Annotated in this window: 40 protein-coding genes and 3 pseudogenes (2 of these 43 cut by a window edge); 25 read left to right on the forward strand and 18 right to left on the reverse strand. The window is 44.9% G+C overall.

Annotation, left to right across the window (positions count from 1 at the left end; all coding sequences use genetic code 11):
- Positions 1 to 116, reverse strand: partial view of a mechanosensitive ion channel domain-containing protein gene (locus QUB25_RS13030; RefSeq protein ID WP_333183652.1) — the 5' end (the start) only. Its footprint begins 412 nt before the window's first position; the window shows 116 of its 528 coding nt (coding positions 1–116); it begins with the start codon at positions 114 to 116; its stop codon lies off the left edge, out of view.
- 273 nt (positions 117 to 389) lie between these two features.
- Between QUB25_RS13030 and ahcY the strand changes: the two genes are divergently transcribed.
- From ahcY to QUB25_RS13050, 4 genes are all read left to right on the forward strand, one after another.
- Complete coding sequence (ahcY, locus tag QUB25_RS13035; protein WP_190734016.1) at positions 390 to 1,667, forward strand: adenosylhomocysteinase; 1,278 nt, start codon at positions 390 to 392, stop codon at positions 1,665 to 1,667.
- 192 nt (positions 1,668 to 1,859) lie between these two features.
- On the forward strand, positions 1,860 to 2,477 hold the full coding sequence (locus tag QUB25_RS13040; RefSeq protein ID WP_333183653.1) for a DedA family protein: 618 nt from the start codon (positions 1,860 to 1,862) through the stop codon (positions 2,475 to 2,477).
- 444 nt (positions 2,478 to 2,921) lie between these two features.
- Positions 2,922 to 4,346, forward strand: a complete 1,425-nt coding sequence (locus QUB25_RS13045; RefSeq protein ID WP_333035013.1) for an NADP-dependent isocitrate dehydrogenase — start codon at positions 2,922 to 2,924, stop codon at positions 4,344 to 4,346.
- 247 nt (positions 4,347 to 4,593) lie between these two features.
- Positions 4,594 to 5,931 carry a glycosyltransferase family 4 protein gene (locus QUB25_RS13050; protein ID WP_333063606.1) on the forward strand — a complete coding sequence of 446 codons (1,338 nt, stop codon included), beginning with the start codon at positions 4,594 to 4,596 and terminating at the stop codon, positions 5,929 to 5,931.
- Between the two features lie 20 nt (positions 5,932 to 5,951).
- Here the strand turns inward: QUB25_RS13050 and QUB25_RS13055 are convergent, their stop codons facing one another.
- A complete protein-coding gene (locus tag QUB25_RS13055; RefSeq protein WP_333035015.1) occupies positions 5,952 to 6,566 on the reverse strand; it encodes a glutathione S-transferase N-terminal domain-containing protein in 615 nt (204 codons plus the stop codon).
- A gap of 136 nt (positions 6,567 to 6,702) precedes the next feature.
- Between QUB25_RS13055 and QUB25_RS13060 the strand changes: the two genes are divergently transcribed.
- On the forward strand, positions 6,703 to 7,095 hold the full coding sequence (locus QUB25_RS13060; RefSeq protein WP_333183654.1) for a DUF2358 domain-containing protein: 393 nt from the start codon (positions 6,703 to 6,705) through the stop codon (positions 7,093 to 7,095).
- 300 nt (positions 7,096 to 7,395) lie between these two features.
- A complete protein-coding gene (locus tag QUB25_RS13065; protein ID WP_172188640.1) occupies positions 7,396 to 8,568 on the forward strand; it encodes a TRC40/GET3/ArsA family transport-energizing ATPase in 1,173 nt (390 codons plus the stop codon).
- 672 nt (positions 8,569 to 9,240) lie between these two features.
- Here QUB25_RS13065 and QUB25_RS13070 read toward each other — a convergent pair.
- From QUB25_RS13070 to hetZ, 3 genes are all read right to left on the reverse strand, one after another.
- Complete coding sequence (locus QUB25_RS13070) at positions 9,241 to 11,604, reverse strand: transglutaminaseTgpA domain-containing protein (RefSeq protein WP_333183655.1); 2,364 nt, start codon at positions 11,602 to 11,604, stop codon at positions 9,241 to 9,243.
- A 203-nt stretch (positions 11,605 to 11,807) separates the two neighbouring features.
- Positions 11,808 to 12,878, reverse strand: coding sequence for a hypothetical protein (locus tag QUB25_RS13075; protein ID WP_333183656.1), 1,071 nt, complete (start codon positions 12,876 to 12,878; stop codon positions 11,808 to 11,810).
- Positions 12,871 to 14,052, reverse strand: coding sequence for a heterocyst differentiation protein HetZ (hetZ, locus tag QUB25_RS13080; RefSeq protein WP_333035024.1), 1,182 nt, complete (start codon positions 14,050 to 14,052; stop codon positions 12,871 to 12,873). The genes QUB25_RS13075 and hetZ overlap by 8 nt, the downstream gene beginning before the upstream one ends.
- Positions 14,053 to 15,013: 961 nt before the next feature.
- Between hetZ and QUB25_RS13085 the strand changes: the two genes are divergently transcribed.
- A complete protein-coding gene (locus tag QUB25_RS13085; RefSeq protein ID WP_333035026.1) occupies positions 15,014 to 15,553 on the forward strand; it encodes a Dps family protein in 540 nt (179 codons plus the stop codon).
- A gap of 173 nt (positions 15,554 to 15,726) precedes the next feature.
- On the opposite strand, the pseudogene QUB25_RS13090 reads toward QUB25_RS13085, so the two are convergent.
- Positions 15,727 to 16,713: pseudogene (locus tag QUB25_RS13090) on the reverse strand (glycosyltransferase family 2 protein); the annotation flags it as partial.
- 723 nt (positions 16,714 to 17,436) lie between these two features.
- Between QUB25_RS13090 and QUB25_RS13095 the strand changes: the two are divergent.
- From QUB25_RS13095 to QUB25_RS13110, 4 genes are all read left to right on the forward strand, one after another.
- Positions 17,437 to 18,468, forward strand: coding sequence for a glycosyltransferase family 2 protein (locus tag QUB25_RS13095; RefSeq protein ID WP_333183657.1), 1,032 nt, complete (start codon positions 17,437 to 17,439; stop codon positions 18,466 to 18,468).
- A gap of 128 nt (positions 18,469 to 18,596) precedes the next feature.
- Positions 18,597 to 20,048, forward strand: coding sequence for an NAD(P)/FAD-dependent oxidoreductase (locus tag QUB25_RS13100; protein WP_333064085.1), 1,452 nt, complete (start codon positions 18,597 to 18,599; stop codon positions 20,046 to 20,048).
- Positions 20,049 to 20,320: 272 nt separating this feature from the next.
- Positions 20,321 to 21,715, forward strand: coding sequence for a branched-chain amino acid ABC transporter substrate-binding protein (locus QUB25_RS13105; protein WP_333183658.1), 1,395 nt, complete (start codon positions 20,321 to 20,323; stop codon positions 21,713 to 21,715).
- A 161-nt stretch (positions 21,716 to 21,876) separates the two neighbouring features.
- Positions 21,877 to 22,953, forward strand: coding sequence for a branched-chain amino acid ABC transporter permease (locus tag QUB25_RS13110; protein WP_333183659.1), 1,077 nt, complete (start codon positions 21,877 to 21,879; stop codon positions 22,951 to 22,953).
- 126 nt (positions 22,954 to 23,079) lie between these two features.
- On the opposite strand, the gene QUB25_RS13115 is transcribed toward QUB25_RS13110, so the two are convergent.
- Positions 23,080 to 23,652 carry a Uma2 family endonuclease gene (locus tag QUB25_RS13115; protein WP_333183660.1) on the reverse strand — a complete coding sequence of 191 codons (573 nt, stop codon included), beginning with the start codon at positions 23,650 to 23,652 and terminating at the stop codon, positions 23,080 to 23,082.
- 266 nt (positions 23,653 to 23,918) lie between these two features.
- On the opposite strand from QUB25_RS13115, the gene QUB25_RS13120 reads away from it, so the two are divergent.
- From QUB25_RS13120 to QUB25_RS13130, 3 genes are all read left to right on the forward strand, one after another.
- Positions 23,919 to 25,484: an ABC transporter permease subunit gene (locus tag QUB25_RS13120; protein WP_333183661.1), complete on the forward strand. Its 1,566-nt coding sequence runs from the start codon at positions 23,919 to 23,921 to the stop codon at positions 25,482 to 25,484.
- Positions 25,485 to 25,628: 144 nt separating this feature from the next.
- A complete protein-coding gene (locus QUB25_RS13125; protein ID WP_333183662.1) occupies positions 25,629 to 26,444 on the forward strand; it encodes an SAM-dependent methyltransferase in 816 nt (271 codons plus the stop codon).
- Between the two features lie 58 nt (positions 26,445 to 26,502).
- Entirely contained in the window at positions 26,503 to 27,282 is a 780-nt protein-coding gene (locus QUB25_RS13130; protein ID WP_333183663.1) for an ABC transporter ATP-binding protein, read from the forward strand.
- Between the two features lie 82 nt (positions 27,283 to 27,364).
- Here the strand turns inward: QUB25_RS13130 and QUB25_RS13135 are convergent, their stop codons facing one another.
- Positions 27,365 to 28,213, reverse strand: coding sequence for a PEP-CTERM sorting domain-containing protein (locus QUB25_RS13135; RefSeq protein ID WP_333183664.1), 849 nt, complete (start codon positions 28,211 to 28,213; stop codon positions 27,365 to 27,367).
- A gap of 317 nt (positions 28,214 to 28,530) precedes the next feature.
- Between QUB25_RS13135 and QUB25_RS13140 the strand changes: the two genes are divergently transcribed.
- Positions 28,531 to 29,238, forward strand: coding sequence for an ABC transporter ATP-binding protein (locus QUB25_RS13140; protein ID WP_006631855.1), 708 nt, complete (start codon positions 28,531 to 28,533; stop codon positions 29,236 to 29,238).
- 180 nt (positions 29,239 to 29,418) lie between these two features.
- Here QUB25_RS13140 and QUB25_RS13145 read toward each other — a convergent pair whose 3' ends face one another.
- From QUB25_RS13145 to QUB25_RS13155, 3 genes and pseudogenes are all read right to left on the reverse strand, one after another.
- On the reverse strand, positions 29,419 to 34,908 hold the full coding sequence (locus tag QUB25_RS13145; RefSeq protein WP_333183665.1) for a response regulator: 5,490 nt from the start codon (positions 34,906 to 34,908) through the stop codon (positions 29,419 to 29,421).
- Between the two features lie 840 nt (positions 34,909 to 35,748).
- On the reverse strand, positions 35,749 to 36,222 hold the full coding sequence (locus QUB25_RS13150; protein WP_333183666.1) for a hypothetical protein: 474 nt from the start codon (positions 36,220 to 36,222) through the stop codon (positions 35,749 to 35,751).
- A 479-nt stretch (positions 36,223 to 36,701) separates the two neighbouring features.
- Positions 36,702 to 37,156 (reverse strand): annotated as a pseudogene (locus tag QUB25_RS13155) (transposase); the annotation flags it as partial.
- Positions 37,157 to 37,317: 161 nt separating this feature from the next.
- Between QUB25_RS13155 and QUB25_RS13160 the strand changes: the two are divergent.
- The 3 genes from QUB25_RS13160 to QUB25_RS13170 all read left to right on the forward strand — a co-directional run bounded on the left by QUB25_RS13160 (position 37,318) and on the right by QUB25_RS13170 (position 38,529).
- Positions 37,318 to 37,557 carry a hypothetical protein gene (locus QUB25_RS13160; RefSeq protein ID WP_333183667.1) on the forward strand — a complete coding sequence of 80 codons (240 nt, stop codon included), beginning with the start codon at positions 37,318 to 37,320 and terminating at the stop codon, positions 37,555 to 37,557.
- 46 nt (positions 37,558 to 37,603) lie between these two features.
- Positions 37,604 to 37,822: an ISAzo13-like element transposase-related protein gene (locus QUB25_RS13165; RefSeq protein ID WP_333183668.1), complete on the forward strand. Its 219-nt coding sequence runs from the start codon at positions 37,604 to 37,606 to the stop codon at positions 37,820 to 37,822.
- Between the two features lie 101 nt (positions 37,823 to 37,923).
- Positions 37,924 to 38,529 carry an ISAzo13 family transposase gene (locus tag QUB25_RS13170; protein WP_333183679.1) on the forward strand — a complete coding sequence of 202 codons (606 nt, stop codon included), beginning with the start codon at positions 37,924 to 37,926 and terminating at the stop codon, positions 38,527 to 38,529.
- A gap of 398 nt (positions 38,530 to 38,927) precedes the next feature.
- On the opposite strand, the gene QUB25_RS13175 is transcribed toward QUB25_RS13170, so the two are convergent.
- Complete coding sequence (locus QUB25_RS13175; protein WP_333035052.1) at positions 38,928 to 39,941, reverse strand: glycosyltransferase; 1,014 nt, start codon at positions 39,939 to 39,941, stop codon at positions 38,928 to 38,930.
- A 793-nt stretch (positions 39,942 to 40,734) separates the two neighbouring features.
- Between QUB25_RS13175 and QUB25_RS13180 the strand changes: the two are divergent.
- Positions 40,735 to 40,981, forward strand: a pseudogene (locus QUB25_RS13180) (IS1 family transposase); the annotation flags it as partial.
- 184 nt (positions 40,982 to 41,165) lie between these two features.
- Here QUB25_RS13180 and QUB25_RS13185 read toward each other — a convergent pair.
- The gene (locus tag QUB25_RS13185; RefSeq protein ID WP_333035054.1) at positions 41,166 to 41,681 is read right to left on the reverse strand and encodes a serine acetyltransferase; all 516 of its coding nucleotides are present in this window, start codon (positions 41,679 to 41,681) and stop codon (positions 41,166 to 41,168) included.
- Between the two features lie 168 nt (positions 41,682 to 41,849).
- Positions 41,850 to 42,233, reverse strand: coding sequence for a DapH/DapD/GlmU-related protein (locus QUB25_RS13190; protein ID WP_333060893.1), 384 nt, complete (start codon positions 42,231 to 42,233; stop codon positions 41,850 to 41,852).
- A 42-nt stretch (positions 42,234 to 42,275) separates the two neighbouring features.
- Here QUB25_RS13190 and QUB25_RS13195 point away from each other — a divergent pair, with 42 nt between their 5' ends.
- On the forward strand, positions 42,276 to 42,416 hold the full coding sequence (locus tag QUB25_RS13195; RefSeq protein WP_333060892.1) for a hypothetical protein: 141 nt from the start codon (positions 42,276 to 42,278) through the stop codon (positions 42,414 to 42,416).
- Positions 42,417 to 42,486: 70 nt separating this feature from the next.
- On the opposite strand, the gene QUB25_RS13200 is transcribed toward QUB25_RS13195, so the two are convergent.
- From QUB25_RS13200 to QUB25_RS13210, 3 genes are all read right to left on the reverse strand, one after another.
- Complete coding sequence (locus tag QUB25_RS13200; RefSeq protein WP_333035058.1) at positions 42,487 to 43,068, reverse strand: serine acetyltransferase; 582 nt, start codon at positions 43,066 to 43,068, stop codon at positions 42,487 to 42,489.
- Positions 43,069 to 43,263: 195 nt separating this feature from the next.
- On the reverse strand, positions 43,264 to 44,274 hold the full coding sequence (locus tag QUB25_RS13205) for a glycosyltransferase family 2 protein (protein ID WP_333035060.1): 1,011 nt from the start codon (positions 44,272 to 44,274) through the stop codon (positions 43,264 to 43,266).
- Positions 44,275 to 44,416: 142 nt separating this feature from the next.
- Positions 44,417 to 45,334, reverse strand: coding sequence for a histone deacetylase (locus tag QUB25_RS13210; RefSeq protein WP_333060890.1), 918 nt, complete (start codon positions 45,332 to 45,334; stop codon positions 44,417 to 44,419).
- A gap of 77 nt (positions 45,335 to 45,411) precedes the next feature.
- Here QUB25_RS13210 and QUB25_RS13215 point away from each other — a divergent pair, with 77 nt between their 5' ends.
- The 4 genes from QUB25_RS13215 to QUB25_RS13230 all read left to right on the forward strand — a co-directional run bounded on the left by QUB25_RS13215 (position 45,412) and on the right by QUB25_RS13230 (position 54,361).
- The gene (locus QUB25_RS13215; protein ID WP_333035064.1) at positions 45,412 to 45,921 is read left to right on the forward strand and encodes a hypothetical protein; all 510 of its coding nucleotides are present in this window, start codon (positions 45,412 to 45,414) and stop codon (positions 45,919 to 45,921) included.
- A 654-nt stretch (positions 45,922 to 46,575) separates the two neighbouring features.
- Positions 46,576 to 51,291: a response regulator gene (locus tag QUB25_RS13220; RefSeq protein ID WP_333183669.1), complete on the forward strand. Its 4,716-nt coding sequence runs from the start codon at positions 46,576 to 46,578 to the stop codon at positions 51,289 to 51,291.
- Positions 51,257 to 53,284, forward strand: coding sequence for an adenylate/guanylate cyclase domain-containing protein (locus QUB25_RS13225; protein WP_333183670.1), 2,028 nt, complete (start codon positions 51,257 to 51,259; stop codon positions 53,282 to 53,284). The genes QUB25_RS13220 and QUB25_RS13225 overlap by 35 nt, the downstream gene beginning before the upstream one ends.
- Before the next feature lie 186 nt (positions 53,285 to 53,470).
- Positions 53,471 to 54,361: an alpha/beta fold hydrolase gene (locus QUB25_RS13230; protein ID WP_333183671.1), complete on the forward strand. Its 891-nt coding sequence runs from the start codon at positions 53,471 to 53,473 to the stop codon at positions 54,359 to 54,361.
- 558 nt (positions 54,362 to 54,919) lie between these two features.
- On the opposite strand, the gene QUB25_RS13235 is transcribed toward QUB25_RS13230, so the two are convergent.
- A complete protein-coding gene (locus QUB25_RS13235) occupies positions 54,920 to 55,801 on the reverse strand; it encodes a Cof-type HAD-IIB family hydrolase (RefSeq protein ID WP_333060882.1) in 882 nt (293 codons plus the stop codon).
- A 357-nt stretch (positions 55,802 to 56,158) separates the two neighbouring features.
- Between QUB25_RS13235 and QUB25_RS13240 the strand changes: the two genes are divergently transcribed.
- Positions 56,159 to 57,671, forward strand: the 5' portion of a protein-coding gene (locus QUB25_RS13240; RefSeq protein ID WP_333183672.1) for an ATP-binding sensor histidine kinase. It continues 4,019 nt past the right edge of the window; only the first 1,513 of its 5,532 coding nucleotides appear in the window; it begins with the start codon at positions 56,159 to 56,161; the stop codon falls past the right edge of the window.

Here is a 57,671-nt window from a genome sequence, read left to right on the forward strand (position 1 = left end):
AATATTTCCGCTAAAAAGTATTTGAAGATGTCTTGGAATAGGAAACTAATCCCTACTGAACCAAGTCCTAACCAACTGATGATATCTGCAGGTCGCCAAGCTGGGAACGCAATCACGCAGGCGATCAAACTGCCAGCAGCCCAAGTGAGAGTGTCAAATAATTAAAGAATGCCACGCTGACACAAAAGATTGAGATCCATCGCCGGACAGGAATATTGGACTCTCACTGTGCGGGTGACTCCATCGACTCCTTCGCTAATCATTAAAACACAATCAAAATTTAAGATTAGCAGCGCCGACCCCGATCGAGTAAAATCACAGCACTTGCCCGCCGATGACTTAATCTGCTAAAACTAACAAAGTTTGATGATTTCTGAGAAATAACATACATGGTTGCTACATCCGTCAAGATTAAACACGAAGTCAAAGACTTGTCCCTCGCCCCCTTGGGAAAGCAACGCATCGAGTGGGCCGGCCGGGAAATGCCCGTTTTGCGGCAAATTCAAGAACGCTTCGCTAAAGAAAAGCCTTTCGCTGGCATTCGCTTGGCTGCTTGCTGCCACGTAACCACAGAAACCGCTCATTTGGCGATCGCCATCAAACTCGGCGGTGGCGACGCCGTACTGATCGCCAGCAACCCCTTGAGCACTCAAGATGACGTAGCGGCTTGCTTAGTTGAAGACTACGGCATTTCCGTATTCGCCCTCAAAGGAGAAGACGCGGCTACCTACGAACGTCACGTCTACACAGCCCTAGACCACCGCCCCAATATTATCATCGACGACGGCAGCGACGTGGTAGCCGCACTGATCCAGCACCGCCCGGACCAAATTTCCGACTTAATTGGAACTACCGAAGAAACTACCACAGGCATCGTGCGCCTGCGGGCCATGTTGAAAGACGGCGTGCTGACTTTCCCGGCAATGAACGTCAACGACGCCGACACCAAGCACTTCTTTGACAACCGCTACGGCACCGGTCAATCTACCCTAGACGGCATTATCCGCGCTACGAATATTTTGTTAGCAGGTAAAAATATTGTGGTTGCAGGTTACGGTTGGTGCGGCAAAGGCACGGCACTGCGCGCCCGCGGTATGGGTGCTAACGTAATTGTCACCGAAATCGATCCGATTCGGGCGATCGAAGCAGTGATGGACGGTTTCCGCGTCATGCCGATGGACGAAGCAGCAACAGTCGGAGATATATTCATTACCGTTACCGGCAACAAACACGTCATTCGTGCCGAACATTTCGAGACAATGAAAGACGGCGCAATTGTTTGCAATTCCGGTCACTTCGACATTGAAATTGACCTCAAATCCCTCGGCGCAAAAAGCACCGACGTGAAAACAGTCCGGTCTTTCACTCAAGAATATCACCTCAATAATGGCAAATCGATTATTGTGTTGGGCGAAGGTCGTTTGATCAACTTGGCAGCCGCCGAAGGACACCCCAGCGCCGTGATGGATATGAGCTTTGCTAACCAAGCTTTAGCCTGCGAATATCTAGTTACGAACAAAGGCAAACTAGAGCCTGGTATTCACTCAATTCCCGTGGAAGTTGACAAAGAAATTGCCCGTCTCAAATTGGAAGCAATGGGTATTCACATTGATACCTTGACTGCCGAACAAATTGAGTACACAAACTCTTGGACTTCGGGGACTTAATCATCGTTTATCGTTCCCAGGCTCTTCCTGGGAATGAATGCAGCAAGGCTCTGCCTCCCGTATTCGGAGTCGAGGCAGAGCCTCGCTTATATGCGTTAATAGGCTCTGCCTTTAATGAGCAAAAACGAGCAAAAATACAAGCAACAAAAGCAACAAGAAGATTACAAACTACATATTACCTAGTGAATCAAAATGGTTGAATGGATAACTAACACAATGCAGTCGATGGGCTATCTGGGAATAGGGCTGTTGATGTTTTTAGAAAATCTTTTTCCGCCCATACCCTCAGAATTGATTATGCCGCTGGCAGGATTCACGGCATCAAAGGGTGATGATATGCAGTTAGCACCGGCGATCGCAGCAGGAGTAATTGGTACAATTCTGGGCGCGCTTCCCTGGTACTATGCGGGTAAACTATTGAGCGAAGAACGCTTGAGGAATTTAGCCGACAAATACGGCAAGTGGATCACAGTATCGGGCGCCGATATTGACAAAGCAAATAGATGGTTTAACAGACACGGCAACAAAGCCGTGTTTTTGTGTCGCCTCGTACCGGGAGTTCGCACCCTGATTTCCCTGCCCGCTGGCATCAATAATATGCCTTTAATTCCTTTTTTACTCTACTCAACAGGTGGCACTCTTTTGTGGGTAAGTTTCCTGACTTTTGCAGGATATAAACTAGGGGAAAATTATACACTTGTAGATGATTATCTGGGCCCTGTTTCCAAAATAGTTGTGGTGATTATTGTCATTTGGTTTATATTGTGGGTTGTCAAAAAGAATATGCAGAAGGAAAAATCTCGCAAATAAATGCAAAATTTGTGAAAATAATCTGCGTTTATTTGCGTTCATCAGCGGCTACAATCACCATTTTGACCCGCCCAAAAACCCATACAACTTTCTGACAGGAGTCGTGATCCGCCCAAAATTTTAGAATAAGGTTCAACCTCCCAGATTCATCGGGGGAGTAAATCTAAAAATCTCAAATCTCAAATCTCAAATCCACTGACCTGTTTCCAGCATCTTCCCAACCGTAGCGCTGAAAGATAGAGAGGGAGATTTGATAGAAACTTCTGCTATCTTTGCTACTTTTTTAAATTAGCTTTTAAACGGGTAATCGCCCAAAAGTCACAGTGACGGGCTGCCGAGCGCCCAAAAATCCCACTTAAATTTATACAAATATTTAGGATTGGTTGAGGTTTAGGCAGACAATCGTGGCAAAATAGGGAACATTCCTATCCGCGCTGTTAAGATATGTACGAAAAGATTGTAGCCCCAACAACAGGTTCTAAAATTACTTTCAAAGACGGTTCGCCGATCGTCCCCAATGACCCGATTATTCCCTTCATTCGCGGCGACGGTACCGGCGTTGACTTGTGGCCTGCATCCCAGAAAGTGATGGATGCTGCGGTAGAAAAGGCTTACGGTGGCGATCGAAAAATCAACTGGTTTAAAATCTATGTAGGCGACGAAGCCTGCGATGTCTACGGTACTTACCAATATCTGCCCCAGGATTCCTTAAACGCCATCAAAGAATACGGAGTCGCCATCAAAGGGCCACTGACAACCCCAATCGGGGGTGGCATTCGATCGCTAAACGTAGCTTTACGGCAAATCTTCGACCTTTACGCCTGCGTGCGACCCTGCAAATATTATGCTGGAACACCATCGCTACACAAAACTCCTGAACTCCTAGATGTAATTATTTACCGGGAAAATACAGAAGATATTTACCTCGGAATTGAATGGGCTAAAGGCAGCGAAATCGGCAAAAAATTGATTGAATTCCTCAATAATGAGTTAATTCCCGCAACACCAGAACATGGCAAAAAACAAATTCGCCTCGATTCAGGAATCGGAATTAAACCCATTAGCAAAACAGGTTCTCAGCGTTTAGTGCGGCGCGCCATTACTCACGCTTTACGGTTGCCAAAAGATAAGCAGCAAGTAACTTTGGTGCACAAAGGCAACATCATGAAATATACTGAAGGAGCTTTCCGAGATTGGGGTTATGAATTAGCAACCACCGAATTTCGCGAACAGTGCGTAACTGAAAGAGAGTCTTGGATTCTGGGCAACAAAGAAAAAAATCCCGACATTAGCTTAGAAGATAATGCTCGCCAAATAGACCCCGGATACGATGCTTTGACCCCTGAAAAACAAGCCAAAATTCGTCAAGAAGTAGCCGACGTTCTGTTTGCAATTTGGGACAGTCACGGCAGTGGTCAGTGGAAAGAAAAAATTATGGTCAACGACCGAATTGCTGACAGTATTTTCCAACAAATTCAAACACGACCGGCCGAGTATTCGATTTTGGCGACAATGAATCTGAACGGGGATTATTTATCCGATGCGGCCGCTGCCATTGTGGGTGGATTGGGTATGGGCCCTGGTGCGAATATTGGTGATGAATGTGCAGTTTTTGAGGCTACTCACGGCACTGCACCGAAACACGCTGGTTTGGATAAAGTCAATCCCGGTTCCCTGATTTTGTCCGGGGTGATGATGTTAGAATACATGGGATGGCAGGAAGCAGCAGACTTGATTAAGAAGGGTTTGGGAGCGGCAATTTCTAACGGTGAAGTTACTTACGATTTGGCGAGGTTGATGGAGCCGCCGGTGCCTGAGTTGAAGTGTTCGGAGTTTGCGGAGGCGATTATTAAGCATTTCGCGGATTGAGTTCCTCGGTGCGCCAACAATTGAGTGCTGGAAGCAGGTCAGAAAATCATTCCCCTCCTGAATCAGCAGTAGCTTTAAAACAACACCGCGATCTTCTATGTATTGGTACACTTGCCAAGATAGGGAGAGCGGTGTTATAAAGTTCTTGAGTCCCAGAGCAATTATCACTCATTCGCGAACAATTAGTTAGGGTAGGGAAGTAAGGAGGCAACCCCAGGGAATTTCTCCTAAACCTATATCCCGAATTATGACAACTTGTACAGATACTGGAGTTTTTATGGAAAATAAAGAGAAAACTGATACGATGCGGGTTTTGATTCTGGCGGATGTTTGCAATCCTGAGTGGCCTTCTTTACCGGTAGTTGGATATAAATTTGCGCGGGCGATAAGCAATTATGTTAATGCTACGGTTGTTACCCAAATTAGGAATAAACCAAATATTGATAAAGTCGGGATGGGTAACGCTAAAGTAGTTTATATAGATACAGAAAATGTTGCTGCTCCCATTCAAAATCTAGCTAATTTACTAACCGGTGGCTCAGAAAAATCCTGGACTATTAGGACAGCGCTGGGTTATTTCAGCTATCTCGCCTTTGAGTGGGAAGTATGGCAGCGCTACAAGCAAGAGTTGCAACGCGGGGATTTCGATGTCGTTCACCGGATTACCCCGATGTCGCCCACGCAGCCAAGTCCTATGGCAGCTTGGAGTCCTATTCCTTTTTTACTAGGGCCTCTCAACGGCGGGCTGCCTTGGCCGAAAGCTTTCACAACAGAGTTGAAGCGGGAACGGGAGTGGTTGAGCTATGTGCGAAATGCTTACAGGTTAATGCCTTTTTACCGCTCTACTTATGAACGTTCAGCAGGAATTCTGGCGGCATTCGATCACACGATCGTAGATTTGCCAGCCTCAGCGAGATCGAAGACAATTAATTATGCCGAAGTTGGCATCGATCCCGAATTGTTTAAGCTGCCCGAACGCTCTAGCAGCGAACAAGTGACTGTACTATTTGCCGGGAGGCTAGTTCCCTATAAATTGCCAGAAGTTGTTATTCGCGCTTTTGCTAACAGTTCGATTTTGCAGCAGCATAAATTAGCGATCGTTGGCGACGGACCCGAACGTCCTAGACTAGAACAATTAATCGCAGAACAAAATTTAGGCAACTGCGTTAAACTTTTAGGTCAAAAAACCCAACCTGAAGTGGGAGAATTGATGCGCCAAGCTGAGATTTTTGCTTTTCCCTCGATTCGCGAACTGGGGGCTGGCGTTGTAGTTGAGGCAATGGCCTGCGGTATGGCTTGTGTTGTAGTTGACTACGGCGGACCAGGTGCGCTGGTAGAGCCCGATCGGGGGATTAAAGTTCCTATGGGTAATTTTGACACACTGGTAAAAAATTTTACCGCAGAACTCGAACAGCTTGTCGCCGATCGCGCTCGTGTTGCACGCATGGGCATTGCAGCCCACAATTATGCCATGAATCACTATTCCTGGGATGTTAAAGCTCAGCAGATGCTGCAAGTTTATCAATGGTTAGCAAGTCATGGCAGTGTCAAACCGGATTTTGAGCAACAGTCAAATACCTTGTGACCGCTCGTCAAGTTTAATTCTCAGTTAGGACTTACGCCAACTGCCATGCCACGCTCAACGGCGGGACGCTTCTGCACTGTTTCTACCCAACGTTTGAGGTGGGGGTGGTTGTCGAGGGTTAATCCTTGAAATTCGTAAATAGCAACCCACGGATAGGTAGCAATGTCGGCGATCGAATAGTCGCCGCAAATGTATTCGTATTTTGCTAGTTGAGTGTCTAATACTCCGTAGAGGCGCAAGGTTTCTTTTTCGTAACGCCCAATCGCATAGGGAATTTGTTCGGGTGCAAAGCGTTTGAAGTGGTTTAGCTGACCAAACATCGGGCCGACGCTGGCCATTTGAAACATCAGCCACTGCATTACTTGAAAGTATTTTTGTTTGTCGGTGGGCAGAAATCTGCCGCTTTTTTCGGCAAGATAGAGCAGAATAGCGCCGGACTCGAAGACGGTGATGCCGTTATCTCGATCGACTATCGCCGGAATTTTGCTGTTGGGGTTGATGGCGATGAACTCTGGGCTAAACTGGTCGTTTTTTGTGATGTCGATGACGTGCACGTTGTAGGGTAAACCTATTTCTTCGAGCATGATCGAGACTTTGCGACCGTTCGGGGTGGTAAAAGTGTAGAGGTCAATCATAGTTGTGATGTTAAGTTGAAAGTTTGCAAGGCAGGAAATAACATGATATACTATCACAATTTGGATGAAAATTCTGATAGTATATCTATTGTGTTAAAATTATATTCTAATAATAGAAGAATAACGATCGCTCGAAATGGACATTATTGAAATTCTCAAAGACGATTATCAAAGATTTCCCGAGAATCAGACTTACAGCATCTATGCAAAAGATGTTTATTTTGAAGATCCGGTGAACCGATTTACAGGAGTTGAGCGCTACCGCAAAATGATCGGGTTTATAGGGACTTTTTTTCAGGATGTAAATCTCGATTTGTACGGGATTTCTCAGTCGGGAGATACTATAGACACTCGCTGGACTCTGAGCTGGATAGCACCGCTACCTTGGAAACCGAAAATGGCGATCGCCGGTAGGAGCGAACTGAAAGTCAACAGCGACGGTTTAATTGTTTCTCACATCGATTACTGGGACTGTTCGCGGTTGGATGTTCTCAAACAGCTTGTATTTCCTCGGAAAAGTAATGTTTGAGAATTTTTCTTAGGTTTTTTAGCAATAAAAAATATTGTTTTAAGAGCGATATCCTTTTTTTAACCGCAGATGTTAGCAGATAAACACAGATGAACGCTGATGGATTTTTATTTGTTGCAATTGATATCTGAGATAAGTAATTTTAACTGATCTTGACATTGCACCAATTTCCTGGATCACGGGAAAGGTGCTGGGTTCAGCGGTGGGCGATCGCCCAAATTAATTCCCCCACAAAATTAATTTTTGTTACATAACGTTACAATATAGGAGTAAATTACTTTCAGGCGAGCTAAACAATCAATGCGCTTAATATTAATGACTGGAAAAGGCGGCGTCGGCAAAACCTCCGTAGCCGCTGCGACGGGGCTGCGATGTGCCGAATTGGGATACAAAACCCTAGTGCTGAGTACAGATCCCGCTCACTCCTTAGCCGACAGCTTTGACATGGAACTGGGACACGATTCGCGGCTGGTGAAACCGAATTTGTGGGGAGCAGAATTAGACGCTCTCAGGGAATTAGAAGGCAATTGGGGAGCAGTTAAGCGCTACATTACTCAAGTCTTGCGAGCGCAGGGACTCGAAGGGGTGCAAGCTGAAGAATTAGCCATCTTGCCCGGAATGGATGAAATCTTCGGTTTAGTGCGGATGAAGCGGCATTACGACGAAGGCGAATTTGATGTTTTAATTATCGATTCTGCTCCGACTGGCACAGCATTGAGACTGCTAAGTTTGCCGGAAGTTGGCGGCTGGTACATGAGAAAATTTTACAAGCCGCTGCAAGGCATATCAGCCGCCCTTAGACCTTTAGTTGAACCTATTTTTAGACCAATTGCGGGTTTTTCTTTACCTGACAAAGAGGTGATGGATGCACCTTACGAATTTTACGAACAAATCGAAGCTTTGGAAAAAGTTTTAACTGACAATACTGTGACTTCGGTAAGGTTAGTTACCAATCCCGAAAAAATGGTAATTAAAGAGTCTCTGCGCGCTCATGCCTATTTGAGTTTGTACAATGTAGCCACAGATTTAGTAGTGGCTAACCGGATTATTCCAGCCGAAGTAACTGACCCATTTTTTAAACGGTGGAAAGAAAGCCAGGAGCAGTACCGTCAGGAAATTCACTCAGATTTCATGCCCCTGCCAGTTAAGGAAGTGCCACTTTATTCTGAAGAAATGTGCGGTTTGGCAGCTTTGGAACGGTTGAAAGAAACCCTTTACAAAGACGAAGATCCCAGTCAAGTTTATTACAAAGAAAATACGATTAAGATTGTGCAGGAAAACAATCAATATAGTCTTGAGCTGTATTTGCCCGGAATTGCTAAGGATCAGATCCAGTTGAGCAAAACGGGAGATGAGTTGAATGTTCGGATTGGGAATCACCGCCGTAATTTGGTGTTACCGCAAGCTTTAGCGGCGCTGCAACCTTCAGGGGCGAAGATGGAGGATGATTATTTGAAAATTAAGTTTGCTTAACCAGACTTACGCACAATCAACCTAAACAACCCGGTTTCTAGGAAAAATCGTGGATAATCCCTTGAGATATTCACGCAGAAACCGGATTTTTTGCCTGCGTGCAGGTACAGGGTAAACGCATCTAAATTAATTTGACAAAAAGGTGGATTTGTGCATTACTAAATAACTAAAAAAAATTTCTTAAAATTTTTAACTTTAACCCCATTTAAGCAGATTAAATCAAAACTTTAAGAATTTCTAAAGTTTTTAAAGCCGGATAAATTTCACAAGAGATGGGTATTATATCGATTCCGGTTGCACCGTCCGTAATTGTTGACTGTTGACTGTTGACTGTGAGTCAAAAAAATGAAAATTGCGCGAATTATTTGTTGGCCTCGGGATTCGACTTTACGCCCGACGAATGAAGCAAGGATTTGATATCATTCCGGCGCAGCCGGATTTGATATTACATGGGTCTTGCCAAAACTCGTCTACAACATATTGTGACTGCTGCCGCTATGAATATTTCAAGAATGTGGGCGTTTTGGCGTAACATTCCGATTGGCTTGACCCGTGTCTCTAGTTTTTTTGCTCTTTTTCCCTCTGGCTCATCAGAGTTTTTTTTCCCTGATTATGGGATGTTTGGCTTCACCCTTTTTTAATTCGCCAACAGTCTCTTTCCATCGCCGATTTCTATCTTAACTTTTTGAGTTTCTTCAAGTGCGATCGCCTCAAATTTTCCACCAACCGCCGCAACTGGTTCAAATTACCCGCTTCCCCGCCATACTTCCACCGCACGTAAGCTTGTGAAACTTCATCAATCACCTCAGCTTCATCAGTTGCATGATTGCCGCGCATAGCCTCAGCATACTCCAAAGGCGTTTGAGCTTTCTGCTTGGCAAATCCCCTACTCGCCAAATCCTTCAGCATTTCCTGATAAACCCCCTCCACCGGCGGCAACTTCGCCAGCCAGCGGCGGTGGCGCCACTTGCGCCACACTTGCCAAATTAACCAGCCAATAAAGCCAAAGGCGATCGCAGCAATCAAGCCAGTAAATAACCCCACCCAACCCTTAGCAAACTGTCCCAGAAACCAGCCCACAATCAAAGTTATCCAGCCAATTACAAAACCTATAACTGAATCCAGCCCGCTTCTGAGAGGAGTCGGTAGCCAACCCGCGATCCACTTCCAAAACGATTCGATCGCACTAAAAGTCTGGTTGTCTTCTACCGAAGCCGGAATCAGCGGATAACCGGGAATAGGATTAAAACCAAACCAGCCATTATTGGGAAAATATACCTCCGTCATCAAGAAAGCATCGGTATTTTTCACAACATAGTAACCAGTAAACGGGTTAAATTCCCCCGTATCGAAACCCCCCGCCAGTCGCGCCGGAATCCCGATCGACCTCAGCATAATTGTCAGTACCGTCGAAAAGTGGTCGGGATATCCACCTGTAAGTTTTTTGCCGTCCTGGGTGTTTTTATAGCCAAACAGAAAAGCCTCGACTAAATCTTCACCTTCTTCTAAGTAAGGCAAAGCTTTTTCTATTTTGTAATTCGGATTTTGCTTTAAATATTGAGCCAAATACAAAGCTTTTTCGTAAGGAGAATCGATCGGTCTGTCCGACTGAGATACTCTAGTTCTGGCCGCCAATATTTCTTCTGTTTTTTCTCGCACCTTCTGGGCAATTTCCGGCGGCACATCCAAATAGAAGTTGCGAATATTTTTCGGGTAATTAGTACCAGTTTTCCCCAACACAGAGCGATCGCGAAAAGGCACATTAGAAATAACTGTATAAGTCACACCCTCTCCCAATTCCGCAGGCGCTCGCAAACCCCCCTCCGCATCAATCGCCGCCTCTGGACTCGGAAAATAAAGCTCCTTCGGCTTGTTTAAAGCCGGAATCAAATTCGGCAATGGAGCAACAATAGTATAACTTTGAATCACCTCTTGAGTCCGAGGCGCATTGGGAAAAGGATTCAGATAAAATTGATAAGACCACCTAGGTCGAGTCAGCTTTTGAGCTTGTTCGTTGCGAGAAATTTCCCAACCCTGACCGGTGTATTTGTCGAATCCCAACACCCGCCAAAAACCCGCAGCCTGCGATCGCACCCGCATCACCACTTCAGGTTTCATTTCCCCGCGCAAATTTTGATTGATGCGCTGGTTGAAACCGTAATAAAAAGTAGAGTCCACCTCTCCTGGCCCAGAGTCTGGGTTTCTCCCCCTTCCTCCGCCAGTTCCTTTTTGATTTCCCCCTCTGACATACCCCGGATTTAGAATGCTGCGCGAGTCAAACTCCCCCTGATATTCAATAGGAGCACTCACCGGAAAAGTCCGCAACTGATAGCCAGGGAGGCGCGGCAAAAACGCAAAAATAGTCAGCCCCAACCCGACAGTTATCAGCAGCAGCCAACCAAAATACTTTGGGGATAAAGTAGCAGCAAATAGCGACAGGCTTTCATTTTTCCCTTTACCTTGTGCTTTTTGGCCAAGGGCTTCTGGCTTCACAAATCCCAAACGCGATCGATAATCCAAAACCAAAGTCGGAAGCGCTAAAGCCAAAAACACCAACAATAGCGGCGCAAAAGTCAAGGTTTGGCTGAGAGTCGCTGCTACCCCTAACAAAATTAGCCCGATTACCATCGAATAGCCTAAATCCTTGCGGCGAGGCAAATCGAAACTGTGCAGCACTTGAAGTTGGATTAACAGTTGCGCCAAAACTAACCGCGTATCATTTAATTCTCCCACCAAGCGGCTAAAAAAAGCGAACAGCGCCACCAGCATTCCAATAGCTATGCAGAACTTAGCAGCTACATTGCGATCGCGGCGGCGGTACCAACTCCAAGTTGCTCCCACAATACTAACAGGCACAGCCCACAGGTTCAGGGGTTCTTCAGCAGCAACGTCAGTAGCCACAATTCCCACAATTACCAACAACTGAACTAGGATTCGCAGCAGTAAAGAATCCTCAATCACCGGCGGAGGCATGGCCTCAATCTGCTCCCACAGCTTACCCAAAACAGGTATATTTCGCAGGTTATCAGTTGTCATGTGCACCCATCCAAGTCAACGAGCAGTAGATTGTAGATTGTAGATTTTAGATTTTAGATTTACTCCACCGATGAATCTGGGGGCTTGAACTAAGATCTAAATTTTTTCGCTTTCCACGACCGAAGTCGAGGGATTGCATCTGTTTTTGTGTGAGGTCAAACCCGAGAGTAAAAACCTAAATTATTTACTCTAAATAGACCTTTCTAATTGCTATCTTGTCCTGTCCAAATTGGACGAATAGCAAACATCAAAGGTCTGGTCTCGAAGTTTTGGAATCGAACTTCTAGGGCATAAGTCTTGTTAGGTTGTGGGTCAAACAACTCCACACTTAAATGCCCGGAATTCGGACGATGTGCAGTTGCTTGGGCATCTCCTCCCCTGAGTTCCAAACTTCCTGCCCCCGGAAATTGGCACTCAACTCTTAAACACGGCATTGGCTGTTCTCTGTTGGGGTTCGAGAGGTATTGAGCCTCCAGAGTCAGCGCACCCAAACCAGTCAGCCACTCCCGCGAAACCGGCGGCTGATTCACAGGACAATCCAAAGTTAGAGACTCAATGATTTCCTTAGCCGCCAACAGCGACAGCACCATTTGTTGATCGGTACTGGCTGCTTCGTAATTCGGGAAATCTTCTAAATCTAGAAGTCCCCGCAAAGAACCTCGGAGCACTAAACCAGCTAATTCGTTGAGTTCCTGAGACTGGCCCGGAAATAAGCCATCTACAGCGCGAACTAACTTTGAGCCTTGCCGCAGCGACGACATTACCAGTTCCTGACAAGGTTCTAGCAGTTGAGCAAAAACCCCTTGGGCGATCGGAATTGGCAGGCGGCCCCACCTGATATTTTGTAGTTGGGGAGTCCAGAGGTGTAGGGGGGGAACCCATTGCGGGGCTACATCGTCTGGATAATCGTGGTCGTAGCTTTTGAATTCTGTTTCCCAGGGGAACAGCGGCGGGTTAGATTCAATTTCGGCTCTAAGCCTTTCTTTTAACAAGGTCTGAAAACGGTCTTGCACGGTCGGTATTTCTCCAATTGTCAGCGGTTGTGCGGGTGCATTGCTGTGCGCCCCCACTTGATAGTCCAGCGGGTCTGGTTCGTCCCATTCCCAGTATTCCACCCCGGAATTGTCGTCTGTGTCGCCCCACTCTTCTGAGCGAGGGGATGGATTGAGGTTTTCCTCATCTTCGTTAGAGGTATTCGCGATCGGCGCCTGCAATATCCAGTCTAAAAAATGGCGATCGAAAGCCTCTGCATCCCTGTTCGTTTCGTTATTCATCACTAGATGCCCCTTCTCCGGAATCTGAACGATTTCGCAATTCCCACGCAAGTTCCAGCAATTTAAACCACCGCTTCTGTACCTGGGCTACCGTGCTGCCCAGGGTTTGGGCGATCGCTGACTCTGACAGACCCTGTTGTTTCAACTTTAGCAAACGCTGTCCCTCTGGACCAATTTGCTCGCCAAAAGCCTGCCACTGAGAAGGCAGCAAACCCAAATTTCGATCTAAGTCTGCTTCCAGCCACTGGTGAACGAGTTCCCAGCGGTGCGACATGGCGAACCTGAGCAAATGGTACTTGAAGCGCTGCTGCAAATAATCTCTTTGGCGGGGAGTTATGCCCAGAAGCGACTCTATTTCATTAGTCGGCAAGTCTTGCAAGCGCAGCACGAAGTAATCGGCGCAGTCTTGTTGATTGCGCTCTTTCAAGTAACCCACTAATTCGTCAATCACGTTTTGCCGCAGAGATTCTGACTCGTCGCCTAGCGGACGAATTGCCGCCGAACCCTGTCCGGCCATCGCTTCCCGCACTGAGTGCACCGAGGTGTCATTCCAAGTTTGGTCGGAATCAGAAGCCCCTCCGTCGGCGGCTTGTTCCATATCTACGGAGGTTTCTTTGGGCTGCTGCTGGGAAAACGTTTGGGCCCGTAAAATAATTAGTTGCTGGCTGCGGTTCCGAGGTAAAGGAATGCGCCGCTTGCCGAAGCGCTCTACAAAGGCCATGTACTCTGCTAGTTCTAAGCGAGTGCGGGGACTGTAGGTAGGTGGCAGTTGGGTTTCGCGCCGGAATGCCTTTAAAGCTTCGAGATAAAATCCTTGCAAAAAATCTTTGATCAGTTCTACTCGCGCCTGATAGCTAGACTGCACCTGCGGAGGGGTGATGTAGCGATAGACGATCGCGCTGAGGGTACTGTGCAATTCTACTCGCCCGGGCCCGGAGCCTAAATTGTAATAGTGGAGGCATTGTTGCAAGCGGTGCTGAGCGAGGCTCTGGGCTGAACCTTCTATATCTCCGGAGGCTTGAATCCGCTGGCTTTCAGTGCATATCCTGTTGACTTCTGCTGCGAGTCGCCCTGCTACATCTTGGCAGTTCTGCTCAGACGCGCGAGTGGACTTTTTAAGTTCGTCTAACAGCAGTTGAAATATGGTTTCCACGCTCTGGCAGATTTCCCGCATGATGGTTTACAGCTAACAATGAAAGTAGCACAGTTAGTAAAAGTATGGATAAATCTTTCCTACCGCTACTTTACCCCGTATTCCCCACATAGGACAAACTGCAATGCCCTCTATCTCCTCCTTCGCGCAAACACAGAGGACTGGTTTTTTTATCTGTCCTGGAGGCGCCCTCCGTTAAGAACCAGGTTTAACCAGTGGCCATAACGATGGTTCAAGTGTCGGGTTTGACAAAGCCTTCATGGGGATCCAAAACGCTACACTGCCGTTGATACGTTCGGCTTAGTGCTGGGGTGGTCACAGCGGCGCAAGTCTTCCTGAAGGTGAAGCGAGCAAACAGGTTCTCTCTTTCGGTCTACTCGATGGGGCCAAGGGTTTCACGGCTGTATTTGATCTGGGTCTTCCGCCACTTTTGCCATAAAGTTTAGACGGCGATCGCGCGTCTGTTTGTTGGTAGCATCCTGGAACGTCGATTTAACGGTTTGACTCAATATCATTTCTAGCATCCCAATCACAGAGGTCAGCACCGCTCATGTCAGAAAATCTGTTTCCTAGCTTTCTAGGATAAATGCGGTTATATTTAATTGCAAATCTCTTATGCCGTCATTGAAAGCAGCCCGCACAATTAAGTGTGTGGGAGGTTGGTTAATTTCGGCATAAATTCCTTATAAATTCCTTAATTTTTACTGGCAATCAGAATGCAGCCTTTTTCTATAGGGGGATTGAGCGGGGGTTCACCTGCGGGCAATTGCTGTGTTCGCCAATCATTCGCCAATCAAAGGTGCTCCGGAACAATAAGTTTCATTGCATCTATCTAAGGGTATCAATATTGCAATCACTTTAACCTGAAAAGCAGATATTTTACTAAAGTGCGATCGTCTTCGATCGTCCTCTGGGTTGATGTAAGTGGCAGGCGAAATTTGTTCTAATAAATGTAAAGTTAGAGTTGAAGGAACAATTTTCAATGCGTAAGTTAAACATAGGCTTATCGGACGAGCAGCGTGCAGGCGTTATCGAACTATTGAATCACGACCTGGCAGATGCTTATCTGCTGTTAATCAAAACCAAAAAGTATCACTGGGATGTAGTGGGCCCGCAGTTTAGATCGCTCCACCAGTTGTGGGAAGAACACTATCAGGCGTTAACAGTAAATATCGATGCTATGGCCGAACGGGTGAGAACTTTAGGTGGCTATCCAATTGGTACTGCTGAGGGTTTTCTGAAGTATGGCTCGATTAAAGAACATATCGGCGATTTGCCTTTGGCTACGGAAATGGTCTCGCGTTTAGTTGACGACCACGAACTGATTATTCGCAATCTCCGCCAACACGTCGAACAGTGCGGTGAAGAGTTTAAGGATGACGGAACCGCAGACTTTTTGACGGGTTTGATGGAACAGCACGAGCAAATGGCTTGGATGTTGCGCTCATTTATTGAAGGGGAATCCCTGGCGCCAGACGGCCAGCAACCAAAAGCTCAAACGGCTACAGCTTCTCACGCTTAGAGAGATTAAGTAAAAGGGAGAAGGAAGAAGGAAGAATAAAGAATGGAAAATTAAAATTCTTTTATTTAACCCTCATTCCTGATTCTTGATCGATCAACCAGGCAGAATTAAACGCCCTCTAGCTTCTTCAAAAACCCGGTTTCTTCAAAAAACCGGGTTTTTCAAGGTTGGGTTTATTTAGATTTTCGATTGGCTAAACTATTGAACCGCATTCTTTCATATACCTGCGACGGCAGTATTCTGTGAACTTTTGTTCGCGTCTCAATCTTAGCAAGTGTCGTCCCTTCACTCGATTCTGATGCTTGTTTTAAATCTAACCCTGATCCTCTTGGCGGTGGAACTATTATTTTTAATATACTTTCTCTTGACAGCAGGTACAAATTTTGGCGCAAAAGTGTCATTAATAAATCTTCTCTAAAAGCTCGATACAGCCAAAATAATGTACTCCGATGGTTGCCGTTACGGTTGCTTTTAACGGCTAAATTGTATATATAAAAACTGCTGCTAGACCAGCGATAAATACTGGCAGGAATTTCAGGATGCCGCTCCCGGACATCTGCCATAATTAGAGAGTGAGATTTTGCCATTGCTGCATAGTTGCAAGACATACTGCTGGGAATCTGTCGGTAGCCAACTAAAAATTCTGGCACTACTTTAAATTGATAATGTTCAGCGATGCGGAGAAAAAGTTCCAAGTCTTCGCAGCCTTGGGCGTTTTCGGCTTTCAATTGGCAATTGTAACCGCCGACTCTCTCGAAACAAATGCGGCGGATCAGAGATGAACTCGCATTACCCATAAAATATTTATAAACTAAAGCTTTGTATACTTCTCCTTCGATGGTGGAGTTGTAAAATCCACCTGTGAGTAAGTCTTTTTCGTTGATATCAAGTGACCAGGAATAGACAACTCCTACGGATTGTTCTGATTTAATTAAGCATTCGACTTGTTTTTCTAGGTTTTGCGGATACCAAATATCGTCGGCATCGATGGGAGCAATATATTCGCCTTTTGATTTTTCAATGGCTACGTTGCGAGCGGCGGCGACGCCGGCATTTGACTGTTGGAATAAGCTGACTCGGCTATCTTTTTGAGCAAAAGATTTGACGATTTCGGCAGTTGTATCTGTAGAGCCGTCGTCAACTACTAAAACTTCTATGTTTCGATAAGTTTGAGATCAAACAGATTCTAATGTTCTAGCAATAAAAGTTTCAGCGTTGAAAGCTGGTATGATGACTGAAACTAATGCCTGATTTAAATTGTTTTGGGAGGTGTTCATGTAATATAAAAACTTGTTTATGTAAAAATGTTGGCTCAAAGGGAGCTAGCTAAGGGTATGTTAGCAAATTACGAAAGCTCGATCGTACAGCGTGGGAAATTTTAAGACGTATATTTAAAATATATTGCCAAAACTCATAAAATGTGCATTGAGTCCGCAGTCGCGATCGAGACTTGGTGCAGGAGTCACTCACGGATGAGGTTTGTAAAAGAAATTTTACCGGATCAGTCCTGACAGCTCCCGGGTGTCCGTATAAACGATGTTTGATTTTATACGGTGTGCCTACTTATAAAATCAAAGTCTTGTGCATTGCACCACAGCCGCACCAATATACTGCTGGGGCTTTTTCCCAAGTTTACACAAACAATGATATATTTAAAGATTTTGTAAAGCTGTTGTCTACATCAGGTCAGTCTCAGCAAGATATGGCGTAAAATAGAGGTAAGAATGGGGAAAATCAAATCGAGAATATCAGCAAAAAATCTAGTTGAAGACAAACAGAAATCGAGTTATAAATAAAAAAGTAGAGCTGATTTTACCCTTCGTAAAGTAGCACCAATAAAATTCCAGCAAATTTTAGCCCCTGCAATTTAAACAATTTAGGTAATGATTTCTACCGCCGACCCCACTGTATCCGTTATTATCCCAGTCCACAACGGGGGCGCTTTCTTCCGCACCTGTTTGTCAAAACTGGCTCAAGCTGTGCCCAGGCCGATCGAGATTATTGTAGTAGCAGATGGCGAAAGCGACGGTTCCTGGCGTCTGGCCAACGAATTCGGCGCCAAAGTCATCAGGATTCCCGAATGCGGGGGGCCAGCGCGGGCAAGGAATTTGGGTGCCCAGGCTGCAAAGGGAGATATTCTGTTTTTTGTGGATGCTGATGTCGCTGTTTGTCCAGACGCTGTGGGCTATGCGATATCGGTGTTCAAAAATAATCCCTACTTAGCTGCTTTCATTGGCTCTTACGACGATGCTCCTGGAGATCCTGATTTTCTATCGCAGTACAGGAACTTGCTGCACCACTACGTTCACCAAACAGGTAACGAAGAAGCTTCGACTTTTTGGGGCGCTTGCGGAGTGATTCGCCGGGAAATTTTTTTGCAAATGGGCGGCTTTAATGAGAGTTACCGCCAAGCTTCGATCGAAGATATTGAGTTCGGCTACCGTTTGAAACAAGCAGGTTATAACATTCGGCTGTGCAAAACATTGCAGGTTAAGCATTTAAAGCGGTGGAAACCTATGGGTATGGTGAAAGCTGACTTTTTCTACCGAGCACTGCCTTGGACAGAACTGATTTGGCGCGATCGCAAATTGAATAACGACCTCAACTTGCAAGTTTCAAACCGCATCAGCGTGATTTTAACTTATGCAGTGCTACTGGCAATTTTGGGGACGTGCTGGTCGCTGAGCTTTCTGCTACTGGCTGGTTTGCTGGCAATACCGCTGGTAGCAATTAATGCACCACTTTACCGATTTTTTTACCGTAAACACGGTATCCTATTTGCCCTAAAAACAATTCCTTGGCACTGGCTTTTTTACTTTTACAGCGGACTGGCATTCGCGATCGGCACTGGTCGCTATTTATACCAAAAAAAGCCTGTGACTGGCAAAGTTAGCTTGCCGGTATCCGCTCAATAAATCAAGGCAAATTGTGCTTAAACATCAGGTCGAGCGCTCGTTTCTCAGGGTATTCACGGGTGCATCTATCACTGTGACAAGTTATAAATAACTGTATAGTTTGGATAAAAAAGCTGGAGGTAGGCTGAGTGAAACATTATCCTGTTGCGATCGTCGGTGCAGGCCCTGCGGGCTTGACTGCTGCCTACGAGCTCGTCAAGCAAGGCATCATCCCTGTTGTACTAGAAAAAGGTGATAAAGTTGGGGGAATAGCTCGCACCGAAACCTACAAAGGCTATCGTTTCGACATTGGTGGCCACCGCTTTTATACTAAAGTTGAAGCCGTGCAGCAGTTGTGGCAAGAGGTGCTGGGAAATGAGTTTATTAAAGTGCCACGATTGTCGCGAATTTTTTATCGAGGGAAATTTTTTAACTATCCGATTAGTGCCTTCAATACTCTCTTTAATTTGGGCATAATTGAGAGTACGCTGATTATTTTGAGTTATCTGAAAGTGAGAATTTGGCCACTTACGGAAGAAAAAACTTTTGAACAGTGGGTGATCAATCGTTTTGGCGAGCGCTTGTATAAAACATTTTTTAAGACTTACACTGAAAAAGTTTGGGGCATTCCTTGTTCGGAAATTCAAGCAGATTGGGCGGCGCAGCGCATTAAAGGATTGTCGCTGACGACTGCAATTATTAATGCTTTGTTTGGCAGCAACGACACTAAAACATTAATCAAAGAGTTTGATTATCCGGCTTTGGGGCCGGGGATGATGTGGGAAAAATTCGCGGAAGCTGTGGAGAATAAAGACGGCAAAGTTTATCTGGATACTAAAGTGATTAGCTTTGAGCGTGAAGGTAATAAGATTAAAAGTATTACTGCGGAGCAAAACGGAGAAGTAGTTCAATATTCGGCGGATAATTTCATTACGAGTATGCCGATATCGGCACTGGTAGCAAGACTGAAACCGCAGCCACCAGAAGAGGTGCTGCACGCGGCGCGCTCGCTCAAATATCGAGATTTTTTAATTGTATCACTGATTGTCAATCGCAAGGATTTGTTTCCTGACAACTGGATTTACATTCACTCTCCCGAAGCCAAAGTTGGACGAATTCAAAACTTTAAGAATTGGAGCGTCGCTTTAGTTCCTGATGTCAGCAAAAGTTGTTTAGGAATGGAATATTTCTGTAGCGTAGGCGACGAGATTTGGGAAATGTCGGACGCGCAACTTATCGAATTAGCAACTCGCGAGTTGGTTGGTTTGGGTTTAGCAACAACTGCCGAGGTGGAAGATGGAGTTGTCATACGGCAACTTAAAGCTTATCCAGTTTATGATGGGGAATATCGAGGACACTTGCAGGTACTTGAAGGTTTTTTGAAGGGATTTGAGAATTTGCAGACGATCGGGCGCAACGGTATGCACCGATACAACAACCAAGACCATTCCATGCTGACGGGGATGCTGGCTGTGAGAAATATTCTCGGGGAAAAGCACGATTTGTGGGATGTGAATACTGAGCGATCGTACTATGAAGATTTTTCAGTTGATCGCTCAAAAGAAAAAAAGGATTCGTCTTTGATTTCGCAATCAAGCTGATTTGACGCTGGAGCTTTGAGAAAGGGAAAGGAAATCTGTATTTTCCTTTCCCTTTTAGTTTTTAACTGGTTGAACAGGTTTTAACTGGTTCCCCGGAAGATCCTGGAAACCCATTGACCGAGGCTCTCCGTCGTTTCCTGGCCTGGTACGCCTTCCCAGGAAGTTCACGGGAACGAGAGAAGAAGCTTGTTGCAGCGGTGTATCTTTAAGAGTTCACGTAAAAGTTGAAAATCTGTGCTAACTCTTGACTTACAGACTTAGAGAGTGGAAATATGCTAAAACGCAACCAACAAACGAACCAACCTATGAACTTTTCCCAGAAGTCAGGCGGCAAAAGTGCCACACCCCCAAAAATCAACTCAACACACAATCTCGGCGCCGCAGGATTGCGAAAATTACTTTTTGCCGCCGGAATAGCCTCTCTGTGCGCTAGCTGTCAAAATCCTCCAGCACCCACCGCCACAACTCCCGGAGGGAGCCCCGGAACCAGTCCCGCAGCCACTCCCGTCGCAGTCAGCAGCCCCGGAGACCCAAATACTGTCAAAATAGTCTCCATGCTCCCGATGACAGGCAGCGCCTTGGGTCAAGCTCAAACAATGGTCAACGGCATCCAACAAGCCCTCGCCGAAACCGACTCCAAAGCTTGCGACGGCAAAATCCAAATTCAATACGAAGTTTTCGATGACGCCACCGCCGCCGCCGGCAAATGGGACCCGGCCCAAGTAACGTCGAACTCCAACAAAGCCGTCGCTGACGGTTCGGTAGTTGCCGTCATCGGTCACTATAACTCCGGTGCCGCCAAACTTTCCATTCCCGTGCTCAACCAAGCTAACATCGTCATGATCAGTCCGGCCAACACTTATCCGGGGCTGACTAAACCAGGAAAAGGCGAAGCCAAAGAACCCAACGTTTATTATCCTGCTGGCACTCGCAATTTCACTCGCGTTGTCCCCGCTGACGACCTTCAAGGGGCTGTAGCTGGCAACTGGGCGAAATCTTTAGGCGTGCAAAAAGTCTACATTCTCGACGACCAAGAACTCTACGGCAAAGGCATCGCTGATGTTTTTGAAGCCACTGCTAAAAAGTTGGGAATTGAAGTCCTCGGAAGAGAGGGAATTGATATTAAAGCTAGCGACTATAAGGCGTTAATGAATAAGATCAAAGCTTTAAATCCCGACATGATTTACTTCGGTGGCACTACTCAGAGCAATGCCGGACAAATAATTAAAGACATGAGAAATGTTGGGATGGCGGCTGATGCAGTTAAGTTCATGGGGCCCGACGGCATTAAAGACCAAGCTTTAATTGACGCGGCTGGCAAAGATGCTCAAGGAATTTACGCTACTTTTGGCGGCTTGCCTCCTCAAGAATTGACAGGTGCCGGTGCGAAGTGGTACGAAAGTTACAAGGCAAAATATAATGCTGAACCGGAAGCTTATGCAGCTTACGCCTATGAAGCTGCTAAAGTTGCGATCGGCGCAATTAATAAAGTTTGCAAAAATGACCGCGCTGCTATCCGCGAAGCTGTCTTGGCAACTAAAGATTTTAACGGGGTACTCGGCACTTGGAGTTTTGACACCAACGGCGACACGAGCTTGACTACAATGTCAGGAAATGTTGTTAAAGGTGGCAAGTGGGAGTTCGTGAATGCGCTCAAGACGGAATAATTAATTAGAAGGAAGAGGGAAGAGGAAGAAGGAAGAAGAAAGAGGGAAGAAGGGAGAAAAATCATTCAAGTTGTTTGATTTCCCAATCCCCAATTTCCAATTTTCCCTTCCCAATTTCGCCTTCCTAATTTGCAATTACAAATTCCCAATTACTCAAAAACATGAAGAACTGGAAAAGTATTCTCTTATATCTAGGTGTAGTTTATATAGTTTTGCTATTAGGCCCGCTCGCAGGATTTGATTTACCAAAAATCGTTGGAGAAATAGTCAGCAGTCCTGAAGTTTTTATCCAACAATTATTAGTTGGTCTTGTCAACGGTGCGCTGATTGCAATTATTGCTTTGGGTTACACTATGGTTTATGGCATTATTGAGTTAATCAATTTTGCTCACGGCGATTTGTATATGTTGGGGGCTTTTGCTTCCCTAACTGTGTTCGGGGCTTTTGGCATTCAAGATGGCGCATCTTTAGGTACTGCTATACCGGTGATGCTAGTCGCTTTAATTGTATGTTCGGTATTTTGTGCTGCGCTGAATATTGTTGTAGAAAAATACGCTTATCGACCTTTGCGAAATGCTCCCCGTTTGGCTCCTTTAATTTCAGCGATTGGAGTTTCTTTTATTTTCCAAAATATGGGGCTGTTTTGGGGAGGATTGAAAGCTTTTATTCCGGTGATGGGTTCTAATTCTGCTGCGCCGAAAAGCTTTCCGGATTTGTTGCCGCGAGTTGATATCCTCAAAGCTTTGGGAATTCAAACGAGTATTGTATTTACTACTAAAGATTTAATTGTGTTGGTGGTGGCGGTGGTATTGATGGTTTTGCTTCATGTTTTTGTCCAGTACACTCGTCTGGGAAAGGCGATGCGGGCAACTGCTCAAAGCCGCGATGCTGCTAAAATTATGGGCATTAATGTGGATCAGATTATTGCTCTGACTTTTTTGATTGGGGGAGCTTTGGCGGGTTCGGCTGGGATTCTGGTGGGTTTGTACAACAATACTATTGTGTTTACGATGGGGTTTACGGCCGGTTTGAGGGCTTTTACGGCGGCAGTTTTGGGAGGGATTGGCAATATTGTGGGGGCGATGTTAGGAGGGGTTTTGATTGGGTTGCTTTCGTCTTTGAGCGATCAGTATTTGTCGAGTCGCTGGACTAATGCTTGGGTGTTTGGGGTTTTGGTGGTGATTTTGGCTTTTCGTCCAGGGGGCTTGTTGGGTGAAAATGTTCAGGAGAAGGTTTGAAATTGCGCGGTTTAAATAATGGCAAGAGAGTAAGTATATCTAAAAAAACCTCGCCCCCAAACCCCCGAATTCTTTAAGAAGTTGGGGAACTAAAAGCGATCGCGTTTTACGTTTTTGTTTTACGTTTTAAATATTTCCTGGTTTGAGCCAGCCAAAAACTTCGCCTAAAGTCAACTGCATTTCCGGCATAAATTTGGGCATCAGAAGTATATCGGTTGGTTCTTGCAATGAAATCGGCTGCTGCCTTGCGGGATAGGCTAAAATGTTTTTTTCATCCGGATCGACCAACCAACCCATCTGACAACCGGCGTTCAAACAGTGCAAAATATTGTTTGTGACTTTGGTTTGGCTTTGGGCTGGGGACAATATTTCTATTGTCCAGTCTGGGTGAGCATTAAATGTATTGGCAATTTCGCCATCAGCGTCTAGGGGAATGCGATTCCAAACAAAAATGGCGACATCGGTGACAATAGAACGTCCGCCAAACGTGCAGCGAAGTTCTGGTAGGGCTAGGGCAATTTGCGGTTTCTCTGCGATGTCGTTGGTGACTGTTACGAGTCTGCCTTGTAGTTTGCTGTGTTTTCCTTGTGGCATAGGTTTTTGTACGATCGCACCTTTGATGTATTCGCTAGCGGGTTTTGTTTCTGGGAGTTGCAAAAACTCGTCGAGAGTGATAGTTTTTTGAGGTGCTTGTACCATATAGCGATCGCCCGTTTGAAGTGTGTTCCGGTAACAGTTCCAGTATATTTGAAGTTTCGAGCGCTTTGGTGAAACAATCGCTCTCAAAACACTCTAAACTGTACCTAGCCCGCTCAGCAGTTTCCCGAACCAGCCGTCGATCGAGTTGCTTGAGGCAGTAATTGGCATCGCCCGCGTCAGTCGCATCTATAAAACTGCGATTCCTAGCATTCTTTCATCTAACTACTAACTGCTGACTAATAACTAATGACTAATAATTTATTACTATGTCAAAAAAAATAATTAATGCGATCAAATCGACTGGTATTTTAGGAGCGATCGCCTCTTTGACTGTTCTGTTATTCGGGGGTTGGAGCGGCACTGTGATCGGCTGGCTGATGGGTACGGCGGCGGGCTTTATTAGCTGTCGGGATCAGAAGGTTTACAGCCCGAAAATGGGTGCGACTATCGGCAGTTTAGCGGGATTAGGATTGGGAGTTTGGCTATTAATTGCGAGTGTGTTAGAAGGGGTTTTGATTAGACCTTTTTCTGGTCAATCTGCTGTGGCTTTGCCGACGACGCTGCTGTACGGGATTTGCAGTTTGACGATCGCAATTTTGACCGCTACGTTAATGGGTGCTTTGCAGGGTTTGCAGGGAGAACGCCAGCGGCTGGCAACTCTGGTAACATTAGCTTTTATTCTAATTCTGTTTCCGTTTATCGACATTCAGGCTCAGACTGGCTGGATTGCTACTGTAGTACAGATCCAAATCTTTATTATGTTGGCGCTGGGTTTGAATATTACTGTGGGTTTTGCGGGTTTGTTGGATTTGGGATATGCGGCGTTTTTTGCGATCGGCGCTTACACGACGGCTTTGCTATCTTCTGGGCAGTTAAATATTGCTTGGAATTTTTGGGTGGTACTGCCGATCGCGGCCGGTGTAGCTGCGATCGCGGGCGTAATCCTGGGTATTCCCACACTACGACTCAAGGGCGATTATTTGGCAATTGTTACCCTCGGTTTTGGCGAAATTATCCCGGTTGTCTTTAGGAATTTAACCGCGATTCGGATTGATGAACCAGTCTCGAAGATTGTTGCTTCCCTGTTGGGTAAACCTGAGTTGGTGCTGTGTCTGGTTGGGTGCGATCGACCTTTTAACCTCACCGGCGGCGAAGCGGGCATAAACCCGATCGGGCGTCCATCTCTCCCCATTATCGGCACTTTCAGCACCGGCAACTACTTTCCCTGGTACTACCTAATTTTGCTGCTAGTTGTCTTCGCTTACTTCATGATTTCGCGACTGCGAGATTCCCGCTTGGGCAGGGCGTGGAATGCCATGCGCGAAGATGAGTTAGCGGCTAGTGCGATGGGCATTAACCTGGTCAAAACCAAACTTTCGGCTTTTGCGATGGGAGCGACGTTTTCGGGCTTTGCAGGCGCGTTTTACGCGGCCTATATCAGCGCGATTTTTCCCAGCGTTTTCGATTTCTCGGTGTCGGTAATAATCCTGTGTATGGTGATTTTAGGCGGTTTGGGCAACATGACCGGGGTGATTTTGGGCGCTATCATTATCATGTCTGCCGATCGGCTTTATCTGCCACAATTAGCGCAAGTCCTGAAGGGTTTTCTGAATACTTTTGTACTCCCTAGGATTGCGATTCCGCAGTTGCGAGACTTTCTGGCAACCAGTTTAGACCCGATTCAAATGCGCTTATTTCTATTCGGTCTAACTCTTGTTGTCATGATGCTCGTGCGACCAGAGGGGCTGATTCCTGATAAGATACACCAAGCTGAACTGCATTCGGATGCTGAAGCGAGCAATGAGTCTTTAGCCGATGCGAGAAGTCAATAAATTGGTAAGGGCAAAAACCATAGTATTTTGTAGGCAGGTTTAGCTAAGAATCTAGGATGAAAGGGAGTTTAGGGGTATAAACACCCCCGTCCCCATCTAATGTTTATTTGTAACCAACTACTTAGTAAGGGTGAAAGATTAGCCATGAAAAATGTAACTGGTACTGCTTTTATCGTTGCGGAATTTAGAGCCGAAGAGAATGAAGAGGCAATGCCTCTTTACACTGATCATGTAGTAAAAATATGGCTGAATGAGGAAACCAAAAAAGTAGCTAGCCAAATAGCTCAAAACTCTCCGGCAGCCAAAGAAATGGTTAAGTTGCGGACTAAATATTTTGATGATGTTTTGTCCAATCAAATTTTAGGAGGTTGCAAGGAAGTAGTTATTTTAGGTTCGGGTTTGGATACTCGCGCTGCTAGAATTAATGGAGAAGGAGTGATTTATTTTGAAATAGACGACCCCGCGACTCTTCAATTAAAAGAAGAAACTCTCAAAGCTAACAAAGTTACTGCTAATGTTCGCTACATTCCAGGCGATTACGTAAAAGACGGTTTAATCTCCTTGCTGAAACAGAGTGAATTTGATTTCACTCGACCCACCTATTTTTTGTGGGAAGGCAACACAACCTTGCTTGCCAAAAAAGAGGTAATATTTGTGTTAGAACAAATTCGCGACAATGTTCATAATTTTCGATTGTCTTTTGATTATATGTCGGAAAAGGTGATTTCGAGAACGACAGGCTACCAAGATATCAATGATTACATAGATAAATACGAAAGTATGTATGCACCTTGGATTAATGGGTTTGAAAACATTGCAACTTTGGCTGACGAACTCAATCTCAAAGTTATTGAAAACTTTTCGACTGCCGATTTGCACGCACAATATCGCCCTCGCCGTTCGCTAGAATCTAATCTGTTTAAGTTCTATTTTGTTTGTACCTTAGAGAATCTGTCGTAAAATTTCCTAAATTGATTCACGATCGCACTACTATAAAATCTTAGAAAACAGAACCAAAATGTCATTATTAGAAGCACAACAACTTACAATGCGATTCGGCGGTTTGACTGCGGTCAACCAGGTTAGTTTAACCTTGGAAAAAGGATCGATCGCCAGTTTGATCGGCCCCAACGGTGCGGGCAAGACTACTTTTTTTAATATGCTGACGGGTATCTACAAACCGAGTGGGGGACAATTGGTACTTGAAAATAAAAATATCACGGGTTTACCGCCGGATCGCCTGACAACTTTCGGCATTGCTAGAACTTTTCAAAATATCCGCTTGTTTAACAACATGACTGTGCTGGATAATGTTTTAGTAGGTAGACACTGCCGATTAAAAACAGGTTTGTTGGGTGCAATTCTCCGCCCCCCGGCTGCGATGATTGAGGAACGGGAAGCTAAAATAAAAGCGCTCACTATGCTGGATTTTGTCGGTTTAGGTGCTGCTAAAGCGCCGGAGTTGGCAAAAAATCTTTCCTACGGGGATCAGCGCAGATTGGAAATTGCCAGGGCTTTGGCTTCCGATCCGAAAGTGTTGCTTTTGGACGAACCGACGGCGGGGATGAACCCGAACGAAACGGCTGATTTAACTCGCTTTATTTACCGAATTCGCGATGAGTTGAATTTGAGTATTTTGCTGATTGAACATGATATGAAGGTGGTGATGGGAATTAGCGATCGCGTTAGTGTGATGGAGTATGGTACTAAAATTGCTGAGGGAACTCCAGATCAAGTTCGCGCCGATCCTCGCGTTATTGAGGCATATTTGGGAAAAGAAGAAGAGGGCAATGGATAATACAGAATAACTCGATACCAGACTTCTTATTAAAGAAGTCTGGTATCTAACAGCGATAGTTGACCTACTTAGATGTTTTGCGTCATTCGTAAACTTTTGATTTAACTTCAGACAATTGATTTTTAAGTTTTCTCCTCTTGGTCAGGAAACCGAAAAACAGGGCAGTGCCTAATATAGTAGTAGGTTCGGGAACTGGTTGCGCTTGTGCCGCTGCCATATTGTCCTTAACTTCTACTAATCTTAAATTAGTGCTGCTTTCAAAAGTTCGCGAATACACTCCGGAAGTATACAAACTCAGGCTTTTTGTGTTATCTTGATCGAGAAAAGCAAAATTAATTTGTGTGGGGTTAAAGTTTCCCACGAGGTTGTATGACAAACTCAATTCCGGGGCTTTAAAAGAGTGCAAACCGATCCCAAATTGAAATGATTCTAAAAGAATGTTAGAAACAGTGTCAATTAATGCAAAAGATATACTGCCTGTGGCGCTAGCCCATTCTGATTGGGGATTACTAACAGATGTTAAAAGATGTAAAATAGTCTGAACACTGAAGGAAAAAGTTTCTTTGGCCTTAATAGAGAAGTCACCGATCACTGCAGCTTGACTTTGGGCTAAACCGAAATAGTTATTCCCGCTGCCTATGACTTCACTTTGCGAGAAATTTCCTGCCAGCAATTCGTGACAGTTAGATATAAAAACTGCCTCAGCGTTCGCTTGGCTAATAACTGAACTGGTGTTAGCTATTGTCTGATCGTTAATGTTAGTAACTGTACCTGTGTCAGTCGGTGTGTGACTGAAGTTTTCAATCGTTACTGCTGTCAGAGAACCGGCTATTGTGGCAGCACTGCTGGGCGCTATACCTACACTCAAGCTGGTTACTAAAGGAGTGGCTAATAAAAATGCGATCGATCCACTAATGTGATTGAATTTCATGGTAAATTTCCTTAAATTTGAAAACTTTTAAGTGCTGTTATTGGTAAGTTGTAGCGGTTGGTTTCGCTTACGTATTAATACTACCTATTTACTGAGAGCTTTTTATAAAGCTACTGTCAAGAAATCTTGTGTTTAAGTAAAAATTCTGTAAAGTTAGTCGCCACAGCTACTAAAAATACATTGTATGGGAGCTAGGGCTGGTGTGGATCTAAGTAAAATTACTGATTACTCTAAAAAAAGTTAATTTTAAATAAATGCAATAAAAATTTATAATTAGTCTGGATAATATAATAAAGCACAAAGCAGAAAGAGTAATTATGTTGGAAATCAAAGACATTCATACCTACTACGGAAATATTCACGCTCTCAAAGGAGTATCGCTAACAGTGTCGCAGGGAGAAGTTGTGACATTAATTGGCAGCAACGGGGCGGGGAAAACGACCACTCTCCGCACGATTCAAGGACTGCTGCGCCCGCGCCAAGGCACTGTATTATTTGAGGGAAAGCCTTTAGAAGCACTATCTACAGAGGCGATCGTCCGTTTGGGGATTTCTCAAAGTCCCGAAGGGCGGTTGATTTTTCCGCGAATGACGGTGCAAGAAAACCTAGAAATGGGTGCTTATCTCCGCAACGATACTCTCGGTATCAAGTCCGATATGGAAAAAGCATTAAATTTATTTCCTCGTTTGCGAGAAAGAATTAGTCAAAAAGGGGGAACTCTCAGCGGCGGCGAACAGCAAATGCTGGCGATCGCCCGCGCTTTGATGTCGCGCCCCCGCTTGCTATTATTGGACGAGCCGAGTATGGGATTGGCACCGATGTTAGTCAGTCAAATTTTTGCGATCGTCCGCGATATTAATGCTGAAGGAACAACTATTTTACTGGTGGAACAAAACGCCCGCATGGCTTTAAGTGTAGCCCACCGCGGCTATGTCATTCAAACCGGTCAGGTTGTAGTGGCCGGTACTGCTAGTGATTTGCAGTCAAATGAAACTGTTCGCAAAGCATATTTAGGTGAAAGTTAAATATGGGCATTGGGCATTGGGCATTGGGCATTGGGCATCGAAACTGACAACTAACAACCAAAAACCAACAAATAACAAATAATATCGTTTCCGGTTGCATCGCTATTGTTCAAACAGTCAACAGTCAACAGTCAACAGTCAACAATTCCGGAGGAGTGCAACCGGAATTGATATAACAAATTACCCTATTTGCGATCGCAACTTCCCCGTTTCCAATTCCGTCTCAAAAGCCGCCCGCACCTTTTCCCACTCCGCTTGGGCTTCCAACAGGCGATCGCGCGCCGTACTCACATCAAAAACCTGTTCCCCTCCAGACTCAACCGCCACGCGGCCCATATACTCCAACTCCTTGCAAACAGCAGAAAAAGACACGGCTCCTAAATTGGCGCTGCTCGACTTCAGCGTGTGAGAAGCCAGTTTCAAACTATCAGCATCCCCCAGAAAAATAGCCTCCTTAATAGTTTCTAAATGTTGCGGTGCGTCTACCAAATATATCTTAATCAACTCCCCCAAAAAATCTGGGTCTTCATCATCATCTAGCTCGCGAAGATTTTGCAAAATATGAAAATCAATCGGCGAATCTGCTCCCTGTTGAACGCTCGAAGATGCCGCAGTATCACTGTCAACTCGATCGGAAATATCTTGATTGTTTTGCTCAGTAGCCGCATCTAATTCATCCCGAATCAGAGGTGAGCACTTGCTTAAGGCGATCGCCAACTCTTCCCGGCGTACCGGCTTAGTAATATAATCGTCCATACCTGCTTCCAGACACTTTTCGCGATCGCCCTGCATTGCATTAGCAGTCATCGCAATAATTCTCGGCTTCTTGTTAGCAGGCCATTCCTGACAAATCCGGCGCGTCGCTTCCAACCCATCCATGTTCGGCATCTGCACATCCATCAGCACAACATCGTAAGATTGCCGCTTCAGCGCCTCCAAAACCTCCAACCCATTAGCTGCAATATCAGCCCGATATCCTATCCTGTCGAGTAAATGCGTAGCGACTTTTTGATTCACCACATTGTCCTCAGCCAGCAAAATCCGAATCTGAGTAGAATTAGCTGCATCCTGTCCGCCAGAATTCGCCGCAACCTGCCTCAAAACAGCAGGCGTCCGCTGCACGCGGTGCTGTTCTTGAGAATTTTCAAAATACTTCAATCCCGAAGTCAAAGTCACCACATTTGAAACTTCTCCCCTGCCGCTTCTGCCAGTAACATATCCAAAAACTTGCAGCAACACATTATAAAACTGAGACTGTTTTAAAGGCTTAGTTAAAAAAGCTGAAAAATGTACCTCTGTAGTTTCAAGTTTTTTCCAAACTTCCGCCTTACTTAAATAAGTAAACAGCACCAAAGGTAGTGCTATTTTGCGAGGGTTGTTAGCGATGACATTCGGATTTTGACCGTCGCCGCCGGACAAATTGCTCAGCTCAAATTTCCGAATCTCCACAGCCAAAGCCACACCGTCCATATCTGGTAGATTCATCGCCAAAATAGCTAAATCGAGCGGCGAGTTTCCTTTGATGATTTCCAAAGCCTCAGCACCCGAAGTTACAGCCACGGGTATCATTCCCCAAGACTCTGCCTGACGGATCAAAACTTGCCGGTTAATGGCATGATGCTCAACAATTAACAAGCGCTTACCAGCCGCAAATTCGGGCCTTTTTTCCTCAGCCCGGATGTCATTCGCTTCAGCAGTCACCGTGAAATAAAAAATCGAACCCGAACCCGATATCGACGGCGGAGTAAATTCTGCAGGCGACATTCCAGCGATACTTTGTCCGATCGCAGAAACAGCCGGTTGAGACTTAGAACTTCGCGGATCAACCTGGCTGACAACCCACATTGTACCGCCCATCATATCGCTCAAACGCTGGCTGATAGCCAGTCCCAAACCCGTCCCGCCGTAATGTCGCGTTGTCGAAGCATCCACCTGCGAAAAAGCTTTAAACAGGCGATCCATCCGGTCTGGCGGAATGCCAATTCCCGTATCTTGGACAGCAAATTGAATCTCGTATTGTCTGCTACGTGCCACCTCTCTCTGGTTAATTGCTAGCGGTTGTGGCTCTAGAATATTAATTTTATCTGGCAAACTGTTAGCAGCTACCTGTTCAATTTGCCTAGCCGTACAGCACACCACAATTTCTCCAGATTCTGTAAACTTAACTGCATTGCCCAGCAGATTTACCAAAATTTGGCGCAGCCTCGTGACATCTCCTAAAATGTTTTTCGGAACGGAATCATCAATAAAATAAGCCAGCTCTAAACCTTTTTCGGAGGCTCTAGGAGCCAGTAATTCCAGAGATTCTTCTATACAGTTTTGCAGCTCGAATGGGCTGCGTTCCAAATCCAATTTTCCCGATTCAATCTTGGAAAAGTCGAGAATATCGTTAATAATAGTCAGCAAAGCATCGCCGCTGGTCCGAATTGTCTCCACAAAATCCCGCTGTTCAGGAGTTAGTTCCATATCCAGCAGCAAGCCCGTCATCCCGATTACCGCATTCATCGGAGTGCGGATTTCGTGACTCATAGTCGCTAAAAATTCGCTCTTAGCTCTATTAGCAACTTCCGCCGCTTGTCGCGCTTGATCCAAAGCTTCATTTTGCTCTGCTAACTGTCGCTGTCGCTGAACTTCGGTTTCTAAAAGTTGTGCTTGAGCTAAGGTAATTCCAACTTGCGCGGCCACATCTTCTAACAGTTCAATTTCGTCGGGATTCCACTGGCGAGTTGCATCGCACTGGTGCAAAGTAATAATTCCATTCGGTTCTCCTTGATAGGAAGTGCGAACAGCCAACATAGATTTTAATCCGATGCGGCGGCACATCGGCCCCGAAGATTCCAGCAAAGGATCGGCAAACACATCGGGAGATGCCAGGGCTATATCCTCAGCGAGGAGTTTTTCTGTGTAGGGGTTATAAGTGACAGAAAGTTCTAAATCTAAAGCCGATTCGTGACCGGGTTCTAAGTATTCTGCGACGCAAGGAAGGTGGGGATAAGGTTCGGAAAGATAGGTGTGAATTGTACAGCGATTGACACCAAATACGCGGCCGATTTGGGTGGCGGTAGTTTGAAAAATTTCTTGAGTGTCTAAGGTCGATCGCACTTTTTGAGTAATTTGTTTGAGTAGTAAAACGCGCTGGTACTGACGTTGCAAAGTTCGCTCTCGCTCTTCGCGGGCAATTTCTGCGCCGATGTAATTGCCCATCAACTTTAAAATTTCAAAATTCAGCGGTTTAAAAGGAGATTTAGTGGTGCGGGAAGTAAAGCTCAAAGTGCCAAAAATCCGCCCTTGCACTATTACCCTCGTCCCCACAAAAGCCTCCAACTTGCGGACGCTGTAAGCGGGGTGATTGCGCCACTGAGTAGTGCCGGCTGATTCCACAGAAATAGGTTCGCTCGATCGCAAAACCTCTCGCTCAAAGGTTCTGCTCAAAGCAAAACCGTCTCCTTTAGCAAATCCAAACGGAAAATCTTCCGGTACATAAGCAGCAATCACTTCGTAGCGATCGCCCAAAACCCTGCCCAACAGCCCGATATCCATCCCAAACTGACTACAGCCCATTGCCAGCAACCGGATCGTTCGCTCGTCAAAAGAGCCTTCCGAGCTCACCATTACCTCGTAGAGCGATCGAATTGCTCGCTCGCTTTCCCGCAGTTCCTCAACTCCTTCGAGGCGGTTGCAGACATCGTGCAAAGTCCCGAAAATTCCCGCTATTTCGCCTTGGGAATTCCGGCGAACTTGGGCAAATAGTTCTACGGAAACAAAGCCGGAATTACTGTGAATTCCCAAGGAGTTTTTCCCCGGAACCGACTTGGACTTAAATCGCAGTTCTCGCCGTTCAAATTCCGACTTACCCGACAGCAAAGACTCAAATAAATTTGCACATTGCTCGCGCTCATCTGGATGCACCCACTCTAAAAAATTAGTTTCCAAACTTTCGGACACCGAGAAATTCGTAATTTCCGTCCAAGCGCGGTTGAGAAATTTCCAAACCCCCGCCGCATCTATGTGGAAAATTACTGTTGCTTTCAAAGAGTCAAATAGATGGAATTGTTCTCGATCATGCTCGCGGTTTTTGACTTCAAACTGCTTGTTTGGAGTAATATCTGTGTGAGTTCCTACTACCCGCAGCGGTTTCCCGGTAGCGCTGCGTAAAACTTGACCTCGGTTCAGCACCCAGACAGTGCTGCCGTCTTTACAGTACATCCGATATTCTGCTGCAAAATCCGGTGTCTTTTGGGCGAAGTGGTCTTCTAAAGCTGCCTTTACCGAGTCAATATCATCTCGGTGGATGCGACTCCACCATTCCGATCGGCGATTCGAGATTTCCCCTTCTTGGTAGCCCAGCATTTCTTGCCACCGCGCCGAATAAAAAAACTCATCTGTTTCGAGATTCCAGTCCCAAATCCCCTGATTATTGACTGGAGGGGGGAGATTGGGCCGCTCTACGACACTGTAGTGAGAAATTTCAGCCATCTCGTGGCTATTTGCTGCTGTCCGCTGTATTTCTGCTGAGAGTTTTTTGTATTGAGCGTTGCTAGATTCTAGCTGGCGCTGCAAAGCAATTAAGCCAGAATGCAGAGATTTTGAATCCAGGGCTTGTAAAAGGATAGTTTTAGGATTGATAATCCCGATCGGGTGATTTGTTTCGTTGATGACTAATAAAGGCAACTGGCAGTAGTGTTTTTGCAGCAGCGCGACGGCTGCTTCGAGGCTAGAGTGCGATCGCACCAGTGGCGGCGAACTGCTGCAAATTGCTGCCGCTTTAATTTTGTTAGAGTCTCTTCCCAGCGCCTGCAACTGCACAATATCCCGCGAACTTACCACCCCAACCAGTTTGTGAAGGTTGGGATTTGTAAATTTGGAATTGTGAGCCGCACCAGTCGAGTGTTGATCGGGGGTTTCAGTGATTAATACATAACTAACATTGTGTCTAAACATCAGTTGCGCCAAATAGCGAACCGAAGAATTAGAAGGAGCGTGAATTATTCGTGAAGCTGCTATTTGAGGAATTTGATAAAGTTTAATTAAACTTGCGGGTAGCTCTAATTTCTGATTCACAATTGGCAGGGGCGGAGGAAACGCGAAAGCCGCAGGTGGCGAAGCGCTGCTAATTGCTTTTGGTGTCGGTTCCCCAATTCCCTGCAACATTTCCACCAAGCTTTGAGAGCTAATTAAACCGACAAGTTCTTCAGTCTCGCTGACGACGGGCAAATGGCTGATCTGATTTTTATCCAGCAGATTTGCTAAGGCAAAAAAGTCGGGAATTTCCGATTCTCGGGCTACAGTTACGGTTCTGATCATGATTTGCTCGATCGCAAATCCCCTCAAAGCAGCGCCGATCGAGTTTAGCTGTACGATATCTCGCGTTGTAAAAATCCCCAGCACTGTCTGGCTACTCGGATAGGGAGCTTTTGAGCCGTTGAGACGCAGCCCGTTGCCTCCTGCGTGTACCGCAGGCGGTATGCCGTAAAAACCCGACTGTTCCCGCGATTGTGGGGAAGCCCCGTTGGTGGGATTTCCGAGTTGAGAATGCCCGCGCGGTTCTACCACGAGGACGTAACTGGCTCCTGTGCTACTCATCAGCTCGATCGCCTTTTCTACGGGCGTCTCAGGGGTGACGGTGAGGGGATTGCGGTTGATGACCTGACTGAGGGAGGGAATAAACATCAGGGGGCATAAAAGTGATATTTGTTGGAAAAACCCGATCGCAAGCAGCAGATTGATTGAGAGGCTTTGCCCGCGAGATTTCCAAGCGCGCTCAAAGTTTCTGTACGATTAAACTCACCCCTACTTCCAGCATCTTGGCATTTAAAATTAATTCCGTGCCATATCCTGATCATTGACGGCTTCTGACTTTCAGAACCAATGCTATCTGCCAGAGGGCCCAGATGAAGGCGGGCGGGTAATTCCTCACCTAGCCTAACTGCTGCGGGTTTACGAGCAAGAATTTCTGCGATTGTCTAGACTGCACCCTACTTTCTGCCCCTCAACGGAACTCTCGCTCGCATTCTGTTTGAGGCAAGATACCTGCACGCTACCAATTTACCAGCGACAGGAGGGGAATCACAACAGGACGACTTAGGTATGGCAACTGTGCAATTAGGGGTTCGAGGGTTCAAGGGTTCCAGGGTTCCAGGGCCAAACAGGCAGAAAATAAATAATTCTGAGCATAACTAATTCTATCTTATCCCAATTATGGCTCAGAGGATTTGAGCTTCAATTCTGGCGATCGAACTTGATGAGAATAGCGCTGTTCCCCGCCAGTACAAAACTCGCATTGCCGCCCTTGGGCCTTAAGCTACCAACAAACTCATCCATTGTTTTAGAATTGAACTCCCGCACCGTGCCATTACCAGTTTTTATCAGCTCCTAAATATCAGCATTAACAGTGTAAGATGTTGCTCGCTCATTGACAACCAGCAAGTAAACATTCCTGCTAGCATCCTGAGTGGCAACTGCCATTAAATCCGAACTGTTAGTGATAGGAAAAAAGGTAGGTTTCCCACTCTACAAAGCCCTAATTCCCATCCGCAAAGCATAGTAGCCCGCGCGCCGTTTTCCCCCGTCCCCTAGCAAACCTTCCGCCAGTCCCTGCTTACCCCAGCCGTACAAACAGAATATGTGACTGCCGTAAATATAATTATCCCCCGGTTGGGAACCTCGAATCAAATTTTTAATCAAATTTAAAGCTAAAGATAAATCGCCGTAGCTAATTTCGTAAGTTCCCCATTCTCCTACCCAAAGCTGCGAGTTAACGCGGACAGTACCGTTCATCCAGCCGCGCACTTTGCGGGTGTCGTTAGAAATATCTGCATCGTAGTTGTGGACATTGACTTTATCGAAATAATTCGGTATTGCCTGCAAAGCACTAGCCGACCAATTGCTGCCTCCTACGGTTTTCGGGTCGTGGATGCGGTAAGTGCGATCGGGCAAATAAGTTTTATAAACAAAGGCGATCGCATCTTTTGCCACCTTAACCAATTCAAAATAGTCAGCCCTAGTCCCGCCCCAACCCAGATCGCGATTGTCCGGTTCGTTGTGAATTTCCCAATCATCAACGCGGTAATCATTGCGAACATTCAGCCAATAAACCGTAGCAAAAACCTGTTCCCACCACTCGTTTCAATCTTCTCCTGTGCGCGGCGGATTCAGTTCAGGGTAAACGCATCTCAAACGCTATTGACAAGGGGATTTAGAGGCATGATCATGTTGGGTGGAATAAACAAGCAGCAAGAATAGTCAGCATATACTTATTATCCATTGCGGCTCGATTGGATTTTTGCCGATTGCTACGCCGAAAAGATGGCTCTCGGTTTAAAGCATTAAAAGCTATCCGTCCTAGTAATGACAGATTCAGAAGTCTTGAAATTGAATAAATAAGTAATAAAAATAGCCCGAAATATGTTAAACAGGGGCTAAAGATGAAAATATATAGTGCTCGCAAATCATTAGTAAATTAATTAAGAGTTTAATCGAGCAGCAGTTCCATTGAGCGTTGGTTCAAACATACCAAATTTGTGTAACTTGAGAAATTCAAAGCTTTGTTCCTGTATGTTAAAATTGAAGAATCATTTAACCAAGGCATTCATAACTGAGCCGATTCCAAAACTTTCTCACCCAAGTCTTGGCATGAAGCCAAATATCTTCTACTGGATTCTGCAGGCGGAGCATTGGGAGCAAACAGGACACAAGTTAAAGGCCATTCATGCCCCTCTTTGCCTTGATTAATTTCTTCTAGGTAAGCTTTTATGTCTTTATATTTGTGATAGCTAGCTCCATCCCAAATAATTAAATGTCTGGCTTCGGGATTTAAAGATTGTAAATCTTTTAAGAAAGCCACTGTATTCTCAGAATTTGCCGTTTCATATTCTCGCAAAACAAACTGTTTTGTTAAATAATTTACTGCGCCATAATAATGAAAAATAAATAACTTTATCTATTTTCGGATATAATGAAAAACAGCTCTCGATCGCAATTTTCACCAAAAGTGAGAGAAACTTGCTTTCTTATTTTTCTATTTTACCACCCTACCTTACCTTTAAATCTATGTTTTATTCTAGTTCACTTGAGTCAGAAATGAAGAAACTTTATAACTCTTTTTCAGAAAAGGATAAAAGAAGGTATGCAGAGATAGAAGCCCAAAAACTGGGATGGGGTGGAATTAGCTATATAATGCAACTTTTCGGCTGCAGTCAAAATACTATTGTTCAGAGAATTGAAGATTTAGAAAAAATCGATGAAACGACTATCGATAATTTAAGAATAAAAAAAAGGAGGAGGCAGAAAAAGTATTTTATCTACTCAGAGCGGCATTGATGAAGCCTTTTTAGAATTCTGAAAATTTCAGACAGCGGGAAACCCAATGAATGAGTTAATTAAATGGACTAATTTGACGCATAAAAAAATAGTTTTGGGACTGAGGTCTGCCGGATTTATTGTCAGTCTTCCTCTAATAAGTAAACTCTTAAAAAACCAGGGATCTGTCAAGCGAAAAGCACAAAAAAAGCCAACGATAGGAGCTAATAAAAATCGTAATTCTCAATTTGAAAATATTGATTGCTATGCTCGACACACAGTATAGAAAAGCAGGTAATCCCATTATTAGTTTTGATACCAAAAAGAAAGAAGTTTTAGGGAATTTGTATCGTCCCGATACTCTTTATACAACTGAACCTGTCATTACTGTCTTACCCTGATTTTTGGAGTTTAGGTTGTGGGAAAGTGATTCCACATGGAATTTACGATTGCCAAAAAAATCGAGGATATGTAACATTAGGTAACAGTAAAGATACCACTGAATTTGCTGGTGAATCCATCAAACACTGGTGGAATAATTATGGAAAAGCCGCCTCTCCTCATGCCAATTCGCTTCTAGCTAAGTGTGATGGTGGCGATAGCAATAATGCTAATCATTATATCTTTAAGCCAGATTTACAAAAGTTAGTAGATGAAATTGGAATTGAACTCAGAATAGCTCATTACCCTCCGTATACATCTAAATACAATCCCATTGAACATCGACTCTTCCCTCATATAACCAGAGCCTATCAAGGAGTGATTTTTACAAGTCTAAATTTAGTCAAAAGTCTCATGGAAAAAACTCACACTAACAAGGGTCTATCTGTAGTTGTAAATGTGGTAGATAAAATCTATGAAATTGGTGGAAAGGTGACTGATGATTTTAAAAAAAATCTGAAACTTATTTTTGATGAATATTTACCCAAATGGAATGTGCACCATCTCAGTTACATCATACCTCATCTTTATGAGAAAGGCTATATGTCATAATCTCCGTTTAGGATTTTTCCTTTGAATTTTTGATATACTTGTTGATTGAACTGCTCAGAAATTGAGTAAGTCAAGGCATGATAAATAGGTCAATTTATTCGCCCGCAAGCGGGAAGCTTTTCGACGACTATTTTATAATATTGCTTGGCTAACTTTCCTTCTTCGAGGTAGATGGTTTTTTCATATTCTGGGTGTTTTTCAAGGGCGGGTTTATTTCTAATATGGGTAACGAGTGTTGCATCAACTAAATTGTTTATTTGGTGAAAAAATTATATCCCACCAAAGGTACTGATGCCCACTCAGGATTGCACGATTCGACAATTAGTAAAACTTTTAATCTTTTATTACTCCTTTGTTTACTACTGAGGGATAGATTTTCTGGGACGTTACCTCTAACTCTAGCTGGCTGAATTAATAGAGTTGGTGGTTTTGTATTCTATTAGCTTGCTCTGCTGCCCCAGCAATCGGCGCTGGTGAAACTGGATTTGACCTTGTAGCTGGGGAAATTTGGCTAATACACATGACAAAGCGTAGATGGATGCGTCTTTAGTTGTGAGATCCCGATGCTTTATATAATAGTTATAGGTGCGATAGGCTGCTAAGGGGTAGCCACTCAATAGTAACAAGCTCCAGCCTTTTGTCGGCCATGTCATGGCCAAGGCTAGGGCTGGCAAGACTAAGCCCCAAAACCAGGTGCTGCGCGTTTCTTTGACCCAATGGCGCTCTGGTTCGGTTCCGTGCATCCAGGAACCTTCGGCATAGGCGTGACCCGCTCTTTGAGCCCGCTTCCACCACTGAGCGAAACTGGTCATTTGCGCGTCGTGCAGGGTCATTTCTGCGTCTAAACGAAGAATTTTCCAACCTTTTTGGCGAAGCCGCAAGCACAGTTCGGGTTCTTCGCCGGCTATTAGTGCGGGATTGAAACCTTCGACTTGCTCAAATGCGGTGGCGCGCATCATGGAGTCGCCACCGCAGGCTTTGGTTTCGCCGATGGGGGTATCCCACTCGATGTCGCACAATTGGTTGTAGATGCTGGCTTCGGGGTATCGTTCGCGCCTGCGCCCGCATACTGCTGCTACGTCTGGTTTGGCTGCAAGTTCGCTGTAGGCCCGATCGAGCCATCCATCAACTACTTCGCAGTCACCGTCCACAAATTGCACAAATTCGATATCGGGCGCTAGTTCCAGCAAGCGGGCAAAGCCTTCGTTTCTGGCGCGTGCTGCGGTAAACGGTATAGATAAGTCTAGTTCTACTGTATCGGCTCCGATCGATCGGGCTAACTCTAGGCTACCGTCTGTTGAGCCGGAATCGACATAGACGACGCGGGCAACTTTGTCTGTGGCCGAGACTAGGCATTGGCGAAGGCGCTGGCCTTCGTTTCGTCCGATCGCTACTAATCCAATTTGTTTCAAGGTTTACCTCTTGAATTTTACGCCTAATAAAATTTTACAGCAGATTGCAAGTAAATAGAGAACACTTAATATTAGTATATTAATTGCAGCCCTGAAACCATTACCGATCAAACTCCCTTGAAAAAGTAGTCAAACCTTATGGGTAGTGATGCACAGTAATTGTTTAATATTAAATTAACATAAATTTCCGAGGTAAAAGTATGGAATGTCCTAATTGTCAAAGCAATTTTATTAAAAGTGGAAATACTTATTACGCAAAACAGCGATTTAATTTAAATGTAAAAATTGTATAGTTAATTTATTGCAGATTTTCAATATAAGCAGATTTCACCTTCTTACTAAAGCCTTAATTGAGCGACGGATTTTAGAAAATATTTTTTAAGCCGGAATTGCTAGAGCTACGGGGGTATCCATTCGATGGATTCAGCATTATGTAAATAAAAAGTATACCGAAATTTTCCAATGAATTTTGGTGATTAAAAAACCTAAAGGTCAGTTGACTTTACAGCTAGATGAAATGTGGTCATTTGTCAAAAACCAGCGGAAAAAGCAATGCCTCTGGATAGCTTTAGATCTAAAATACCCGTGAAATTGTTGGACTTTATATTGGAGACCGTTCAAAAAAATCTGCTCCAAATGCTCTGGCAATCTTTGAGGATGTTTTAAAAGGGTCGTTTGACTTCATAGTTGGCACAAAGAAGCATCTAAGTATGAGCTGAAACCTTGATTTATTGTCTCAGTTAAGCCCAATCAGAAGGGCTAAATTATACCTGACCGGACTTTTAAAACATCTTCTTCACCTCTTGTCTATAGACAATGTGCTGTTTGCTATACTGATTTTTGGGATTGTTATTCAGAAGTGCTACCTTTTAAAAGACATCTACCTGTAGGTAAAGAATTGGGAAAAACCAGTTATATTGAAAGACTTAATACTTTACAGCAGCGAATTTCTCGTTTGGTTCGTAAAACCTTGTCTTTCTCAAAAAAACTGCTTGCACCATATTGGGGAAATTTTTAACTTTGTACATCACTATAATTAGTGCCTAAGAAAACGATATCATTACTGTGCATGACTACCGATTTTTAAATCCCACATTTTAGCTGTTGGCAACCAATCCACTTTTTTTCAATTTTTACTACTTGAGTTCAAGCCCTGAGTATTTCTTGTAATTTAATAAAATTCGAGCTAATTTGCTGTTTTTTCTGCAATTTCTATAATTTTTATTATACTTTCGGGGTCTTTTTTTCTATTATTTTGGCTGGAATTCCGACTGCGGTTGTACCTGGTGGCACGTCACAAATAACCACAGCATTAGCACCAATCAAAGCATGATCGCCGATCGTTACGGAGCGAATAATTTTTGCTCCTGCACCGATATCGACGTGACCGCCGATTTTGACATCCGCAACAATTGTCACCTGTTGAAGAATCAGACAGTTAGGGCCAATGGAAGCATTGGGATGAATGACAATGCCATTAGGATGAGGCAGCACCAGTCCTCCTTGTATTTGGCAGTTTAAAGGGATGTCTGTTGCAGTTACCACGCTCCAAAATCGATGCTGGATAACGTTCCAACGGCATAAAATATATCCCGCAATTCCACCCTGCTTCTGCCACTTTTGATAGTTGCGGATAGATTTGAGCAGTTGGCAACTGGGTTCCCACCACTTGCTAGATTTTTCGCGGCTCCAGTCTGCTTCTGTAGCAGAAATGATTGGCTTAGTGATTGACTCAACCATTGTTTGTGCAGTGTTTTAATGATATAGACAATTGTGCCTATTATAGCAATCCTAAATCATTTGTGAATTCTTACTCCCTCTCCTTGGTAAGGGGAGGGTTGGGGTGGAGTAAAAAATTTACGACTCCTGCAAGGATTGCTATAGTGCAATTTACCTTAAGAAGAATCTCTAACTTGGGTAGGGAGATTGCTGGAATTGGGCCACAGTTGGAGTGGATGTGTTGCCGTAGAAGTGGGACACTCGTAACTTTACGAGCTCGGGTTCAATTTCGGGGTCGAAACTGCCCTCGCGGCTGTTAATCAAATCGACCCATGGCAGGCTTTGAGTTTCGGCTTGCAATTTTTTCACTAAGTCTTCGACGCGGCCGGGGACGCCGGCCACTATATCGCCCTCGGCGACATCTTTGGTGACGACGGCACCGGCGGCGACGATCGCATTTGAGCCGATAGTGACGTTGCGAAGGACGATCGCATTTAAGCCGATAAATACGTTGTCCCGGATGTCTATCTTGCCTACGGCATCTACTTTAACGTTGTAAGCCTGGTCCAGCATGGCGATCGAGCCATCGTGGCCCAGGAGGGTACCATATGAGAAGTGAAAATTGTTGCCGATGCAGACGTAGGCGGGCTCTCCAAAGACGGTATTGGGCCAGATGCTGCAATTTTCGCCGATCGCGTACAAGTTGCCGTGGGGGCGGAGAAATTCTGTGTATTCTTTGGCACAGAGGTTACATAATTGGACGTAAAGGGCACGGAACTTGCCATAACGCATGGCAAGATGGCGGATAATTTTTTGCAATCTTGATCTAAGCATTTTCCTGGTTTTTCCTAGATTGAAGAATCTTGGCAGGAATACCAACAGCAGTTTGACCGGCTGGAATGTCTGATAAAACTACAGCATTGGCACCGATATTTACGTCGTCTCCCAAGTTTACTTTTCCGAGGATTTTTGCACCAGCGCCGACGTTAACCCGATCGCCCAATTGAGGGGATTCTAGCGGTTTGTCCAAATAGCGGTTTCCCAACGTTACACCTTGCCGGATAATGCAGTCGTCACCGATCGTACAATATCCGTGAATAATAATAGCGTTTTGATGTTCAATCACCACGCGACGACCGAGCTTCACAGTGTAAGGCAAGTCTATCCCGTAACTATTGCGGACTTTTCGGTAGAGTGCTCGATAAATAATGCTCAAAGGAGCTCGCAGTAATTTCGGTTCTACCTGCATTCTCCAGACGCCAAAACGCTGCACTGCTACGGCGCGAAATCCCGGTTTTGTCCAATCTCGACCATGAGCAATCCAGTCTTCTTTAATTTGCTGCCACAGTCCCAGGCCGGGGTCTTCTACTTGATTTTCACTGGTGATTAAGTTTTGCTCAGTTACCATAAGCTCTAATTCACACTATTTATTGTTTACTCTCTTGCTAGATCCCGACGATATTAATGGGTCTATCAGGTTTTTGAGGAAGGAGCAATCCGGTTTTTTCGACCGAGACTACTAATTTCTCGGCTGCATCATAAAATATTTTGCTTGCCTAGGTTAACCTCGTTTAGTTGGCTTTGACCGATTTACCAACTTCCTTTAAAAGTTTTTGGATTTTTCAATCTTACCCCCCTTAAAAAATACACTATTGAATACAAAATCCCTCAGTAATTGTGGTGGATCGCCATCGGGTTTGCCTTGAAGTACGCGGCGCACCCTCCAGGCTGCAAAACCCGAAGCCCAGGATATATCAGTTAATGCTGTGTAAACCAAGCCGTAGTTTTTGACAAAGTACCTACGCCGGGAATCAAACCAATAGGTAGGCAGCCGCTTGGCGGGCTTTTTGGTGTCAGTGACGCCTGAGCTTTGCCCGACTAAGTGCACAACGCGACTTTCAGGTACGTACCAGCAACTCCAGCCAGCTTTGTTCGCTTGCAGACAAAAGTCCATTTCTTCGCAGTACATGAAATAAGCTTCATCCATCAAGCCAATTTTTTCAAATACTTCGCGACGGACGATCATGCTGGCTCCAGCTACCCAATCAGTTTGACAGGTTTCTTGGGAAATGGGAGGCGCTGCGGCCCAGTTGGCTAATAACTTGGATATAAAGCCTGTCCGCCAACCAAAATCGAGTTCCGTCAAGATGTTGTGAAACCGAAAAGCTGACTCCTGGGGCGTGCCGTCGGGGTCTTCCAAGCGGCTGCCTGCGATGCCGGCTTCGGGGTGGGAGTCCATGAAATCGACGAGGGCTTTTAAGGCACCGGGGCGAACAATGGTGTCTGGGTTGAGCAGCAGGAAGTAAGGGGGGGGATTGGTGGATTGGAGGGCGGGACGGATCAGGGCGTTGTTGCCGAAGGCAAATCCGCCGTTGCGGTCTAGGGGAACGAAGGATGCCCATTCATTCCAGCCTTCTGAGGCGATCGCACTACTAATTTCTTCGACGGAGCGATCGCCTGAAGCATTGTCGCCAACTACAACTCGCATACCAGGCAGCGATTGAACTTCGCTAACTAGAGAGCGCAAGCAGTCAATTGTCAAACTAGAGGTTCGGTAGTTAACAATGACAACCAGCAGTGGATAGGGGTGATTGGACTCGCTGGCCTTCGACATAAGTACCGTTGTTTGTTTAACAACTTTTTAGCTCAAGTTGTACCCATCTGGCAAGCTGGAGTGATCGCTAATAGTATTTTTATTTGTTTCGGTGAGGGAGACTGTTTTTTCTGCCATATTTCCGAAGTCTCGCCGCTCTGGATCAAAGTCGATACTGCCTGTAGGCTTGACTGGCGGCTCGGTGCAGCAGTGAATGCCGATAAACTAACCCCTTAGCGTCATCGGAATAGCCCCCGCCAATCACGCAGGCAACGGGATAGCCGCCAGCCAAACAGGCGGTCAAAACTTGCATTTCCCGGCGAAATAACCCCGTATCAGTTAAAGCTAATTTTCCCAGTTTGTCAGCGTGATGAGGGTCTACTCCAGCATCGTACAAAACTAAATCTGGCTTGACATTTGACAGCAAATCTGGTAAAAATTTATCCAATGTTTGTAAATATTCGTCGTCCTCCATACCCACAGGCAAAGGTACATCTAAATCGCCCTTTTGTTTAGTGCCGGGAAAATTGACTTCGCAGTGCATCGAGAAAGTAAAAACGCTGCTGTCATCTTGGAATATTACGGCGGTTCCGTCTCCTTGGTGGACATCTAAATCGACAATTAAAACTTTGCGAACTAAACCATTTTTTTGTAAGACGCGAGAGGCGATCGCCAAATCATTAAAAATACAAAAACCAGACCCAAAAGCCGGGAAGGCGTGATGAGTTCCGCCCGCAGTATTGCAAGCCAAACCGTAGTCTAAAGCTAGCTTTGCAGTTAGTACAGTTCCTGCAACCGCAGTGCAAGTGCGATTAGCCAGAGCCCGACTCCAAGGCAGACCAATTCGCCGCTGAGCTTTGTTATCGAGCGTCCCGTTGCAGTAAGCTTGAACATAGGAGTGGTCGTGGACTAATTCAATCCATTCTTGAGGGGGAAGTTCGGGAGCGTGAAATTGCGATTTATCTGCTACCCCGTCCGCGAGCAGCATCTGGTAAAGCATCCGAAACTTGGCCATCGGGAAGCGGTGCTCCGGTGGCAGAGGTGCAACGTAATCTTCGTGGTAAATAATTGGTAAGTCCATTAAAATTATTGTATAACGAATGAATCTCCAATTGAAAGCCTGCAATCTCAAATCTAAATTCGCTGGAGAACCTGTATATGCAACAACTAAAAACAGTCTGGCAGTCCGGCAGCACCGACCCCGAAAATGCTGACAATCTCGATAATATTAGTCAATGGTGGACAAACCTCAACGGCAAAGAAATTAGCTGGGTACAGCGACTGATTCCGCAAATCGGCGGTTTGAGCGAAATTCACTGGCACCCCCAACGTTTTGACGAAACATTTGTGATAGTCAATCCTGAAATTCGGGAGGAAACTCTCTATTGGTACAAACCCGATTCTCCTGTCCAACGTAACAACACTGTTGACAAATTAGAACTTGACAACTTGCAACAGCAATTGTACATCTATCCTCAGTTGGAAGCGGAACTGGTAATTCGCGTAGGAATTCCAGAAGTTAAATATCAAACACTTGAATTAAACAATCCCGAAATCGCCTTGGGCGAAGATAATCTGCTGCTGTTGTGGGAATCTGACCAAGAACTAGAAATTAAAATTTACTTGAGCAGTGAAAATATTGCTAAACTTAAGGAATTGTTGGCATAGAAAAGACCAAGAAAATAGTTTATATGGTAGGCTTTGGGTGCGGGGTTGATTGCTATATACTCTGAGTCACCTATAAATATCTTAAGACTGAGGGGCGGGTGGGTCAAAACCGAGGTTTTTCACAGCCATACTTTGTTGCAGCGAAAAGAGTAAAAAAAAACGGTTTCTTCCCGTCGCGGTATGTCCAGGTGTTTATCTCTCCTAAAACCCTTTGAATGTGGCAGCAGAAGGTCCAGAAACTTGCCTTATCCTCCTGGGACTTTTAATGCTAAAGTCAAGCAAAAAACAGTCCTGGGCGCATCAACCGGGTTGAACGAAAATACTTTGTCATAGCCCTTGAAGAAAGTTAAAAAAACCGCTTGCTTTGGTCTGGAGTGCCCAAGGGATGATTGTTTTTCGGCAGACTTAGTTTCTCCAGTAAATAAGGCGATTTGTTTTGACAATAAAATGTGGTTAAGTACGGTTAATTTGAGTGAAAACTTAAGACAAGCAACCAATAAGTTTAAAAAATAGAAGGTGCGTTAGTTGATGGCTAATATCTAAAGTTAATGTTCTATTGGCTGAGTTTGAAAAATCTTAATAAATAATGATGATCGGAAGGAATCGCTAAATTTATTAAATCATAAATCTGCTTCTAGCACTAAAAAATTCACAATGAACCGACAAAAAATGATATTTGACAAAGAAAATATTCACATTTTAATTATTGATGATCAGCCCCACAACCTGCGGTTTATATCAAACATATTAACGAAGGAAGGGTATAAAGTTCAGCGGGCTATTTCTGGAGAAATGGCGGTTAATGCTAATTTAACCGTTCTCCCCGACTTGATTTTGCTAGATATTGCCATGCCCAAAATGAACGGATATGAAGTCTGTGCCAGACTGAAATCCAACGAGAAAACGAGGGAAATTCCGGTTATTTTTTTGAGTGTTTTTGAGGAAACTTTTCACAAAGTCAAAGCTTTTGAAGTCGGCGGTGTTGACTACATTACTAAGCCTTTTCAAGTGGAAGAAATTTTAGTGCGGATTGAAAGTCAATTGACTATACAACAGCTATCAAAACAATTAAAACAGCAGAATGCCCAACTGCAACAAGAGGTAGAATTTCGCAAGCGAACAGAACAATCACTCCGGGAAAGCAAAGCACGGTTGCAGAAATTGGCAGTCAATATACCGGGAGTTCTTTATCAATTTATAAAGCAGCCCGATGGAAGTTTCAAGTTTGAATATATTAGTTATGCTTGTCGGGAAATTTACGAATTAGAGAGTGAAGAAATATTAAGAAATCCCGAGTTTTGCTTCTATCAAAATCATCCAGATGACCAAGAATATCTAATAAAAAAAATTGCTACTAGCGCCCAAAATTTAGAACCTTTTGCCTTTGAATGGCGGATTATTACACCGTCGGGTAAACTCAAATGGCTGCAATCTAATTCTCGACCAGAAATGCGCGATAATGGCGATATTGTTTGGTATGGCGTACTTTTTGATATCAGCGAGCGCAAGCACGCAGAAATAGAAATGGCAGGAGCTAAAGCTGCTTTAGAACGGCAAGTTCAGCGAGAATTGCTAATTGCAAAAATAACTCAAGAAATTCGCTCAAGCTTGCAGCCAGAACAAATATTTCAAATAGCTGCAACTCAAATCGGTCTGGCATTCTGCGCCAATCGCTGTTTGATTCATAGTTACGTTACTACCCCCCAAGTCGATATTCCTCTGGCGGCCGAGTATCTCGAACCCGGGTACGAATCTCTTCGGAACGTACCCGTTCCAATTTGGGGCAATCCTCACGTCGTACAAATGATGATACAAGATCAGGCGATCGCCTCCCACAATGTTTATTCAGACCCTCTGTTGCAAGCTGTTCAACCGATTTGCCACAAGCTTGGGTTGAAATCGATGCTGGCAATTCGCACTTCCTACCAAGGCAGGGCAAACGGCGCTATCGGCTTGCACCAGTGCGATCGTTACCGGGAATGGACTTCCGAGGAAATCGACTTATTAGAAGCTGTGGCGGCTCAAGTAGGGCTCGCTATCGCTCAAGCTAAACTGCTCGATCGAGAAAAAAACCGGCTTGAGCAGCTCGATCGGCAAAATAAAGTGCTGCAAGCAGAAATTCGCACCCGCGTCCGCGCCGAGCAAGCTTTGCAAGAATCTGAAACAGAATTGCGGGCGATTTTTGCCGCCATGACTGACACAGTTTTAGTGAGAGATGCAGAAGGCCGCTGCATCAAAATCGCTCCTACAGCATCAACAAATTTGGTGAAACCTCCAAGCGAAATGATTAATAAAAGCGCCCACGAAGTCTTGCCGAAACCTATAGCAGATTTAGTATTAAATGCCATCCAACAAGCTCTAAAAACGAAGCAAACCATCAATGTTGAATATAGCTTTAAAGTCGGAGAGCGCGACGTTTGCCTCGATGCTAAAGTTTCTCCGCTGACTCCAGATTCAGTGATTATCGTGGCGCGAGATATTAGCGTTCGCAAACAAACAGAATCCGCACTCAGAGAGAGCCAGCACTTCATTCAAGCGATCGCTGATTCCAATCCCAACCTATTGTACGTTTACGATGTAATTGAACAGCGGAATGTTTATACCAACCGACAAATTTCGACCATGCTCGGGTACACCACCCAAGAAATACAAGATATGGGTACAGCAATGATGCCAATGCTGATCCACTGCGACGATTTGCCAAACTTTTTTGAAAGCATCCAAAAAGTAGATCAAGCCAAAGACGGTGATGTCATTGAATGTCAATACCGAATGAAACACAAAAACGGTGAATGGCGGTGGATGCACAGTTGGGATACAGTATTTCTCCGAACAGCCGATGGTAAACCCAAACAAATTCTCGGCACTGCTAATGACATCACAGACCGCAAATTAGCCCAAGAAAAACTGCTAGCGTCCCAACAAAGAATCTCATTTTTATTGCAGCAAACGCCTATCGCAGTTATCGAGTTAAACCTCAATTTAGAAATTATCACTTGGAATCCCGCAGCCGTGGCTATTTTTGGCTACAGTGAGCAAGAAGCGATTGGTCGAGTCGCCTCCGATTTGATCGTACCTGAAAGCTACCACCCGCAATTATCTGAGATTTTCAATCACGAATTGAATGCCAAATCCAGCGGCACTTCCGAAAATCTGACCAAAGACGGCAGAATTATCATCTGCGAGTGGTACAATACTCAGCTAATTGACGATAACGGTACAGCGATCGGCATTGCTTTAATGGCTGTAGATATTACCGAACGCAAGCAAGCAGAAACCGAACTGCAAGAAAGTGCTTTACGACAAAGAGCGATCGCGCGCATCATTGAAAGAATGCGGCAAACTTTAGATATCCGAGAAATTTTTCACGTCACAACCCGAGAATTGCGCCAAACCATGAAGTGCGATCGAGTCGCTATTTACCGTTTCAATCCAGACTGGAGTGGCGAATTTGTAGCCGAATCCCTTGATCGCAAGTGGGTTTCTTTCATCCAAGCACAGGAGACCGATTCTAACCTTACTGAAGGCGCTTTAGACAGTGAACTTTGCCTTGTCCAAAAATTGGATAGTGTCTCACCAGAAGTCCACGATACCTATTTGCAACAAACCCAAGGCGGAGCCTACAGCCGAGGTAAAACTTACCTTTGTGTCCCAGATATTTACAAGCAAGGTTTCGATAATTGTTACATCCAATTGCTAGAAAAATTTCAAGCTAAATCCTACATTATTGTACCAATTTTCTCTGGCAAAAAGCTCTGGGGATTACTAGCATCCTATCAAAATTCTGCTCCCCGCCAGTGGAGTGAAGCTGAAATCAACGTGGCAGTTGATGTAGGTACTCAGCTAGGAGTAGCATTACAGCAAGCGGAATTGCTCGCCCGCACTCAAAGGCAGTCCATGGAACTGATTAAATCCAAAGAAAACGCCGAAGTTGCCAACCGCGCCAAAAGCCAATTTCTAGCTTCCATGAGCCACGAACTCCGCACACCTCTCAACGCCATTCTCGGTTTTTCCCAAGTCATGGCCCGCAACAGTTCTATCACGGAAGAACAAAAAGAATACATAGAAATTATTAACCGCAGTGGCGAACATTTGCTAGAACTCATCAATGATGTTTTGTCAATGTCCAAAATAGAAGCAGGCCAAATTACTATCAATCCCAGCCGCTTCAATCTCTACAACCTTCTCAACAGTCTCAAAGAAATGCTGCAACTAAAAGCTAACTCCAAAGGTTTGCATCTAATCTTTGAAAATGCGGAGGATTTGCCGCAGTACATTCAAACAGACGAAGCTAAATTGCGGCAAGTTTTAATTAACCTGGTCGGCAATGCGATTAAATTTACTCAGCAAGGAACCGTTACCTTGCGCGTCAGCAGCCAAGCTAAAAAAGACCCCACAGAAGAAAACAAATCCCAATTGTATTTTGAAATAGCAGACACTGGTCCCGGCATTTCTTCCTTGGAACTTTCTACATTATTTAAGCCCTTTGTACAAACCGAAACTGGTCGAAAATCCATGCAGGGAACTGGTCTGGGATTGCCTATCAGCCAACAGTTTGTCCGAATTATGGGAGGTGATATTGCTGTTAAAAGTCAACTCGGTCAAGGCACAACTTTCAGCTTTAATATCTGGGTTAACTTAGTAACAGAAAGTGATGAACAAGAAAAACCGCCGATTAAACAAGTTATTGGTTTAGAAACCGGACAAGACATTTATCGGATATTAATAGTTGAAGATGTAGCGGAAAATCGCCAACTGCTGCTTAAGCTGCTGATACCTCTGGGATTTGAAGTCCGGGAAGCAACTAACGGTCAAGAAGCAATTGCTTTGCATTCAACTTGGAAGCCGCACTTGATATTAATGGATATGCTGATGCCCGTGATGGATGGGTATGAAGCGACAAGAGAGATTAAGAAAACTATCGAAGGTAAAGAAACAATAATTATTGCCTTGACGGCTAGTGCTTTTGACGAGCAGCGGCAAATAATTTTGTCTGCTGGTTGTAACGATTTGATCTGTAAACCGTTTCGGGAAGAGGTACTCTTTGAAAAGATAGCGCATCACCTCAACCTGCGTTATATTTATGAGAAAGAAAACTTATCTACTTCTTTTTCAACACCGACGCTGCTTAAAAGTTTGACCACCGAGGATTTGAGTGTAATGCCCACAGACTGGGTGGTCGAGTTGCACCGAGCAGCACTTTGTGTTGACGACAACCGCATCCTCGAACTGATCAAGGAAGTTCCCGAAACTGAGGCAAATCTCGCTAACGCTTTAACAGATTTAGTCGATAATTTTCGGATAGATATCATTATCGATTTAACTCAATTATATTATGATGAACGACCATCCATTACCAGCGACTCCTAAAGACATTCTGATCGTTGACGATATGCCGGATAATTTGCGACTTTTATCCACTATGCTGACATCTCACGGGTATCATGTCAGGAAGGCTATTAATGGACACTTGGCTTTGCAAGGGGCACAAATATCTCCTCCCGATCTAATTTTACTAGATATTAATATGCCGCAAATGAACGGGTATGAAGTTTGTGAGCAGTTAAAGTTAAGCGAAAAAACTAAAGATATTCCAGTAATTTTTATTAGTGCCCTAGATGACGTGCTGGAAAAAGTTAAAGCTTTTCAAGTAGGAGGAGTAGATTATATTACTAAACCGTTTCAAGTAGAAGAAGTTTTAGCCCGCGTCCAAAACCAACTTTCCCTTCGTTCGCTGCAATCCAAACTGCAACTGCAAGCTAGGGAACTGCACGATCGCAATTCTAGATTGCAGGAAGAAATCGCAGAACGGCAGCGGGCTGAAGAATCAATACGGTTTTTGCTGGAAACGACGCGGGCGATCGGCGAAGCTGTAGACTTTCACTCAGCTTTAGAAGTAATTCTGCACCATGTTGGCGAAACAATCGGATGGGATGTAGGAGAAGCTTGGATTCCGGATGCAGAAGGAACTGTGCTGCAATCTGCCCGGGGCTGGTATGCAAGCAACCCGAGGATGGAATCGTTCCGCACCCAAAGCCAACAACTGACATTTGCCATGAATATAGGGCTACCGGGACGAGTTTGGGCATCCAAGCAACCGGAATGGGTAGAAGATATTTCCCGGGGATACCCGCATTTTCTCCGAAGTCAAATAGCAGTAGAACTTGGATTCAAAGCGGGTTTTGGCGTGCCGATTTTGGTAGGCGATGAAGTATTGGCAGTGCTAGTTTTCTTTAAAATTTCGTCGGGTGGGAAAGATGCACGATTTATAGACGTTTTTAATGCTGTCGGCACTCAATTAGGTTCTTTGATTCAGCGCAAACAAGCAGAAGAATTGCTGCGTATTGCCCAAGAAAAATATCACAGCATTGTAGAAAATGCGATGGAAGGCATTTTTCAAAGCACGCCTTCAGGAGGCTATCTTAGCGCTAATCCAGCTTTAGCAAAATTGTACGGTTACGACTCGCCAGAAGAACTAATGTCCGAGATTAAAAATATTGCTCAGCAACTTTACGTTGACCCTGAACGCCGCCTCGAATTTGTGGCTGCTATGGATGCTGAAAATGCCGTTTCGGGATTTGAATCTATGGTATGTCGCAAAGACGGGCGCCGGATTTGGGTGTCAGAAAATGTTCGGGCTGTTCGAGATGCAAAAGGTGAGCTGCTCTACTATGAGGGTACTGTTTCTGACATTACCGAGCGCAAATTAGCGCAAGAAGCGCTAAAAGTTCAACAAGAACAAAGCGAGAAGTTGCTGTTAAATATTTTACCGAAACCAATCGCAGAACGCTTGAAGGCAGAGCAAAGCACGATCGCCGACAGTTTTGCCCAAGTAAGTGTTTTATTTGCTGATATTGTTGGCTTTACTGAGTTGTCTGCTAGAATGTCTCCCACCGAGTTGGTAAAGCGCTTAAACGTAATTTTTTCCCACTTCGACCAGTTAGCTGAAAAGTACGGTGTGGAGAAAATTAAGACTATTGGCGATGCTTACATGGTAGTCGGGGGATTGCCTACGCCGAGACATGACCACGCCGAGGCGATCGCCCAAATGGCCCTGGGAATGCAGGCAAAAATAGCAAAGTTGTGCGCCGAGACAGGGGAAAAACTGGCAATTCGCGTCGGCATCAATTCCGGGCCGGTGGTTGCGGGAGTGATTGGTGTGAGCAAGTTTACGTATGATTTGTGGGGAGATACGGTGAATGTAGCGGCGAGGATGGAAGCTACGGGTTTTGCAGGCAGCATTCAAGTTACTGATGTTACTTATGAGCTTTTAAAAGATAAGTATTTATTTGAGAGGCGAGGCGTGATTCCGGTAAAAGGTAAGGGGGATATGATGACTTATTGGTTGCTACAAAAAAAGTAAAAATGGGCATGGGGCATTGGGCATGAGGCATTGGGCATGGGGTATTACAACAAATAACGAATAACCAATAACCAGTAATCAATAACCAGTAATCAATAACCAATAACCAATAACCAATAATTCATGACTACTGACTACTGACTTCTGCTATGATGAAAGTAGTTAACGAAACTTTACATAATAGCCGTGACTGCACAACAATTAGTATCTGCAACGAGTTTTGAAAAGCTAATTTGGACTTGGAAAGGTCACAAAATCCAATATACCGTCCAAGGAACCGGCCGCCCTCTGATCTTGATTCACGGATTTGGGGCTTCGATCGGACATTGGCGGCAAAATATCCCCCCACTAGCGGCCGGCGGCTATCGCGTATTTGCGCTGGACTTGCTGGGATTCGGTGCTTCTGCCAAACCAGCCCTAGATTACACTCTGGAATTGTGGGAAGAATTGCTGACTGATTTCTGGGCGGATCTGGTACAGGAACCGGCGGTATTTGTCGGGAATTCGATCGGCGCTTTGCTGAGTTTGATGGTAGTCGCCAACCATCCAGAAATATCCGCAGGTGCAGTCTTAATCAACTGTGCTGGCGGACTCAACCACCGGCCCGACGAACTAAATTTCCCGCTGCGAGTAGTAATGGGGACTTTTACGAAATTAGTTCGATCGCCCCTGATCGGCCCATTTATGTTCAACAACATCCGCCAAAAACACCGCATCCGCAACACCCTGCGCCAAGTCTACGGGAACCGCGAAGCCATCACCGACGAACTCGTAGAACTCCTCCACGCCCCCTCCTGCGAGGCCGGAGCTCAACAAGTGTTTGCCTCGATTCTCACAGCCCCTCCAGGCCCTCAACCTTCAGAATTGCTGCCCAAAGTCGATCGTCCGTTATTGGTACTTTGGGGCGCAGACGACCCCTGGACGCCAATCGCCGGCAGCCAGATTTATCAACAATTGGCCGCCAACGATAAACCAGTGAAATTTGTTTCCATTCCCAACACAGGCCACTGTCCCCACGACGAGCGGCCGAGTGAAGTCAACGCTCTGATTTTGGACTGGCTGCTGGAAGTGAAGTAAAATTTTTCTGTTGAGGCCCCCTTGGGCGATCGACCAAAACCGCTGCATTACATAAGGTTCAGCCACGATCCACCGCATCGGCACCCCGGCCGCAGCCGACTCAAAAAACAATTTTTGTAAAAAGTATTGACACAATTTACTGAGTCAGCTATATTGATGGACGTGTGAGGAGCGAACCAGAAAGAGCACCGAGACGAAACACGGCCAGTCGTCGGTGCTCTTTCTGTTGGAACCCATTTTTAAGAATTTGAAATTATCTATAAATTCACATCCAGAAGATCCGTAAGCCCGCCCCGCCTTCTTCATTTCTTCCTTCGCGTTCTTAGCGTCTTCGCGGTTCTTTAAATAAATATTCGGATGTTGCAAACAAAGTAATTGACTTGATTTAATCTCAAAAAATCAGAAATTGTGGATTTTTTTTAGAATCAAAACTTGATTGCATAGAACTCAAAACTAGACAGTTATATAATAATAAAGTGTCGCTGAGTCAGGGCGAGTTGATATACATTTTTTCCAAATGTCGCTAAACTCGCCCCTGCGGTATTGGTGCTACAAATATCAACGATCGCCCAAAACAAATTGTTCGATCGCAGCCGCCACCCCATCTTCCTCCACATCCGGCGCCACCCAATCAGCAGTAGCCTTCACGCCCTCAGGAGCATTGCCCATCGCCACGCCCACGCCAGCGTAGGCAATCATTTCCACATCATTAAAATTGTCACCGATCGCCATCACGTTCGCCGCCTGCAAACCCAAAAGTTCCTCCGCTAAATACTGCACCGCATCTCCCTTATTCGCCAAAGGATGCGTAGCTTCAAAAAAAGTAGCAACCGATCGAGTCAAATAAAGCTCCGCAGGCGTGTAGCGCTGCCGCATACTGCTGAGCAAGCCGTCGAGTACCCCAGGATTCTCGCACAATGCCAAAACTTTCGTCGGTTCCCCCGGAAGATCTCGCCGCAAATCTTTAATCACTATTGGTTCAATGCCCGATCGTTCGGCATAAATTCGGGTAGCTGCGGTAATTTCCGGCACGTAAAGTTGATCCTCAATGTAGAAATGGATCGAAAGAAGCGGTCGCAAATGCGGTTCTTCAAAATGGTCTAACAGTTGCAGAGCAGTTTGTTTCGACAGCGGCAAGTGCCGCAGCCGTTTTTGAGTAGCGTGATCTTGAATCCATGCGCCCTGGTAGCAAATCAGTGGCAATGTTGAGCCGATGTCGCGGTGAAAACGCAAAGCTGAGCGATACATCCTGCCCGTAGCGACGGCCACTTTCACTCCCCGCGACTCGGCAGCCAAAATTGCCTGCTTGACTGGTTCTCGGATGGTATTTGACAAACCTGCGATCGTGCCGTCTATATCCACTACCAGCAATTGAATGTCTGCGGTGCCAAAAGCGCGATCGGTCGCATTAGCTGGATTTGAGGCAGTTATATTCTGCATGATTTTTTTAGATTTTAGCTGTTGATTTGCAAGCACCCATTTATTTTGGCACTGGCGGGATAGCAAAGTGCGACTTCTGATTTTTTGAAGACTAAAATATAGATAAGTAAATAAGCGACAAAAAAAGTATCTAGGAGGGCCCTTTAGGGATGGATTTAGCTCAGCTATATAATAGTAGCCAGTTTACTGCCGTAAAAACCACACTCGATCGGCGATGTGTATTTCCACTTACTTAATAATACTTGTGGTAAAAAAGAATGTAACTGTAGGCATGATTCAAAATCTTATGGCATCAATCATTCCCAATCTAACATTTAAAATTGTATAACCCGATATTTCAAATTATCCCCAAATCTCATGATTTCTATCCCTGGATACCGTATTTACGAAGAACTTTATACAAACCCTCACACAGTTATTTATCGAGGGATGCAGCTTGAGGAAGAAAAACCCGTTATCCTCAAAACTCTCACCCCGACATACCCTACCCCAGCGCAAATATCCCAACTACTGCACGAATCCGAAATTCTTAAAAATTTGAGTTTGCCCGGAATAGTCAAGCTTTACAAAATAGAAACCTACAATCACTTTCCTGTTTTAGTTTTAGAAGATTTTGGTGGAATTTCCCTAAAAGACTTTCTCAGCAACAACCAGCTAGAGTTACAACAATTTCTGCATATTGCCATCAAACTAGCAGAAACTATTGGTCAACTTCACGAACACCACATTATCCACAAAGATATTAAACCCAGCAATATTATTATCAATATCGAGACAGGAGATGTCAAAATTGCTGATTTTGCGATCGCCTCCCTGCTACCGGGCGAAAACCCCGCCCCCAGCGATCCCCATTTACTCGAAGGCACTCTCGCTTATATGTCTCCTGAACAAACGGGACGCATGAATCGGGCGATCGACTACCGCACCGATTTTTATTCTTTAGGCGTCACCTTTTATGAAATGCTGTGTGGCGAATTGCCTTTTCATGCGATCGATCCCATGGAATTAGTACACTGCCATATTGCCAAAACGCCAGTTTCTCCTTGTGAAAACAGAAAGCAGAAAGTAGAAAGCAGAAGCCTCGAAGGCAGAATGAATCAAGTAGGAACCAAGGAGATTCCTCAAGTCGTTTCCAATATAGTCATAAAACTCTTAGCAAAAACAGCCGAAGACAGGTATCAAAGTGCTTTCGGACTTTTGTACGACTTGGAAAATTGTCTCGCTCAACTGCAAACTACAGGCGAAATTTCCCACATAACCCTCGGCGAGCAAGATCAGTCAAGTCACCTGCAAATTTCCCAAAAATTTTACGGGCGAGAAGCAGAAGTTAATATGCTTCTCAGTATCTTCCAGCGGATGAGGCGGGGCAATACAGAAATCGTGCTGATTTCTGGTGGTGCAGGTGTGGGCAAATCCTCGTTAGTTTATGAAGTTTACAAGCCGATTCGGCTGGAAAACGGGTATTTTATTGACAGCAAATTTGAGCAATTTAAGCGCGATATTCCCTACGCTTTTTTGCTCCAAGCTTTTCAAGATTTGTTACAGCAAATTTTCACAGAAAATGCTGCAGAAATCCATGTTTGGAAACAAAAAATTTTAAAAGCACTCGGCGGCAACTGCCAAGTAATTATTGAAGCTATTCCCGAAGTAGAACTGATTGTCGGGCCGCAGCCCCCCGTGCCAGATTTAGGAGCAAATGAATCTCAAAATCGCTTTAATTTAGTATTTCAAAACTTCATCCGCGTCTTTGCTCAAAAAGAACACCCTCTAGTAATTTTCCTCGACGACTTGCAGTGGGTCGATTCAGCCTCTCTCAAGTTAATAGAACTGCTAGCAACTGACCTGGAAACTCAATATTTATTAATAATTG

The sequence above is a fragment of the Microcoleus sp. B3-D7 genome, assembly GCF_036705305.1.
Taxonomy (GTDB): domain Bacteria; phylum Cyanobacteriota; class Cyanobacteriia; order Cyanobacteriales; family Microcoleaceae; genus Microcoleus.

Bases quoted from the DNA above. Each gene is read 5' to 3' on its own strand.
- hetZ (WP_333035024.1), bottom strand. From the start codon at position 14,052: ATGCGGGAAATCTGCCAGAGCGTGGAAACCATATTTCAACTGCTGTTA.
- QUB25_RS13160 (WP_333183667.1), top strand. From the start codon at position 37,318: ATGAAGAAACTTTATAACTCTTTTTCAGAAAAGGATAAAAGAAGGTAT.
- QUB25_RS13205 (WP_333035060.1), bottom strand. From the start codon at position 44,274: ATGTCGAAGGCCAGCGAGTCCAATCACCCCTATCCACTGCTGGTTGTC.
- QUB25_RS13095 (WP_333183657.1), top strand. From the start codon at position 17,437: ATGATTTCTACCGCCGACCCCACTGTATCCGTTATTATCCCAGTCCAC.
- QUB25_RS13050 (WP_333063606.1), top strand. From the start codon at position 4,594: ATGACAACTTGTACAGATACTGGAGTTTTTATGGAAAATAAAGAGAAA.
- QUB25_RS13125 (WP_333183662.1), top strand. From the start codon at position 25,629: ATGAAAAATGTAACTGGTACTGCTTTTATCGTTGCGGAATTTAGAGCC.
- QUB25_RS13110 (WP_333183659.1), top strand. From the start codon at position 21,877: ATGAAGAACTGGAAAAGTATTCTCTTATATCTAGGTGTAGTTTATATA.
- QUB25_RS13200 (WP_333035058.1), bottom strand. From the start codon at position 43,068: ATGGTAACTGAGCAAAACTTAATCACCAGTGAAAATCAAGTAGAAGAC.
- QUB25_RS13045 (WP_333035013.1), top strand. From the start codon at position 2,922: ATGTACGAAAAGATTGTAGCCCCAACAACAGGTTCTAAAATTACTTTC.
- QUB25_RS13065 (WP_172188640.1), top strand. From the start codon at position 7,396: ATGCGCTTAATATTAATGACTGGAAAAGGCGGCGTCGGCAAAACCTCC.
- QUB25_RS13215 (WP_333035064.1), top strand. From the start codon at position 45,412: ATGCAACAACTAAAAACAGTCTGGCAGTCCGGCAGCACCGACCCCGAA.
- QUB25_RS13040 (WP_333183653.1), top strand. From the start codon at position 1,860: ATGGTTGAATGGATAACTAACACAATGCAGTCGATGGGCTATCTGGGA.
- QUB25_RS13120 (WP_333183661.1), top strand. From the start codon at position 23,919: ATGTCAAAAAAAATAATTAATGCGATCAAATCGACTGGTATTTTAGGA.
- QUB25_RS13135 (WP_333183664.1), bottom strand. From the start codon at position 28,213: ATGAAATTCAATCACATTAGTGGATCGATCGCATTTTTATTAGCCACT.
- QUB25_RS13220 (WP_333183669.1), top strand. From the start codon at position 46,576: ATGAACCGACAAAAAATGATATTTGACAAAGAAAATATTCACATTTTA.
- QUB25_RS13070 (WP_333183655.1), bottom strand. From the start codon at position 11,604: ATGACAACTGATAACCTGCGAAATATACCTGTTTTGGGTAAGCTGTGG.
- QUB25_RS13235 (WP_333060882.1), bottom strand. From the start codon at position 55,801: ATGCAGAATATAACTGCCTCAAATCCAGCTAATGCGACCGATCGCGCT.
- QUB25_RS13115 (WP_333183660.1), bottom strand. From the start codon at position 23,652: ATGGTACAAGCACCTCAAAAAACTATCACTCTCGACGAGTTTTTGCAA.
- QUB25_RS13210 (WP_333060890.1), bottom strand. From the start codon at position 45,334: ATGGACTTACCAATTATTTACCACGAAGATTACGTTGCACCTCTGCCA.
- QUB25_RS13075 (WP_333183656.1), bottom strand. From the start codon at position 12,878: ATGAATAACGAAACGAACAGGGATGCAGAGGCTTTCGATCGCCATTTT.
- QUB25_RS13085 (WP_333035026.1), top strand. From the start codon at position 15,014: ATGCGTAAGTTAAACATAGGCTTATCGGACGAGCAGCGTGCAGGCGTT.
- QUB25_RS13055 (WP_333035015.1), bottom strand. From the start codon at position 6,566: ATGATTGACCTCTACACTTTTACCACCCCGAACGGTCGCAAAGTCTCG.
- QUB25_RS13225 (WP_333183670.1), top strand. From the start codon at position 51,257: ATGATGAACGACCATCCATTACCAGCGACTCCTAAAGACATTCTGATC.
- QUB25_RS13190 (WP_333060893.1), bottom strand. From the start codon at position 42,233: ATGCTGGACCAGGCTTACAACGTTAAAGTAGATGCCGTAGGCAAGATA.
- QUB25_RS13130 (WP_333183663.1), top strand. From the start codon at position 26,503: ATGTCATTATTAGAAGCACAACAACTTACAATGCGATTCGGCGGTTTG.
- QUB25_RS13165 (WP_333183668.1), top strand. From the start codon at position 37,604: ATGAATGAGTTAATTAAATGGACTAATTTGACGCATAAAAAAATAGTT.
- QUB25_RS13060 (WP_333183654.1), top strand. From the start codon at position 6,703: ATGGACATTATTGAAATTCTCAAAGACGATTATCAAAGATTTCCCGAG.
- QUB25_RS13145 (WP_333183665.1), bottom strand. From the start codon at position 34,908: ATGTTTATTCCCTCCCTCAGTCAGGTCATCAACCGCAATCCCCTCACC.
- ahcY (WP_190734016.1), top strand. From the start codon at position 390: ATGGTTGCTACATCCGTCAAGATTAAACACGAAGTCAAAGACTTGTCC.
- QUB25_RS13140 (WP_006631855.1), top strand. From the start codon at position 28,531: ATGTTGGAAATCAAAGACATTCATACCTACTACGGAAATATTCACGCT.
- QUB25_RS13185 (WP_333035054.1), bottom strand. From the start codon at position 41,681: ATGGTTGAGTCAATCACTAAGCCAATCATTTCTGCTACAGAAGCAGAC.
- QUB25_RS13105 (WP_333183658.1), top strand. From the start codon at position 20,321: ATGCTAAAACGCAACCAACAAACGAACCAACCTATGAACTTTTCCCAG.